Here is a 57,303-nt window from a genome sequence, read left to right as displayed (position 1 = left end):
CAAAATATTAGTGGGGGCGGGTTTAGTAATATCCCCGTTAGTGATGAATGATAGCTTTGAAACCGCACCTAATTACTGATCAATTTAGGCAATTGACACAAAGAATCATAAAAATTTCTTGCCAAACCCTCATATTCCAAATTTTATGGAATAGGATAGAATCACGTTGTACCTTCGGGAGGATCTAGCTTACGACTGATTTTTGTCCTTGAGTTGAAGCGAATAAGGTGAAAGTAACACTTCACATTTCGGCGTGAATCATTTACAATTCTCATTCTAAAGAGATTAATATAGCAGTTATGCTCCAAGACACACAAACCATCCGCTATTACCAACGAATTACTGATGCCTTCATCGAGTTATGGAATCGCGGTTATCGGACGGACGATATGCGGATGTATTTGGATGGGTATTTAGCCGCACTGCGACAAAGTAACGCTATTGAACCTATGCTGATTCATCGCTTAGAAGAAGAAGCTAGCCGCTACCTGTACGATTCATCAAATTTTGTTATGACTCAACCAGAGGTGCAACTGGATTACTATTAATGCCTTTTACTCGGTCATTTATTTACAGTAACCATTAGTCCAACGCTGATGATTATAGCATATCATTTGCCCTGGTCAAGGGTTTAGTGGTGTGAATTTTTGGAGATTTATTATTTATAAAAGTATCCCCTCTGCCCTGTTTTGGTTTTGCCAACTCTGAGGAGGGGATTTTTCAATTTCAGGAGACGGGATGAATCAGACGCGATGAATCGCGTCTCTACAAGCGGAGATTAGGAAGCTAGGGCTACTTCTACTAGTTGCTGTAATTCGCCTTTTTGGTAAAGTTCAATCAGGATATCTGAACCGCCTACGAATTGACCGTCTATATACACTTGGGGAATTGTCGGCCAGTTGGAATATTCTTTAATTCCCTGACGAATATCAGAGTCGGCGAGAACGTCCACGGTTTCAAACGGAACTGCTAAGGTGTTGAGAATCTGCACAACATTGTTAGAGAAACCACACTGAGGCATCAGCTTGTTTCCCTTCATGAAAACCATGATTTTGTTTTGTTGTAACAAATTATCAATTCTTTCTTTGGTTTCTGGAGTCATGGACTTTTTGTTTCCTATGTTGCTAATAGCCAAAATGTCAATAGTCAGTTTTTTAGTTAAACTTGGGACTTATTGATTTTTAAGAAGCTGCTGTTGCTTGCCAAGCTTCGGGAGTATACGTTTTTACAGCCAAGGCATGAATCGCTTCAGTTGACATAGCTTGCCGCAAAGCACCATAAACTAACTGGTGTTGTTGTACCAGTCCCTTATCGGCAAACTGCGATGAAACTACTGTCACTTGATAGTGGTCTCCGCCACCAGTCAAGTCTTGCACCTGAATTTGGGCATCTGGGAGTTCCGCCTGAATCATTGCCTCAACCTGCTGCGGATTAATCATCGCAATTCCTGAGAAAACTTACTTTTCTATTATTAGCAGATAAGCCTATCCAACGTGTGCCGTTTCCCGCCTTTACTAACTTCAGGTTTTGAACAGGCTAATGGTAAAACCAAGCTTGGGTAGCTGATTCCATCTTAGCATTTGGGCTTTCCTGGCAGATGTACGGAATTTATCTATTTTGGGATGAACTACCACCTTGTCTGGGAAAGGGTGCATCCACAAAACCCAATTCAAATAACTGCTGATAGGCTTTCTTGCCTAAATCCCGTGTGGGGTTTTGACTCTTAATAATCTGAACTAACAACGGTACGGCTAATTCTGGCTGATTTTGCGACCGATGTACCAGTGCTAACTGATAGGTGGCTTCGTCACGCTTTTGGGCTGTTTCTAAAGCTTTTTGACGCTGGGAATCAGAAACTCTAGTATCAATTCCTGTAAAGCTAGCGTTTAATTCTTGATAAAAATTAGATAATTGGTTAAAAACTTGACGTGCATCTTGGAGCTTCTTAGCCGCTAAAGTGTAGTTTTGAGCAGAAACGGCTTGATCTGCCTCTTCCATCAGCCGTTGACCTCCCGCTATACTCAAAACGCTATTATTTTGGGCTGTAGGACGGAGAGTGTTGGGATCGTTGGGGTCAATGATTTGTACTTGACTATACATGGTAGGTAGTTTTTGTACCTGAGCATTGACTGGTGATAGCAGGCTGAGAACCGCTATGAACGATAAGGAAGTCAGGCTAATGAAAGGAGGAACGGCAGCAGATTTCATGGGGTCAAGTAGTGTGACAACTATATAAAAAAGGAATGGAAACTTCGAGTATCTTAACTCTGTTTTCGTTGTTAACAAAACAAAGTGACATACTGAGGTTTCTCTGATTTAGACTGAGATTTGCGGTAATAGAGTTCCCATTGCTTCTGTATATCAACTAACTAAAATCGCCCATGATGAACGATGATGTTAATTCCTCTGATTTTCCAAACACAGGCGTACCAGCAAGCAGTTTGGGAATAATTTTACAACGCGGTGGTGAAGAATTAATTTTACACAAGGTTTTAGACCGCTTCACCGTCCGTCCCACTACCGAATTTACACCCCAACAATTATCTCAGGTTCTTTGGGGCTTTTGGCAACGGAGTATTCCTCAAGCACATTTAGAACTGTTCACAGTTGTACCCAGTCAGCTGGAGTCGGCGATGTCTCAAGCACGGGCTGCTGACAGTGTGGCTTTTGCTGGTCATGTTTACACAATCAAAGATAATCCGGGAACTTTCGTTTACCTGAATGACCAAGTTACTATTCAATTTGCCTCTTGGGTAGATTCTGCCAGAATTGAGGCGATCGCTGCTAGTTTTGGTTTAGTTAAACAAAAATCTGTCCAGGGTCTTCCAAACACCTTTGTCTTTCTAGTCAGCAAACAAGCCACAGAAAATCCCCTAAAAATTACGAATCAGTTGCAGGGGTTATCAGAGGTGTTAGCGGCCGAACCGAATATCCTCGTTAAAGGTGAATCGCTGTACAGACCCAGTGATACCCTATATCCTCAGCAATGGTATCTGCACCACAATGGCGGTAGCCAGTTAGTCGCAGGTTCTCATATTGCTGTGGAAGCAGCTTGGGATATTACTCGCGGTGTGCGTTCTGTAGTTGTGGCGGTAGTGGATGATTCTTTTGATTTAAACCATCCAGATTTGCAAGGGAGTGGCAAAATTGTTGCTCCTAGAGATTTAAGAAAAAATGGTTTTTTACCTACACCTGGTGAGCGAGAAACCAGTCATGGCACGGCTTGTGCAGGGTTAGTAATTGCTGAAGAAAATGGCACGGGAATTGTGGGAGTGGCTCCTGGTTGTGCGTTGATGCCGATTCGGAGTACTGGTTTTTTAGATGATGAATCTATTGAGGATATGTTCAATTGGGCGATTGAAAAGGGAGCCAGTGTAATTTCTTGCAGTTGGGGAGCTTCTGCTGTCTATTTTCCCTTATCTTTGCGCCAACGGGCGGCTATTAGTCGGGCTGCGACTACAGGACGTAATGGTAAAGGTTGCGTGATTTTATTTGCGGCGGGAAATGCTAACCGACCGATTAACGGTACTGTGTTTGAGCGCAATTGGCCAGGAAATCTGTTACAAGGTAATACAAATTGGTTAAGTGGATTCCCCATACATCCAGATGTAATTGCGGTGGCTGCTTCTACTAGCTTGAACAAGAAAGCGGCTTATAGTAATTGGGGAACGAATATTGCTCTGTGTGCGCCTAGTAATAATGCCCCCCCAGGATTATCATTTCAGGGTCGAGGTTTTATGAATACACAACCTGCGATCGCTACTTCTCTTCCCGGACGAGGAGTTGTAACTACTGACCAAATAGGAGCCGCAGGTTTAGATCCTGGTGATTTTACCAATAATTTTGGCGGTACTTCCAGCGCTACTCCCTTAGTCGCAGGTGTGGCAGCATTAGTTTTGTCAGCAAATCCTGACCTAACGGCGCAACAAGTCAAGTTTATTCTGGAAGAAACTGCTGATAAAATTGTTGACCCAGACCCAGACCCCCAATTAGGGATGCAAGAAGGGACTTATAACAGTAACGGACATTCTCAATGGTTTGGTTATGGCAAAGTAAATGCAGCGAAGGCAGTGGAAGCAGCCCAAAGACTCCGCACTTCTGTATCATCTGCCAGTAAACAAGTTAGAGGAGAAAATTCTCGTCAGTTCAGTATTCCAGATAATAATCAACAGGGAATTAAAAGTGCGATCGCCATTAATGAATCCAGTACCATTAAAGATATTCAAATCACAGTTAATATTACCCATGATTTTTTAGGGGATTTAGAAATTTATTTAATAGCTCCGAATAATCAACAGGTGTTATTACAAAACCGGACTTTAGGCCGCCGCACTAATTTACAAACCACATACACAATTGCCTCGCACCCGTCGCTCAAACAATTACTTTCTCTTTCAGCTAGAGGCAGTTGGCAGTTATGGTTAATTGACTATTCCCCCCAAGATGTCGGAAAACTTAATAGTTGGTCATTGGTCATTGGTCATTAGCCCTTCTCTGCGAGACACTACGTGGTAAGCGCAGCTATGCCGTAGGCTTTACGACTTCGCTCCCTTCGGCTTACGCTCAGGGCAAGCAGGGTAAATCATTGGTCATTTATCGGTTAAATTTGCCGGGATTTCTAATAATTTTTGACCGCTTAATTTTTGGAGAACTAATGCTAAATCTGAAGTGAGGTTCTGGGCATTTTGTTTCACTTTACCCACAGCATAATCTGAGACATTGATGGCTTTACCAATGTCAATTTTCACACTCGTGCCAAACTGTGGATAAGGTTGGCTGTAGTTGATACTCACGGGGAGGATTTTTACGTCTAATCCTGGCTGACTAGATTCAGCACTCAAAGACAGACGCGCAATTCCGGGTTTTAACGGGTGAAGTTTGCCATCGCGATAAATATTACCTTCGGGAAAAATAACTAATATTTGACCTTGTTGAAGTAATTCCACAGCATGACGCAAAGTAGCAATGGCTGGACTTTGAGGATCTACGGGAAACCCTCCCATACTTCTCACAAACCAGCCTTGCAGTCCTCGGCACTCATTGATAGTTACCATAAATCTCAGGTCTCGTCCTGTCACACAGCGACCAGTCGCATAGGGTAAAACTAATGAATCCCAACGTGAGCGATGGGTAGGGGCTAAGATTACAGGGCCAGTTAAGGGGATATTTTCCTGTCCGGTGATGGCAATTTCTCGAAAATATAATGGTAAAAGAACGTGCCGCCCGAATTGATAAAATAAAGGACTTAACCAAGGAGACACCCGCGAAGTAGTATGAGCTACCTGAGTATTTGTTTTAGGACTAGCTGGTGTCTGTTGGCAAGTTTGTTGAGAAGTATAAATTTCCATCATGATGGTAGCTGCTGGCTGTCCCGTTTAATATAATTAACCCTTGACTTAGTTACACCGTAGTTTTTCTTTTGTGAGTTGTGTGGGAGCTATTGGACAGTTTTATTTCTGTCTGTTATGTTGCTGGCGACGAGTTGCAAACCAGGTTTGTAATTGCTGACGACAAGTTGATTCTAAAACTCCTCCCATGACTCGCAGGCGATGGTTAGAAGCACTACTATCAGGGATGTTGATAACAGTACGAACTGCTCCAGTTTTCGGATCGTCCACGCCATATATCAGCATTCCTAGACGTGCTTGGACAATAGCACCTGCACATAAGGGACAAGGTTCTAGGGTGACGTACATAGTGCATTGATTTAAGCGCCAATTGTGTAAACTTTTAGCAGCTGCTTGCAGAGCGATGATTTCTGCGTGGGCGGTGGGGTCTTGATCTCGTTCTTTTCGATTTTCGCCTGACGCAATCAAATTTCCACCCGCATCAATAATCACAGCCCCAACAGGAACTTCACCTGCATCGCCGGCGATTTGTGCTAAGTCTATGGCGCGACTCATCCATTGCCGATGGATCAGATATTCTGGATATTCGATTAACATTTGTCCATTTAAAGCAATATTGTTTGTACTAACACGACTCAGCACTCAGTGTCCGGGCGGGTTTACTAAGGTTTTGAGGAACCACAAACTTACTGCTTAAACCCGCCCCTACCCACTCATAACTTTCCCCACTCAGCACTCATAAAGGCACTCAGCACTCCGTTAAAAGTGGGTCGAGTTGAGCTTTTGTATCTAGCTGATAAAGATCATCGCAACCACCAATGTGTTGATTATTGATAAAAATCTGTGGTACTGAACGGCGACTATTAGCTCGTTCGGCCATTTTGGTTCTGGCTGCTTCGTCGCCATCAATTTTATACTCAGTAAAATTTACACCTTTCCACCACAGTAACATCTTGGCACGGATGCAAAAAGGGCAGGTTTGCCATGTGTAAATTTCTACGTTGGCTTTAACACGTTCTGGATGGCGACCAAAAAGGGAGTTGAGAAAATTCAGCATATTTTTTTTGATGGAATTTTGTTAATTATTTCTAGGGTAGATGATCAGGGATAAAGTTAACAAAGCATCCCCATGCCCGCCAATTGGAGCGATCGCACGATTGCGGTACTAGTAAACTAGATATAAGTACGATGGTATTTATAGGGCAAAAATTACCGTAATTGTCATTATGGGGGAATGATTGGCATTAAGTAGCAAAACTTAACACATCTCTTAGTAGATAGTATTTCCCACGTGTATCCGCCCTTTGGTAGACTTGAAGACTGAAATAGCCAGATAAAAAGACATAAGTCAAGCAGTTTAGAGGGTGACTCTGTGGAAAATACACTTGGATTAGAGATTATTGAAGTAGTAGAGCAAGCGGCGATCGCTTCCTCGAAGTGGATGGGCAAAGGCGAAAAGAACATTGCTGACCAAGTAGCAGTGGAAGCCATGCGGGAGCGGATGAACAAAATCTATATGCGTGGACGCATTGTGATTGGTGAAGGCGAACGCGACGAAGCGCCGATGCTCTACATTGGGGAAGAAGTTGGTATTTGTACCCAACCAGATGCTAAAAACTTCTGTAACCCTGATGAATTAATTGAAATTGATATTGCTGTTGACCCTTGCGAAGGCACAAACTTAGTTGCCTACGGTCAAAATGGTTCAATGGCCGTTTTGGCAATTTCTGAAAAAGGTGGTTTATTTGCTGCGCCTGACTTCTACATGAAGAAACTGGCAGCACCAGCCCCAGCTAAAGGTTTGGTAGACATTAACAAGTCTGCTACCGAAAACCTGAAAATTCTATCTGAGTGCTTAAACCGTTCTATAGAAGAATTGGTAGTTGTGGTCATGGATCGTCCCCGCCACGAAGGACTGATTAAGGAAATTCGCACTGCTGGCGCGAGAGTCCGACTAATCAGCGATGGTGACGTTTCTGCTGCCATATCCTGTGCCTTTGGTGGTACTAATATCCATGCTTTGATGGGTATCGGCGCAGCACCTGAAGGAGTCATCTCTGCTGCGGCTATGCGCTGCTTGGGAGGACATTTCCAAGGGCAACTAATCTATGATCCAGAAGTTGTGCAAACAGGCTTGATTGGCGAAAGCAGAGAAGGCAACCTCGCACGGCTGAAGGAAATGGGCATCAATGACCCCGATAAGGTTTACGATGCTAATGAATTAGCCTCTGGCGAAACTGTTCTATTTGCTGCTTGCGGTATTACCCCCGGCACTCTGATGAACGGTGTCCGCTTCTTCAACGGTGGTGCAAGGACTCAAAGTTTGGTTATTTCCAACCAGTCTAAAACAGCCCGTTTTGTTGATACTATCCATCTGTTTGACGATCCTAAAAATCTGCAATTGCACTAGCATCGCAGGGCGTTCTTCAAAAGTGAGCCAGCGCGGTCTTCTCCCAAAGGGAGAGGCTAGCGCCAAGAGGGTTTCCCCCATGAGCGACTGGCGAACCCCAAAGGGGTCAAAAGTCCAAAGGCTTTAATTTTGGAATTTTGAACTTTTTGAAGTAGGGACTGGGTGATATGGGCGGGTTTAGTGATATTGTCGTTGATCTCCAATGATATCTGTGAACCCGCCCCTACTGGGGACTGGGGAAAACGTTCTCCATCTCTGGGACTCCATCCCTGATAACTATCGAAAATAATCAATAATCAATAATCAATAATCCATTACCAATTAACGATAAATAATGAATATTGCAGTGGTGGGGTTAAGCCATAAAACAGCCCCAGTTGAAGTCCGGGAAAAGCTGAGTATTCCAGAACCACAAACTGAAAGTGCGATCGCTCATCTGAGCAGCTATCCCCATATTGACGAAGTAGCAATACTTAGCACCTGCAACCGCTTAGAAATTTACATTGTTACCAGTGAAACAGAGCAGGGTATCAGGGAAGTTACTCAGTTTCTTTCAGAACACAGCAAATTACCTGTACAGTCTTTGCGTCAACACTTGTTTATGTTGCTCCATGATGATGCGGTGATGCACATCATGCGGGTGGCGGCTGGGTTAGATAGCTTAGTTCTCGGAGAAGGTCAAATTCTGGCTCAGGTGAAAAATACTCACAAACTGGGACAGCAATATAATGGTATAAAAACAGTTCTGAATCGATTATTTAAACAAGCCCTGACTGCTGGTAAACGTGTTCGGACTGAAACGAACATTGGTACTGGTGCTGTTTCTATCAGTTCGGCGGCTGTGGAGTTGGCTCAAATGAAAGCGGCTAATTTAGCGGCTTGTCGAGTGGCAATTATCGGCGCTGGCAAAATGTCACGTTTGTTAGTCCAACACCTAGTTTCTAAAGGTGCGGCACAAATTAGTATTGTGAATCGTTCTCAAGAACGCGCCCAGCAATTGGCAAAACTTTATCCAGATCAGTCTATATATACTCACACTCTATCAGAAATGATGGCAGTGATTACCGAAAGTGATTTAGTATTTACTAGCACTTCTGCAACTGAGCCAATACTTGATCGCGCCAAGTTAGAAACAGTGCTAGAGTCTAATCGCTCTTTGATGTTATTTGATATTTCTGTGCCACGTAATGTCCATAGTGATGTGAATGAATTGGCAAATGTGCAAGCCTTTAATGTGGACGATTTGAAGGCTGTGGTGGCGCAAAACCACGAAAGTCGCCGCAAGATGGCGCTGGAGGCTGAGAAGCTATTAGATGAAGAGGTGGAAGCTTTTGATGTTTGGTGGCGATCGCTTGAAACTGTTTCTACGATTAGTTGTCTGCGAAATAAAATTGAAACTATCCGCGAACAAGAATTAGAAAAAGCTTTGTCGCGCTTGGGTTCGGAATTTGCCGAAAAACATCAAGAAGTAATTGAAGCTTTAACAAGAGGTATTGTCAATAAAATCTTACATGATCCAATGGTGCAATTACGAGCGCAGCAGGATGTGGAAGCCAGACGACACTGTATGCAAACCCTGCAAACGTTGTTTAATTTAGATGCAGGCGAGCAATTTAGTTAAATTATGGGACATGGGGAATAACATTAACTATCCCTTTGTCCCCCAATCTCTACTCCCCAATTGTGACAACTGTTGGCTTTGTTCTTGTAGTCGCACCGCCAATCGTTCGCACACTAAATCACACAACTGAAATAAAATCGGATCAGCTATTTCGTAAATTACACTCAGCGTGTGTAATAATTCAGCGTCAAGATTTCTCTTGTGGAACAGGCATCTTGCCTGTTCTGGGCGGGCTAGAAGCCCACCCCACAATATTTATACACAAAATTAGCTGTCTAAATTCTTGGTGCGTTAGGACTAAATTCCATAACACACCCTACCTAAACGAAGGGTTGGGGTGAGCTTTTATATTCCTAAATAAGCTTCTAAAACTTGGGTATTGCTTTGAATTTCGGCGGGAGTTCCCTCGGCTAAATTCTGACCTTCAGCCATGACCCAAACGCGATCGCACAAAGACATGATCACATCCATGTTATGTTCAATAATCAGGAAAGTCATGCCGTCTTGGCGGTTCCAGGTGAGAATGCGATCGCATATATCATCAATCAATCTTGGATTCACCCCGGCGGCTGGTTCATCTAATAAAATTAACTTGGGATTTGTCATTAACGCCCGCCCCATTTCTAATAACTTGCGTTGTCCACCAGACAACCCACCAGCATATTCCTGTGCCTTTTCTGCCAATCCCACGGACTCTAACAAAGACATTGCTTGTTCTTTAAATTGTCTTTCTTCTTTAGCGACAATGTGAGGTTGTAACTGCACTTGCCAAAAATTCTCGCCCGTTTGTTTTTGCGCCGCCAGCAACATATTATCTAACACCGATAAACGTGAGAGAGTCCGCGCCACTTGAAAAGTGCGTACTAATCCTTGTTGGGCAATTTGATATGGTTGTAACTGCTGAATTGGTTCGCCGTCGAAAATCACACGTCCCTTATCTGGGCGAATGAAATTAGAGAGGAGATTAAATAAAGTAGTTTTACCAGCACCATTGGGGCCAATCAAGCCAGTAATACTACCTTTATTCACTTCAATGGTGGCATCCTTGACTGCTTTAATACCACCAAAGCTTTTACAAAGTCCAGTAGCGGCTAACAAAGGAAGTTGGGGTGATTGATTATTTACCATAAAAATTCATTACAACTGTTTTTACGTTTACCAATGACAAATGACCAATCACTTACCAAGAGTAAGTTCTTCCTTTTTGCCTAAAATACCTTGAGGTCGCCAAACCATGAGGATCATTAAAATTAGACCGATAACCATGATCCTAAATGCACCTAATTGGTCAGAAGATAAATTCGTAAAAATTCGCGGTAAAAATTCTCTAGTCGTGGCATCGTAAGTAAAGAAAATCACCGCGCCTAAGATTGTGCCAATGTTATTCCCAGAACCGCCTAAAATCACCATAATCCAAGCGTCAAAAGTCAGTTGAGGTTGGAAGTTATCAGGGTAAATAGCGCTCAGTTGCCAAGCGAAGAAAGCCCCAGCAATCCCAGCGATCGCACCGCCTAACATCAGTGATTGTACTTTATACCAAAAAACATTTTTACCCATAGCCTTGGGTACTTCTTCATCCTCACGGATAGCTTTTAGCACACGACCCCAAGGCGATCGCACCAGAATTTCCAACCGCCAGAAAACAAGTGCTAATACCAACAACGCCAACAGCATTAAACCTGCGGCGGGTTTGTAATCCTCCAAGCCAATCATCCCAGAAATATAAATTGCGGCTGTCAATAACGCAAATATAATTCCTACTCCCCAGCGCGAAGCTAATTCCTGCTTATTACTGACTCTTTTACCCGAATCAGTCAACAGAGATTTTTGGGCGCTACTAATCCATCGCCACAATGCAGAGAAAGTGATGAAAGCTAGTACTGTCAGCAATCCCATCATCATTAATCTGACAAACAAATTGGGTGCTGTGGATAAGGGTATCGGATAACTTTGAACTCCAAAAGCCCCGGATATCCAGGTATCCTTCACAGGTAACTCTTGATTGTTCACCACTAAACGAATTAATTCGCCTACCCCAATGGTGACAATAGCCAGATAATCTTCCCGTAAGCGCAGAGTTGCAAAACCGATTATTAAACCCAACAAAGCGGCGACTATTGACCCAATCACTGCTGAGACAAGTAGAGGAACTCCCTGAAAGCTTAATAACACAGTGGTATAAGCACCCAGAGTCATAAAAGCAATATGACCAAAGTTAATTAACCCTGTATAGCCCCACTGCAAATTCAGTCCTAAGCTAAATAGGGCAAAGGTTGCTGTCGAAATTGCTAAAAAGATGAGATATTCAACCATACTAAATTCAATTCAAATATGCTTTATCTATAAACTTGATTACGTCAGTTTTCATGTATTTGAACCACATCTTTCGTAGGGGACAAAGGCCTTGCGCCCCTACCACGTGGTCTATTTACCTGAAAATACCTGTAAGACCTGGCAAAACCGGAACCCCAGCTGCATCCTCCTCGTAGGCGGAGACAGATGATAAAGTCTATATAGCTTTGGGAGGGTAGAGTTTTTGACATTCTCCATTCCCCTCAAGCGGGTGTAGTTCCAGGATAATTTTATCCTGCCGTTCAACACTGTGGATTTTTGGGAACAATAATTTTGTATTTTGGGTAAATGTTATCGTTATTATGAACTTGCTGAGAATTAGAATCCATCACTTAATTGAGCAATTAGATGATGAAGAATTGCAAAGTGCCTGGGATAATCTCTATGCTTTGCATTGTGACTCTTATATGTCTCAAGCGATACAAGAAGCCAAGCGATCGCAGCAACCGTGGGACATTTTAACCCATGAAGAAGCGATGAGAATGTTAGTGTATTTTTAAATTAAAAGCGCTTTCGAGCTAAGTTCAGAAGCCCTAAGTTTTGTTAAGGTAACATAAGAGTGAGTTTGGAAGTGCGCTATGCCAGGTCTTTTTTAGTAGACCTGAAGAATTTAGAACCGATTGTCTACCAACGGGTATACGATTTTGTGTTTTTCGAGTTGACTGAAAATATGCCTCTGCATACCCTCCCAGAACTGCGATGCCTTGATGATGAGGGAATTTTTCACCGTTTCACTATCGATAATTATCTTGTGGGCATAGAAATTAGAGGTGAAATTGTCAAATTTCTCCGTGTCATACCTATGCCAGAGGTCTAAATTGAGTGATAACTGTTAAATTATCGGCAGTCTGTGACTGATGTTCAATAGCCAACACTTAAAACTGTATAAGGCTAGGCAGGGATGGCTCTAACCTTACATTAAACTGGTTTTTGAAGCAATACTTTATTTGAGATTTCCCTATGGATGCAAAGGCACTTTGGCAACGATACCAAAATTGGTTATATTTCCACGAGGGACTAGGACTTTACCTTGACGTAAGTCGGATGGGTTTTGATCACGCTTTCGTAGAATCGTTGCGGCCGAAGTTTGACAAAGCGTTTGCGGATATGGCGGAATTAGAAAAGGGTGCGATCGCGAATCCTGACGAAGACCGCATGGTGGGACATTACTGGCTGCGAAATCCTGATTTAGCACCCACTCCAGAACTGACACAAGAGATAGTCCAAACTCTCGAACAAATCGAAGCCTTTGCCGAAAAAGTCCACACAGGTGCGATTCATGCACCTAAAGCCAGTCGCTTTACGGATATAATATCCATTGGTATTGGTGGTTCTGCTTTAGGGCCAGAATTTGTCGCAGAAGCCCTCAGTCCTGATTTCCCTTCTCTAAAAATTCACTTTATCGATAATAGTGACCCCGCCGGAATTGACCGCATTCTCAATCAACTGGGAAACACTCTCTCCAGCACATTGGTTTTAGTCATCTCCAAATCTGGAGGCACACCAGAACCTCGCAATGGCATGATTGAAGTTAAAGCAGCCTTCGCTAGTAAAAATTTAGACTTTGCTAAACAAGCTGTAGCCATTACCAGCCTTGATAGCAACTTAGATAAAGTCGCCCAAAAAGAAGGCTGGCTGGCGAGATTTCCCATGTATGACTGGGTGGGAGGACGCACCTCAGAATTATCTGCTGTGGGTTTAGTACCAGCCGCATTACAAGGAATTGACATTCGCGCCATGATTGAGGGTGCGAAAGAAATGGATGATGCTACCCGCGTCCCCAATTTGGAAAATAACCCAGCTGCTTTGTTAGCTTTGGCTTGGTATTTTTCCGGTAATGGTAAGGGTGAAAAAGATATGGTTGTCCTACCTTATAAGGACAGCTTGCTGTTGTTTAGTCGGTATTTACAACAGTTAGTCATGGAATCTTTAGGTAAAGAAAAAGACCTAGATGGCAATACTGTTTATCAAGGTATCGCCGTTTACGGTAACAAAGGTTCCACAGACCAACACGCTTACGTGCAGCAATTACGTGAGGGTATCCCAAATTTCTTTGCTACTTTCATTGAAGTTTTAGAAGACCGTGAGGGTAAATCTTTAGAAATTGAACCTGGAGTAACTTCAGGCGATTTTCTATCAGGTTTCCTCTTAGGAACTCGACAAGCGCTTTACGAAAATCAGCGCGATTCGATTACTGTGACTATTCCCCAAGTCAATCCTAAAACTGTGGGTGCGTTAATTGCTTTGTATGAACGTGCTGTTGGTTTATACGCCAGCTTGGTAAATGTCAACGCCTACCATCAACCAGGGGTAGAAGCTGGTAAAAAAGCTGCTGCGGTAATTCTGGAATTGCAATCAAAGGTAATGGCTGTATTGCAAAAGGAAAAAACCGCCCTTTCTCTGGAAGAAGTCGCCCAAAAAGCGGGTGCTGCTGAGGAAGTTGAAGCAATTTACAAGATTTTGCGGCATTTACACGCGAATCAGCGCGGTGTGGTGTTACAAGGTGAACTGGGTAAACCCGGTGGTTTGAAGGTTTCTGTGGGTTAATAGGTTTAGCTGAAAAACCAGTTTGTGTGAATGAATTGTTAGCAACAATATAGCAATACTATCTGATTTGCAAACACGAGAGACTCAGATCCCCGACTTCTTCAAGAAGTCGGGGATCTTTCTATTCGTAAGTTAATAAATAAAGATGTCATTGGTGTAAAATTGATTTAATACAGCCTTGACATTTAGGGTTAATAAAATGACGCAATCAACGCCGAAACGACCCCTACGGCGAGGGCGAATTTTTCCAGAATTGACTTTACCACCGGAGGAACTAGCTAGGCGTAAAGCTGAAGATGAAATAGTTTATCGCCGTTGTCGCGCTGTATTTGATCGCGTTTGTCCTGATTTAATTACAGAACACTATGGCTGGTATATTGCTATAGATCCAAATAGTGGTGATTATTTCGTTGATGAAGATAAAGAACAAGCTCATAAAAAAGCCTTGCAAAAGTACCCAGATGCCATACATTACGTTTTTGGTCTGAATGAAACTGGAACAACTGGCACAATATGATTCAGGGTATTTTTGGCAGTAGGGGTCAAATTTTTTTTGAAATTGATTTAATTACTTTTGATGGATTAAATCTGCCTGTGGATACTATGTTTGATAGTGGTTTCACTGGCTTTATGGCAATTAATATCCAAGATTTAGATGGTCTTGATTGGTCTTATCTTGGTAATGAACCACTGCGGACTGCACAGGGAGAGGCAAGATTTAATATTTATTCAGGTAAGGTTTTATTGGATGGAAATGTGTATGAGATTCCTGTTTGTGCGGGGGATGAAATCACAGAGGTTTTATTAGGTTCAGAGTGGCTGAAAATTTTGCCGTTGGTGGTGAATTATCAGGCTGGTGTTTTGAATTTGGGTTAAGATTTAAGGAACCACAGAGGCGCAGAGAACGCAGAGGTAAGAGAATTGTGTTATTTGGGGGTGGTTGGTAAGTCGCGGAGAAAGTAAAAGCGATCGCTCTTCCAATCTTTTCCTTTTTCTCTGCCTAAATAGCCTGTGAGGGGTGAAGAAAGTTCTAGGGAGCATCCCCTCTTTATTTACACGTCATTGCGAACGAAACGAAGTGGAGTGAAGCAATCGCAAAATCTCCGACTAACAACTAACCCATGCGATTGCTTCGTCGTTCCTCCTCGCAATGACAATTATTTTGTTGTTGCAAAAGAAAAAGTGGGATGCTCCCAAAGTTCTATGAATATTTCGTGCATTTGTTCTGTTTTTAGGGGCTGTGGCGGATTTGAACCAAAATATGCACCGTGTAAAGTTTTTACGTTCTTTTATAAAGTTATTACTATACCAAACTTATACGGGCTTGCCCTGACATTGTTTGTTAATTTTATTCCTGATTGATTATTTTTTCCGAATAAATCTAGAGAATAATACCTGAATTTATTCAACCATATCAACTTGTTTAATTACCTCTAAAGGTAACTCTAATACCTCTGCAATTTGCTCGTCACTTAAGCCAAACTTCTGTAATTTATCAATTATTCCAATTTTAGTTTTATTCTTACTATCCTGCTGGAACTTAGAACTAACAACATGATTTTTACCAGGTTTAGTTTTGGGTTGCTTAGAACCAACATTTATACAGCCAATTAAATTACTATTAATTTTACTATTATTACCCAAAGAGATATTCACATTTCCTTGACGTTCTAAAACTGATTTAAGATTACCTTTATCAATTGGTTCATCAAAAATATCAGATAAAATTTGCAAAAGCTCGTAACCTACATCCTTTGCATGACCTGCGCTACAACCACAAGTTTCTGCAATATCCGCATACTTTTGATACTTTAGCGTTCCCTCAATAACTCCACGCTGCAAGTCATTTAGATGATTGCCAGTGTTAAGATAAACAGCCTCATCCACAAGTTGTAGTAGTTCGTGAACCTGCATATTTAGGAGTGTAAAGTAACATAAACAATTTTAGCAGACTTTATCCGTATTTTTCAGCTTTTTTCCGTCCTTTTGGTAACTTTTTTTGCGATCCGCTTTTTTCCGCTTTTCATGTTTAGGTGAGTGGTGTAGGGTTGGTAAACATAAACACAAATTTGAAGTTGGTAAAACTCAGAGGAAGTTATGGCTGATCTCTCTCCTGTAGTGCTGGCTGACATTGAGACTGTTAATAAACGTGAACTCAAAGATTCAAAACTTCAACAATTAGTTGGTTGTCTTGACGATGCTCTTTATAAAAGTAGTGAACCAATCCGTATAGACAAAACCTTTGGTAAACCATTTAAGATTATCAATGGTAGACACAGAATTTATCTATGTCGTCAAAAGGGTTACAAGTTAGTACCTGCTGTGGTACTGGGTTAGTCTATGTGGTGCGTTAGATTTTTATATTAAATAATCTTATTACTAAGTTAATAGTCCAACACACCTACTAATAAATTGATACGGATAACTTTACCAAAAAAAATGGAGAAAGAAAAAATGAGTTTTACAGAGAAAATTATTAAAGAAAATGCAAAAGAGTTTAAGAATTACATGGGTAGAGGAGATTTATATTTAGAACAAAATAATTCTCAACAAGCTCTTCAAGAATATATCAACGCAATATCTAGCCTATCCTTTTTGTTAAGCTTTATAAATCCTGACGAAAAGAATAATCCTAGTACAAGCACCCAGATTATGAGTTTAACATCTTTAACTCAGATTCTGCTAAAAATACTCAGATGTTATTTAGGAGGTATATCAGATCATCGTAAGTTTCTTTTTGTATTGTGGTACGCAAAAGATACATATACATCTTTGGGTCAACTAGAAAAGTATTTGGATGTTAAAGCTTTACAAGCATACCAAAACTATGGACAAGAAATAGACAGATATTTTAAAGATCCCAATTTAGGTGAAAGCGTAGAAGTATTAGTTAGGGGAATATCTGAAATGGCATCAACTAAACAAGGGCTTGCAGAAATTGATAGTGGTGATGAGGACTTCAAGCAATTACGCGAAAATATGGATAAGATATGCGCGCTTGAAATTTGTCCTGTTAGACCACAATCTATTAATTACAGTAGCACTAGCACTAGTAGTGAGGGTTGTTTTATTGCGACTGCTGCCTACTCAACACCATTTCATCCTGATCTACACACTTTCAGACGTTTTAGAGATCGCAAGTTGATGTCGAACTTTTTAGGAAAATTTCTTGTTAGGTTATACTACAGATTTAGCCCTAAGATGGCATATTACCTTAATAGAAATTTATTACTTAAAGAATTTGTAAGAAGACGGTTAGAGCATTTAGCAGCGTGGATGAGAAAGCATGAAAATTGATGATAAATTTAATCATTGCAGAGTTGGCTAGTAATCGAGATAAAAAGTATCTAATTTTTGCAATCCATCCCCAGTAAGGATTTTATTTTTAGTCGCAAAACTAAACAATGCTTTGCAACCCGCGCAGGCGGGTTTTGTCTGTGTAGCCGCGTTCGCCCTTGGCGTTGCGTTAGCAATATTCTAATCGCCTGGAAAAATGATTATTTCATCGCCAAAATTTCCTGCGCCCGATTAATATTATTCCGCACAGATTGCGCCGAAATCTGCAAAGCTTCTCTTTCCCCATCGGTGAGAGACAATTCCAAAATCTTCTCAACTCCACCGCAACCCAAACGACAGGGAACACCAATCACAACATCATCTAAACCATATTCACCTTGTAAATAAGTCGCCACAGGTAACAACCGCGACTGATTCAACAAAATAGATTCTACCATCACACTCACAGCCGAAGCAGGCGCAAAAAATGCCCCACCAGTCCGCATCAATTCCACAATTTCCGCGCCCCCGTTGCGGGTTCTCTCTACCAAACGGGCAATTGTGGCGGAATCGAGTAGTTCTGTAATGGGAATGCCGTTAACGGTCGCATAACGCGATAAGGGAACCATTAAATCACCGTGGCTACCTAATACCATCGCCTTGACATCAGCAGGTAATACCCCTAATTCTAAAGCAATAAAAGTTTCAAATCGGGCTGAGTCCAATACCCCAGCCATACCCATAACTCGGTGACGTGGTAAACCTGTCGCTTGCCAAGCCAAATATGTCATCACATCTAAGGGATTGGTGACAACTATAAAAATAGCATTGGGAGAATAGGCGATCGCACTCTTAGCTGCTTCTACTACAATCTTGGCATTAATTTTCAGCAAATCATCCCGACTCATCCCAGGTTTACGGGGAATTCCGGCAGTAATTACCACAATTTCGGAATCAGAAGTATCAGTATAATCATTCGTCCCCATAATCTGACGATGATGTAATTCCATACCCCTAGCTTCCATTAAATCCAATGCTAAACCTTGGGGCATTCCCTCAACAATATCCAGCAACACCACATCTGCAAGATTTTTCTCAGCAATGCGTTGGGCGAGAGTACTACCAACTTTACCAGCACCAACAATAGTTACACGAGATGCACGGCATAGAATAGGAGAAACCATAATAATTCGTAATTTGTAATTCGTAATTCGTAATTCGTAATGAAGGAAGTTAGACTCTATTGGCTTGAGCCAATTCTTGAAGCATCAGACATATTATAGATTAATAGTACTGTGGTTAAATTATCAAAGGTAGGTAGTCAAAATGAGTGCAGAACAAGAGTTATTAACCAAGTGGCGTTCCCTTCCACAAGACAAACAAGAGGAAGTTTTAGATTTTGTGGAATTTCTTCGCTTGAAAACCTCTGTAAATAAAATTCCCTTGGGAGAACGGTTACGCCAAATTCGCTCTAGAATTGTTGCTTCTGGGAAACATTTATTAGATGAAGATGAAATAGAGAAAGAACTCGCTAGTCGCAGAGGTGGGTTACAGGGTAGAGAAGATAGACCAGCATTGTAGGGGTTTAGCATTGCTAAACCCCTACGAAAGATATGGTTTTTGATAATACATATTTAATATTAATTGTCAATGCGTAACTTCTATAATTTTTTCTGGTCGATATTCTAGACCAATGATAACTTAACCGTATTGAGTATAAAATATTGAAACCTGCGGAGGCAGGTTTTGTTGGTGTAGGGTCAGACTTGACTCTGAGAGTTAGTTAAATTCCTCAAGTTGATCCAAGCGTAACCAAATATTGGGTGTTGGCACTTTCCCAAATTTTACCAGAGCGTAATCACCTTTCATATCGACAATTTCGCCCTTGCTGTCAAACAAATATGAAGGAAAGCGGGTATCACTGGCTTTTGCTTCCAGACTGTTTTCCAACTTCTCGCGGACAGCGCGAACCATGTCTCCCTTTTTGACTGCCATAAATTGCCTCTTGAATTTGCAGATCGTTTTAAGAGGATTTTAGCTTGTGGACAGATGTATTTTCACTTAAGAATATCTTGAACACCAAGGAACAAGGCAATATTCTTGCTCAACGCCAATTTTTCGGTAGTAGTAAGAGATGTAGGTTGGGTTAAGCGCAGCGCAACCCAACGCTACCAAGGATGTTGCCAATGATGTTGGGTTTCCTTACGTCAACCCAACCTACAATTTTTTGCTTAGAGGGTTAGACGCGATTCATCGCGTCTCTACAAAGTTTGACATTGGGGGCAGAAGTGACTGGAACGCCCGGCTAATTTAATTCGCTGTATGGGTGTACTACAAACTCGGCAAGGTTCCCCAGTGCGGTTATAGACCCAGGCTACACCGCCATAATTACCGTTGACTCCTTGAACGTTGAGGAAGTTGCTAAAGGTTGTCCCACCAGCCGCAATGCTGGTTTCTAAGACTTGAATGATGGCTGTATGTAAACGCTGAATTTGCTCTAACTGCAAATTTAGACAGAGATTTTCTGGTAAAATTCCACTCTTAAATAAAGCCTCATCAGCATAAATATTACCTAAACCCGCTACCACTGACTGATCTAATAGTGCCGTTTTGATGGGACGACGGCGATTTTTCAATTTAGCGGCGAGATATTCAACCGTGAACTGGGGTGAAAATGGATCTACAGCCAGTTTTGCTAAACCAGTAATGATACTTTCTACCGCCACTCCTGGGGGAACATACCACATCTGTCCGAATGTGCGCTGGTCTACAAAGCGTAATTCTTGCTGGTCTTGAAAATATAACCTCACTCTGGTGTGCTTGTGGACTAGTTCATCTTGATGTACCCACAGCAATTGTCCAGTCATTCGCAAATGAACGCCTAGCCAGATGGGGGATGAATGAGATTCAGATGTGAGTTGAGCTAAAAGATATTTACCACGACGATGCCAAGAAGCGATCGCACTGCCGGTAATTTCAGGAATAAACTCATCTACAGAAAATGGGTAGGCGATGGTGCGGTTCAGCAACACATCCCCACCCGTAATTTCTCGATGCAGGGTCAATTGATTTAGACCCCTGCGGACTGTTTCGACTTCAGGCAATTCAGGCATTTAAGCTGATTAAACGAGCAAATTTTAGGTAATGGATGATGGTGGGTTACGGACTATCGTCCTAACCCACCCTACAAGTGCTACAACTGCTTATTTTTTGGCTTTAGCCTTTGGTGGTTCTACTTCAACTAATTCGTCTATGGCAAAGTTATTGGTGTTGATACCAGAGTAGTTGACTTTATCAAAGCGGACAATTGCTGCGTACTTAATGCCGCTTTGGTCGATAGTAGCCACAGTGCCTACTTCTTGAAACCAGTAGGATTCGGGGCGGAGGATACGTACTTTAGAACCACGTTGAACCATGATTATCTTCCCTTTTAATTATTGATTGCCAATAGGGGCTATTTGATTTCACTGTACATCGTCTAGGTCTCGCCTAGAGCCTTTGTTAAGTTATTTATCACCTGAGTGTTATCCTCCCCTATTGCGCTGATCTCTTCCTTTGAGTACTTACTCATTTTTAACCCCAAACCTAAAATAGGTGTGAGACCCTCCTTGACAAAAACCCAATGATCGTTTAACTTCATTCGGAAATACACAAATTAGCAAAAGTTTATGTTTTGCTCAAAACAAACACGCTACCCTCGTTACCCTTGCCTATTCGCAAATCACTATCTATATATGTAATGTCCAGCCAGCCTTGCTGTTTCTCACTGTTTATCGCAGCATCAATCGCCGGAAATTTTTTACCAGCTTCAATTTGTTGGATAAAACTGGCGGGAGAACTGTAACCTATTAAACGTTTTAAACCCAGAATTGAGCGATGAAATTTCACTTGGACACGTCTTTCTGAAATAGGTTCAAATTTGGCAGCTACACTCACTAAACCTTCGAGATAAGGTAGTCCATAAATCTCGGCTATGTTATAAACGCTGTTAGTGTTGACCCGAATAGACTGATAAATTTGACCAAGTTTACAGAAAGGGATGCGATCTAAGTTTAAAAGAGCCTTGCTGGTTGTATATATTAAACGCCAATCACCATCGAGCAAGTTGCTTGCTTCTACAGGGCGAGGCGTAGGATTAAAGTCTTCCAAGTTAGCGATCGCCGCTAAGATAGCCTGCTTTTGTGGTTCACTCGCTAGTAACCCGCGATTTGTCCCCGAGATCGCATCAATCAGATTTGCTTTGCCGATCATCGTCTATTACCTCAAAAGTTATCAGAATTCATCCACCCTTAAGTCGATATTAATGTCGTATGTATAGCAACTTACAAAACACTAAAAATCTATTCCAGGTTGTTTTACCACTATTAAATAAAATAATTCTGTCAGCTTGCGGATTTATTCACCCCAGAGTCGAATGAATAATTAAATTATCCCTCGTCAGTGATAGACTTCTTAATGTCTAGTTACATAAACCTTTTTGTGTTTTCGTAGATATGTTGAATTCTCCCTTAAGTGAAGAACCCCGTAACCAACGCGCACAGGTAATCCCACTCAAGCAAGAGTCTTCTATGTTGGACTGGTTGCAATTTCAAGGTCGTCTAGTGTCGCGTAAGGCTCAAGAAACCGATTTTTCACAGCAAGAAGCAGAAATTTCAGAATTATTGAGTACGGAAGACGGCATAGAGGACTTTGATATGGATGATGACAGTGATGTGAGTATAGACGACGATTAGCCTCAACAGGCTGGGGACTATACCGCTACGCGGAAGTCAAAAGGCTTTAGCCTGATGACATAGATGGTGATTTGTGCCGTACTGAACTAGTTAATATGTATTGTTCTGATTTTTGAATTTTATAAGTGTGGAGTGAAGGGAATTTTTGTGGACGCTAAATTGTCTCCTAACCAAGGATCAACTGTTTCGGGTATTGGATTAGCTTCTGGTTTAGTTTTAGTGCTGAGTGTGGCAGCATTAATATTTGATTGGCTGGGCAATAGAACGCCTTGGCAAGGGATGTCACTGACTTTACCCTTGTTGGTGTCAGCCGTGAGTTCAGCTGCTATCGGCTTTGTGGTGATACCACTGCTACAAGCCCTCAAAACTGGGCAAATCATTCGTGAAGATGGACCCCAAGCTCATTTAAAGAAAGCTGGTACGCCAACGATGGGGGGTATATTTTTTGTCCCCGTAGCTGTGGCGATCGCCTGCGTATTTTCCAATTTTGCCCCAGAAGTGCTTGCTGTCTGTGCTTTAACCCTCAGCTATGGATTTGTGGGTTGGCTGGATGATTGGCAAATTCTGCGCCGCAAATCAAACAAAGGCATATCCCCAAAGATGAAACTAGCGTTGCAAATTGTATTTGCAGCCGCGTTTTGTTTGTGGCTAATGTCCACTGAGCATTCTCATATTACAAATATAGCTTTACCTTGGGTGAGCTTAACAATACCTTTAGGATTCTTATTCTGGCCTCTGGCTGGCTTTGTCTTAGTAGCAGAAAGTAACGCCACTAACTTAACTGACGGTATTGATGGTTTAGCCGCAGGAACCGTGGCGATCGCCTTACTAGCATTAGGTGCTATAGTCGCCCCAGCTTACCCTGGATTGATGGTGTTTTGTGCCGCTTTAAGTGGCGGTTGCTTAGGTTTCTTAGCCCATAACCGCAACCCAGCCCGTGTATTCATGGGTGATACAGGTTCCTTGGCACTGGGTGGGGCTTTAGCTGCTGTCGCATTACTGACTAATAGTTTGGTAGCGCTGTTTATTCTCAGTGGGATATTCTTTGTGGAAACCCTTTCTGTCATCGCTCAGGTAGGTTATTACAAAGCGACAAAGGGACCAGATGGAAAAGGTAAGCGTTTATTTAAAATGGCTCCCCTACACCATCATTTAGAGTTAACCGGCTGGTCAGAATTACAAGTTGTAGCGGTTTTTTATATCATCGCTGCGATTTTAGCTGTTATTTGTTTAGCAATTTCACCTTTTTAAAACCTTTGAACTTTTGAAAAACTAATTTAATAAACAATAACCTCCGTATATGCGGGGGTTTTTTGATGTAAACCTCTCTCCAAACCTCTCTCCTACAAGGCTACGGTGTACACACAAGTGATCTGATCCCCCTAAATCCCCCTAAACCCCTTCGGGGATGCGCCTTCGGCGTAGAAAAAGGGGGACTTTAAGAAATTTCCCCCCCTTCTCAAGGGGGGCTAGGGGGGATCAAAACGTGATGAGGCAACTTGATAAGACTTGTGGGTAGGCAAGCGAGGAGGGGCGCAGAAACGAACCCAAAGACATCTGCACAAAACCCTCTCCTTACCAAGGAGAGGGACAGGTTTTGCATAGCAAAACCAGGGTGAGGTTTTTCCCCTAAATTCGCATCTGACTAACCAAATGAGCCATTTCTGGCAAAATCAGCCTTTCCATCCCCAATCGCACCGCATTACTAGAACCGGGAAGAGAGAAGATTAATTTATTTTGATAAACTCCAGCCACAGCACGAGAAGCGATCGCGCGTGAGCCAATTTCTTGATAACTTAAAAATCGGAACAACTCCCCAAATCCAGGTAAGGTCTTCTCTAATAATTTCTCAATCGCATCATAGGTGGTATCTCTGGGAGCGATACCAGTACCACCATTGAAGATGATTACATCTAAACGAGCATTTTTACTCAGTTCTTCTATTTGTGCTTGAATTTGCGCTGGCTCATCCTTGACGATTTTGTATGCTTCCACAACATTGTGAGCCGCAATCAGCAATTGCTGGATGATCTGACCACTTTTATCAGTTTCTGGGTTACGAGTATCACTGACCGTCACAACAGCGCAGGTGACAATCTTTCCTGGACAGTCGGGATGTGGTTGCGTTGACACGAGAATTAAAGATATGAGGACAAGAGGGGGATGAGGGGGAGATTTGCCCCATGCCCCATTCCATATTTGTTAAGCTTTATTGAATCCCAAATCGTTTTGTTCGGCGTACCGTTCCATAAAGCGCATAAAACGCTCCCATTCTTCGGCGGATTTCATCACATGAACCGCTTCTATGCCTTCTGGTTTACCGTTGACAAATTTACCCTTAACTTCGCGGGTAATGATTTCGCCTTCTTCGTCAATCAGGTACATCCCAGTGATTTCTTCGCTGCTACCTTCCGCCAATACTTGGGGATTTGTAAAGATAAAGGTTGCTGTGCCACTGTCACCGGTGCGCGATCGCGTCAAGCGTACTTCGGGAATTACTTCTTCGTCAATACCTTTAGAAAATTGAATTTTGACCATGATCTGTGTATTTAATATTGTGTAGTTGTAATCGTTAACTTGTAATTCTCTCATTTTTTGGGAACTATAGATCCCCGACTTCTTCAAGAAGTCGGGGATCTGAGCCTCTGGGTAGTTTTTTCGAGTCAGTCTTGAAAATTTGCAGCCTAGATGTTAGTTTCTGGATTATCTTGGGTATTCTGTTTAATAGAGTATTGCTATTATTTAAGTAATTACCACAACTATATACTTTGAACCTGATTAAAATATGAACTTTGATTCTGCTGCTGATCATGTATATTTGCAATACATTAAAAAACTAATTCCCTGTATTACATCTGATACTGTATCTAAAATTGCTGTAATTCTGGAAAATACTGATTGGGATGATCCTCAGTCGTCGGCTGATTGGAATAACATCGCAGTAGTCGCACTGAGTGAAGCCGAACAATGTGATGACAATCTTGTGATGCGTCCAGTCTATATAGAAATGGCTATTGAAGCTCTGAATAATGGCTTAAACATAGATGGACATCCTATGTGTGCAGCCCATCTTGCTTTAATTCATAACATAATTGGCGAAAGAGCAAAAGCAGTAGAGATATCATTTAATACTTTGATTCACTCTCTCCAGTCTGCTTATGTATCCTCTGAAAATCAGAGTAATTTTTTAATATATACCTTTGAAGGTAACAATAAATTCTCCATAAATGAGCAACAGTGCTTAGAAAATAATTTATTATCTGTCAATAGTTACCAACAAGCATTATTTTTATTAAGTGAAATAATCTGTCGCTCACAGATAGCTTTTTACACTGCTGTAAGTCGTCGTTTTTTAAATATAGCTGCTCAACTTTCACCAAATTCAGTTATTCCTAATCTCAAGCTGGGAATATCTAGTTTAATGGCTGGAGAACCAGAAGGAATTTTATATTTACATCAAGCTAGAAAGTTAGTACCAGATTCTGCACCTATTCTGCAAGCGCTTTACTTGGCTTATCGAAATTTAAACCATACAGCAGTGGCAGATTATTGGCAAGAAGTATCACGTAAATTTTATCAGTCAAATTCCCTAACTCCCCAATGGTCTTGGACTCAATTACCAATAAATAGTTCATTCACTTATGTAGCTTTTGAAAGTGATATGATCATGGCAGTTGAGCCAAGCTTGCGTAGCATTGCAACCAGTGTTTTAATTACTGAGCAAGACTGGTTTGAAAAAGAAATGGAGTTTTGGCGCAATAATATTAAACCCGGTATGACTGTTATTGATGTTGGTGCTAATATCGGTGTATATACTTTCAGCGCTGCATCAAAAGTTGGGTCTGAGGGACGAGTTTTCGCTGTGGAACCGTTCTCTATTTGTGTAAATTCCTTACAAGAAACCTGTAGAATTAATCAATTTGAGTGGGTAAAGGTTTGTGCCGGGGCTGCAAGCGATCGCAATGGTAAAATAAAGTTATTACTACATTCTGCTAATGAACTAAATCAGGTAGTTTCCAGTGAAGCAGCAGAGAAGATGACTGGATACGCTTTTGAGGAAGCAAACTGTTTTACTTTAGATAGTTTAATAGAGCAAGAAAATATTGATAAAGTTGATTTCCTCAAACTAGATGCAGAAGGACATGAAATGGCTGTTCTCCTTGGTAGTGAGAAATTAATTGCTGAGTTTGCGCCAGTGATTCTATATGAAAATATTGCCGGCAGTCAAGGCAGTAATATTGAAGTGGCACAATATTTAAACAAAATAGGATATGAACTATTTCACTATCAACCTTATATTCAAAAACTAATCCCAGTCAATTCTGATAAAGATTTTCAAGAACAGTTAAATTTTATTGCCTTACCACCTGAAAAAATGTTCATGTTTGAATGTTCGTAGTAAGCACTTTAGTGCTTCCGGGAAAGAGGAGGACTGAAGTCCTCTCTACGAGACGCTACGCGAACACTACGAGCTTTTAAGCAATTATTGTTTACGATAATTTTCTCTACTGCTACGTGAATTCTTCTATATCAGACATAATTTAAATCTGTTGACTTAAATATTGATTGGTAAAATTTAACATTTCTTCAGCTTGCACAATCAATTTATTAGCATCTTCTTTAGAGGATGTTTTAAAAGTCTCATTGTTGGTAGCAAAACATTATAGATCCCCCTAAATCCCCCTTAAAAAGGGGGACTTTGATTCTAATTCCCCCCTTTTCAAGGGGGGCTAGGGGGGATCTGCGAGTGCCTAAAATCACAGCCAACCACTTTTCAAACATCTTCTTTAGTTAAATCAGGGTTAACATCATAATCACCTCTATTTCTTTGATCCTGAGCATCAATGAGATAACGATGATATTTACTAGGAATTTTATTAGTTTTTACCAAGTATTTACCTAAAGCAGAAATCACAGCAGCATGACTAGAATAAGATAAGTTTTCCTTTAATAACAAAGCTTATGCTAAATAAAACATACTATAATAAGACCTAGAAGTTGCAAATTCAGGATAGCACGAGAACCAAACAAGATCACTTTATCTAAATTATCTTGATAGGTTTTTTGGAGGAATGCTTTAACTTTCTCTAAAATTTGATTTACTGTTAGTATTTCCATATTTTGATTATAATTAAATTTACAATAAATATTGGATTTCCCTACATCAACCCAGATCCCCGACTTCTTTAAGAAGTCGGGGATCTATCCACTATCCACTATTTTTTACTATCAATATATTTCTCCCACATTTGCTGATATGCTTTCTCCATCTCACGCGCAAATTTCTTACCATTCCATAATGGAGAGGTTTGTCTTGACTTTCGCAACTTCCACGCTATTTGTTGTCGCAATTGTTCATCTTTACCTAATTTCACACCCCACTCTACATACTCTGCATCACTCCAAGCTAAACCTTCTGTAACTCCTACATTCATCATCATGGTGTAGCTGTTACGCGCTGCAAATTGTTCTCCTACTCTGGTGACTAAGGGGATACCCATCCACAGGGTTTCTAGGGTTGTGGTTGCGCCGTTGTAGGGGTAAGTATCTAAAACTACATCAGCAATGGCTAAGTTAGCGCGATGTTCTGTACCTGAAGGTACGGTAGATAGAAATCTTAAGCATTCTAAATCAACTCCTTCGGCTTCAGCAATTGGGTGGATAAAGTCTTTTAAATCTTGCTCATTAGCTCGATAACTTTTAAGGATAAAATAACTATTAGGAACTTGTTTAAGAATTTGCATTTGTAACCGGATATTATGAGGATTACGTTTTAACCCGGTTTGGGAACTAAAATAAATAATCCCGTCATCAGGAATATCTAACGATTCTCGGCTGATAGTTGGTGTTCCTACAGCAAAGCCATCAATACCTATATAGTTTTCAGGGAGTCGCCAAATTTTTTCACTATAGTAATCTTGTGCTGATTCTGGTAATACATAGTTATCAGCAATAAAATAATCAACTGTGGGGAACCCAGTTGCGTCATAGCCTAACCAAGTAACTTGAATTGGTGCCGGTTTCATGGCTATGATAGTACAACTTTTATAAGAAGTTAAACTATCTAAATCAACTAAAATGTCTATTTCATCCTGATTAATTTTATCTGCTATTGCTACCAACGAAGGAAAATCTTGATGAAAATGATCACCAAAGTCTTTTTGATAAGCTTGTTGTTGTAGATCCTGGGAAAGATTACTTAAAGAATATAAATGAATATCAAATTTTTGCCGATCATGATATTTTAATAACCACCAAGCTAAAAAACCGACCGAGTGAGTACGAAAACAGCTAGATAAATAGCCTATTTTTAAAGGACGCTCACTCAAAGCAGGACGAGGTGAATTAAAACGTTGTTGATAAGTCTTGATATGTTCAGGAAACTTTTTCCATATCACTTGTTGACAGAGATCCGCTATTCCATTACGAAGTAATCTATTTTCACCCGGATTATCTTCAATGTATAGTAAAAAAGCACCAATGAGTGAAATTTCAAATAACCGTTCGCTTTCTGTTTTACTAGCAACAAGATTAGCTAAAAATAGTTTATATTTTTCGTAAGCTTGAACTGATTTTTCCCAATTTCCACAAGACGTTAATAATGAGTCCAACAAAAAGTGCGTACCCATGATTTTATCAACTAAATCTTGAGATATTTCTAAATATTTGTTTGCCCAAGGAATAGACTCTTTATTATAATCTCCTCCTAGTTTTTGCAGGGGAAAAATAATTTTTCTAATATAGCTGAGATTATTAGGTTCTAGTCGGAGCAAAATTTTGGCAAAATACATTGACATATGCTCGTAAAAGAAATCATGATAGGCATCAGCTTTATCTGCCAATAATTTAATAATAGTTTCAGAAGTTAATAAATAAGGTATAAATGCTTCTACCAATTTATCTATAAAGACAGGAGGATTAACTGGGTCAGCATGAACTAACTTTTCAATTACTTGAACTAATAAGTTTTTATCAAAAACTGGGGTTTCTGTGAGTTGAGATATAGTTTCAATTAATTGATTAGTATTTGTTTCTAAATCATGAATTTTTAAGTCAATGTTTAGCTCAATTATTTTTAGAAGATTATTAATATCATCAGAGACAAATTCTCTAATGTGTTGACGAATTGCCCAAGCTATTTGATAGTGAGAATTGGCTTCTTGTTGTTGAGCAGCATTTAATAATATTTCTGTTAATTGTTGCAGCCACTTTTCTGATTCTTGTTCTCCAAATTCAAGAAATGGAGTCATCCAAGTAATCTGTGCTTCTTCTTCTCTACCCTCTAATAATAAATTTAATCCTAAATACCAATAGTTAATAACTTCTGTGGGATTTTTAGTAATATTTTGTTCATATTGTTGAATAGTTAATAAGGTGGGAATTGAAGAAATTTGATTATTTAACTGAGTGGTCATGATTAAAAATGCTTACCTTGTTTTTAAATCTATTACAAAGATTAAACCAGATTTGGCATAAGTTTCAAAATCAAAAGCAGGGGTTAACACCGTTAACCCCTACATTACGTGAGATGATTAGATAAAAAAATGCTATATCAATTATGATTGATTTAGCATTTTCTAAAATAAAGCATTAAACCTTATCTCATGTTGTGATTTGTAGTCTCACAGGCAGCAGCTGCTAGAGCAGGATCTACCGTAACATCTGGAGGAGTAGCTGATACCTCTGTTGTCTGACAAGCAGCAGCAGAAGTTTGCCCATTTGCGAGAATGACAACACCACCAGCATAGCTTCTCAGAGAAGCTGCATCCTTAGTTGTTGCTTCAAAGATAGTAGATGTGGCATCTGTCTCTGCCACAACAACTTCATAGTCATAGTCTACAGTTGATGTAGGAATACCAATTTCCAGTGATTCAACATCAGTTGCAAAGCTTGGGTTTGCAATCCGGTAAGACTGTTGCGCTCTGTTTACTGAACCAACGTAAGTTTTTGCCTCAGATTGTTTAGCTTTGGCTGCTTGGTTCAAGAAAGAAGGTAATGCGATAGCGGACAGAATACCGATGATGATAATAACAACCAACAATTCAATTAAGGTGAAACCTTCTTCGTTTTTCTTTTTGCCTTGGATGTGTTGGAGGAACTTAGCTTTTAATTCGCTTTTCATAAGTAATTTTCCTGAGTTATAAATTGTTTTCCCGTTCTAGATATAACTTACCCACACTCGATCAATTTCATATCACCCCAACTAAAAAATTTTTTTCCTCATATATCAATAGGTCATATTTTCAAGCATTTATAAGACTTAGACAATTTCGGCTTCTTTGACAAACCGGAGTTGTGACCCACAGAAGCACTATCTGTTGAGTTCAGCAGGGAATATAGGGATTGATACTGGTGGCGCGTTCATAAATCAAACTATGTTAAGCAATGTAACATTCTTGTAATTAAGTTCGTAGTAAGAACTTTAGCTCTTTTTTGTCAAGCCTTGCGGCTGTAGCAGCGTTGAGTGCGAAGCGTGGATGATATGAGATGGAAAGGACTAAAGTCCTTACTACAAGCCTTTAACTTATGGGAGAGTTGACAGTGTGGAATGTGCAACAGATACTTGCTGATGAAAGTATACAGAGATTAAACACGCTATGTCTGTCTTTATCAAAAGCCTTAAAGAAAAAGGTCGCCTTGACCAAATTCACATCACAATATGCAACGTAGGCTCTCGGAAATTATCATCACAAGATGACTACGGTGCTGGTGCTTGGAATTTATTTGCTCCTAATCTGACTATCTACGGTTTTGATGCCGATGCAGATGCCTGTGAAGCTGCTGAAGCTGACCTGGAGTTGAAAAACATCAATTGGACTGAAAAACATATTCCTTTAGCCCTGGGTAAGTCTATCGAAGAGAAAACCCTTTATGTGACAAAGCATCCTATGTGTAGTTCTCTGTATCCACCGAATGAACCATATACAGATAGATTTTCCAGCTTACCGGAATTGTGTAATTTGGATTTCACTATGGATATTGAGACAACCACGTTAGATGCTTTTTGCGCTGAGGAAGGAATTAACACCATAGATTTTTTACAAATTGATGTCCAAGGTGCGGAACTTGATGTTTTAAAAGGAGCATCTGAAATTTTAAACCGTGGCGTATTGGGGATTCAAACAGAAGTTGAATTTTCACATATATATGCAAATCAACCTTTATTTGCTGATGTAGATGCTTATTTAAGAGGACATGGTTTTACATTATTTGATTTAACCCCTGCCTATCGTGTTCGCGCTCGTTCACCAATAGCATCAAAAATTCGCTCTGGACAAATGCTTTGGGGAGATGCTTTTTATCTGCAAGACCCGATAGGGGAAAATGTAAATCCTGTTGTTAAGGAACTTAGTAAAATTCTCAAAATAGCTTGTATAGCTGATATTTTAGGTTTTCCTGATTATGCTTTAGAGTTATTAGAGTACCTGACGGTTAATTATGGAGACAATTCAGAGTACAATTTCGCCGAAACTATTATAGAGAGTTTATCTCAATTTCCCCAGTTAGTTGAAAATGGGTTAGATTCTTTACCTGTAGTAACTAATATTCTTCCTTATCTGAAAAAATAAATTCAAGTTTGTAGTCAGGACTAAAGTCCTGCTCATCCTTGCTCTGATAGGATTATTCTCAACTCTAATATCATATCCATATGCCCAAAAATTTCACTCAAAAGGGTATCTTTGAAATTTTATTCCCACATCAAAAAGGTGGTTGGGGAGAATATAAGATTTTTTGATCCATCACCAACCACTTGATAAAACATTCTTTGAGAGATAAATAGCTCACTACAAACTAGGATTGAGATTGAGTCTCTAGCATTATGTAATCAAAATCTTGTAGCACCGATAGCAGTTTTTGTAACAAGTGAAAAACTTTTACTTTGTCAATAGGTTTTGCCGTTAGAGGATCAAGAGGTCTAAACTGTTGCCAATGCTCCACTAAAGACATCATTGACAGAGGTTTATCAAACAAGAGTAGTAAGCACAGAGCCATTGAGCTATCCACATAGACCAATTCTTCACCTAAAGCTAGATATTTACGGATAGGAAAAGTTTTACCTTCGCTAACACAAGCCATAACTTCTGTTTTGAAATCAGCAGTTTTTAATTCTGGATGTAGATGTACTGTGGCATTTTCCCATTCAGCGTCAGACCATTCAGAAACTGCTACAAAAGGATTTGCTGCTTGGGGATGTCCACACCAAAAGTCTAATAATCTATGGACAGGGTGGAGTAGTTCAAATAATTGAAACTGATCTTCTAAGGAAATTTCTGGTAAACTCATTCCCAGAAAGGCAGGTAAATTATCTGGTTCTTTGAATAAGTTCATCAAATCCCATTGTCGCCAGTTTCTCATATTGATAAACTCTAAATTAGCTGCACTCAATGCTGTAAACATATCAGTAACAGTGTAACCTTTATCTCCTTGTAATAAATGATTCGCTAAAATTCTCTCTTTTCTATTCTCTCCTTCACGTTTAGAATCCCAAGTTGTAGATTTGAGATTGACATTATCCTTTAAAGCTGTCATTGTATCGACAACAATATCCATCTCTAATTCTTCTGGATTGCCATCCATCAAACCCATGAGAGAAAAGAGCTTTTGAGCGCGAAAAAAAGGTAATCTTTGAAATGAACTATGTAGGTTGGTGCGAATAATACCTTCCGGCTTTAAGACGGCTTTCATTGCTTGCAACGCCACAGCTATATCAGGAAAGAAGTAGAGAACTTCATCACAGTTAATATAATCAAATTGATAATCTAGATTCGGCAAATCATATATTGACAAAACATGAAATTCCGCATTGTCAAAACCATGATATTCTAAACGCTGACGGGCAAGTTTAATCGACTCTTCTGATATATCAACACCAACAATTTTTGCCCCAGGATTAGCTTCCGCTAAAATTAGGGATTTATAACCACTTCCACATCCAGCATCTAAAATTACTTTGTTTTTGGTGTCTATAACTTTCTGATTTCTCAGATAATAAGGGGTAATTATGTTATGAATGTATAGTGCATTAACATCACCTTTAGGAGACTTATCAAGAGCATGATTAGGATACGGTGAACTATCAAATTGTTGGCGAATCTTTGCCCATAAGTCTGGCGTTGAATTTGTCATGTTATTCTCTCTTAATAGTTAGTTGATTCTGATATGTGCTGATAGTTATTGGTCATGTATAGACATTTCGGGAAACGTTTCTACGTTTCTGGTTGTTTTTTGGCTCAAGAGCAGGTACAGACTTCAATATTAGTATGCCCCAATAGTTGACATTTCTATCACTAGAGGACTAAAGTCCTCACTACCAGCTTTAATATTATATTAAGCATAGTCGTTATGAATATGCTTAATGTTATGACTAACCCGACTGTAGAAAACTTAGTAATTATTGGTTCTGGGCAAGTCGGCTACACAGATGCTATCTATGCAGGACTAGCGAATTTAAAACCTGTGGTCTTTGAAAGCTTTGAAACTTCTTTAGGTTTATAACTTAGTTAAGATTACTATATATTTTATTCAAACCAAAATGGCTGTAAAGTTTAGCAAAAGTAGCATCAATGAAAACAAATGTAATTTTTTATGAACTGATTAAGGAACTACCACAAATATTTTTTGAACTAATTGAAAAACCTGATACAAATCCCAATATTTACACATTCACTGCGCCTGAAGTCAAACAACAATCATTTCGCTTAGATGGCGTATTCACCACAAGAGAGGGATTTGAAAATGAACCTTTATATTTTGTAGAATTGCAAACCTACAAAGATGAAGAATTTTACGAACGGTTTTTTGGAGAAATTTTTGTTTATTTCCGTCAAGAACAACCAACTAATTCAGATTGGTATGCAATTGTCATTTACGACAAACGCATTCACGAAAGCCCACCTCATCCCCGTTATCGGGTTTTAACAGAACAGCATCTACACTGTGTTTACTTAAATGAACTTTCTACAAGAGATGAATATTCTTTGGGGTTAGGAATAGCCAAACTGTTTGTAGAAACACCTAAAAAAGCCCCTTCCTTAGCCCAACAGCTAATCACTCAGGCGAAGCAAAACTTACCTGATGAAAATCTGCAAAAGAAAGTGCTAGCATTTATCCAAGCCATCGTATTTTATAAGTTTCCCACTCTCGCTTTAGAGGAAATTGAAACCATGCTTGATTTAGATGAATTCAAAAATACTCGACTGTACGAAAGTATTTTGGAAAAGACTAAATTAAAATTAGTCCCAAAACTTACTGAGAAAGGTATGAGTATTCAAGAAATAGCAGAACTCTTAGAACTAGATACCGAAATCATTAGAAAACATCTACAAGAACAGTCATAGATAATGCTTTCTCATACTCCCCTCTCCTTGCTAAGGAGAGGGGCTGGGGGTGAGGTTCTTGATTAAATTCGCATTCCTTAGCCTAACTCATTGCTAGTCATAATTAATGGTGGGTTACGCTGCCGCTTTAGCGCAGCCATGCCCCTTGGGCTATACCCACCCTACTGACTAGATGCCCAAATTATTAGGAAACATCTACAAGAATAGTCATAGATAATGCTGTCTCATACTCCCCTCTCCTTACTAAGGAGAGGGGCTGGGGGTGAGGTTCTTAATTCAATCCGCATCTGATTATGCTATATTAACCGTAGTCGTTATGAATACGCTTAATATTATGCCTAACCCCACAGTAGAAAACTTAGTAATTATTGGTTCTGGGCCAGCCGGATACACAGCCGCCATCTATGCAGGAAGAGCGAATTTAAAACCGGTGGTCTTTGAAGGCTTTGAAATGGGCGGTTTACCCGGTGGACAACTGATGACTACTACGGAAGTCGAAAACTTTCCGGGGTTCCCCCAAGGTATTACAGGGCCAGAACTGATGGATAACATGAAGGCGCAAGCTGAACGCTGGGGGGCAGAGTTATATACTGAGGATGTGACATCTGTTGATTTGAGTCAGCGTCCTTTTATTATCCGTTCCCAAGAAAGGGAAATCAAAACCCATAGTATAGTTATAGCCACTGGTGCAACAGCCAAGCGTTTGGGTTTACCCAGCGAACATCAATTCTGGAGTCGGGGTATCTCTGCTTGTGCAATTTGCGATGGCGCGACACCGATTTTTCACGGTGCAGAATTAGCTGTGATTGGGGCTGGCGACTCGGCGGCGGAAGAGTCTATTTACCTGACTAAATACGGTTCTAAAGTTAATCTGCTGGTGCGTTCTGATAAAATGCGCGCCTCTAAGGCTATGCAAGACAGGGTTTTAAATAACCCCAAAATCCAAGTACATTGGAATACTGAAGCGGTGGATATTTTCGGTGATGGTCAGATGGCCGGGGTGAAGGTGCGGAATAATCAAACTGGCGCAGAAAGTGAAATTCACGCCAAGGGTTTATTTTACGCCGTTGGTCACACTCCCAATACTGCCTTATTTAAAGGACAATTAGAACTGGATGAGGTGGGTTATGTTGTCACTAAAAATAATTCTGTAGAAACCAGTGTAGAAGGTGTATTTGCATCTGGCGACGTGCAAGACCATGAATTTCGTCAAGCAATTACGGCTGCTGGTACTGGCTGTATGGCGGCGATGTTAGCTGAACGCTGGTTGTCGTCAAAGGGCTTAATTACAGAATTTCATCATCAGTCAGCTACAGCAGTGAATGAATTAGCACCCCAGCCAGCCAAGAAAACGGAAGCGGAAGAGGAAGCTGGATTTAATTTACAGGCGACACGTCATGAGGGGGGTTACGCCTTAAGAAAATTATTCCATGAAAGCGATCGCTTGATCATAGTCAAATACATTTCCCCTGGTTGTGGTCCTTGTCATACCCTGAAACCGATATTAAATAAAGTGGTAGATGAATTTGAAGGTAAAATCCACTTTGTCGAAATTGACATCGACCAAGACCGAGATATTGCCGAAAACGCCAATGTCACCGGAACACCGACGATTCAATTCTTTAAAGATAAGGAATTATTGAAAGAAGTCAAAGGTGTCAAGCAAAAGAGCGAATATCGTCAGCTAATTGAAAGCCATCTTTAAAGGTTGTTTGAGAAGTTTTGGGCGATTAGAAATCGCTACTACACAAACAAAGTCCGCCTCCGCGGACTAATAAAAAATTGAGCTTTTTAACCCCCGGAGGTGGCCTTCCCTCCGGGAAGACGCTACGCGTCATGTCTGTATAGCCGCGACTTCTAGTCGCCAGGGTTAGTAATAAATTAGACTTTTCAAACACTTCTAAGCCAATTCTCCAGATGGTTTCAGAGAACGAGAGCATCTTATATGTAGAATAGTATCTTGCTTTATGCAGGCGATCGCTCATGGCCATTACCAAACGTCAGCTACCGACATTTCTACGTTTTGCCCAAAATCCCAACCTTTCCCAAAAATTAATGCTGATTGGCATAGCCATCACTCTATTTTTCCTGTTTTTGGCATTCTTCGCACCTGTATTACAAGCTTGGGGATGGTTACAAGACCCCAGAGAGTTCCTGTCTAACCCCATCCAAACACCACCATCAGCTAAATATTGGTTTGGTACAAGTCGCCTGGGACACGATGTATTTTCTCGCACATTGTTTGGCGTTCAAGCTGCGCTGCAAGTAGTGATTTTAGCTACAGCCTTGAGTATGTTTATTGGTGTGCCGTTAGGAATGGTCAGTGGCTATCTGGGCGGTAAATTAGATAAAATTTTACTGTTTCTCATGGATAGCATCTACACCTTACCGGGGCTACTACTTTCAGTGACACTAGCTTTTGTGGTCGGTCGGGGAATTTTCAATGCTGCGATCGCCATTAGCATAGCCTACGTTCCCCAATATTATCGCGTTGTCCGTAATCACACTGTGAGCGTCAAAACAGAGGTATTCATTGAAGCGGCTCAAGCGCTGGGTGCTTCTACTTGGGTTGTCTTATCACGCTATCTATTTTTTAACGTTATTCAAAGCGTACCCGTACTATTTACCCTCAACGCTGCCGATGCCATTTTAGTCTTAGGCGGTTTAGGCTTTTTGGGGTTAGGACTTCCCGAAGAAGTGCCAGAATGGGGACATGATTTAAGACAAGCCCTAGAAGCCCTACCCACAGGCATTTGGTGGACTACCCTCTTTCCTGGTTTAGCCATGACATTAATGGTAGTAGGGTTATCACTACTCGGTGAAGGGTTAAATGAGTTTGTCAATCCTCGATTACGGCGCGAAAATAGAATGCGGAAATAAATCAGGGAACAGTTATCAGTTATCAGTTATCAAGGTGTATGGTGGGTGATTGAGACTTGCCATTAATTGCATCTAAATGGCTGTTTTTGCGTCTAAATATTTTTGAAGTTATTACAGAGAGAGTAGAGTGAAAGATAATATTTCTTTAATTGCGGCTGCTACAGGTGGGTTTATGTTATCCGTTGCTTTGTCCGGCTTGTTACGGGGTACTCCGATGACAGCTTGGCAATTACCATTTAGTGTTCATTCTGCAATGGCGACGAGTTCACAGGTGGTTCTCAAAGAAACAGAAAAATCAGAATTTTTGGATAATAAAACCCAAAAAAGCTAATAAAATTTGTATTCTCCCCTCTCCTTACCAAGGAGAGGGGTTGGGGGTGAGGTTCTGTATTTGATTTAGTGAAGTGGTTAGTTCTGTTTAATATGTTTTCAGGTGGTTAATTCACAAGTAATTGGTATTGATGTGGGGGGAACAGCAATTAAGCTGGGACGGTTCAACCCTGATGGCACTTGCTTACAATCATTGACTGTAGCAACTCCCCAACCATCGACACCAGAAGCCGTTCTAGCTGTCATGGTAGATGCGATCGCGCAAGTAGACCCGTATAATCAAGCTGTGTCTATTGGTGTGGGAACTCCTGGCCCTGCTGATAAAACCGGACGCATTGCCCAAATCGCCATCAACTTACCCGGATGGCAAAATGTGCCTTTAGCAGACTGGTTAGAAGAAAAAACTGGTAAACCCACTGTTATTGCTAACGATGCCAACTGTGCCGGAATAGCAGAATCTTGGTTGGGTGCCGGTCGCCACTTTCGCAACCTAATTTTGTTAACCTTGGGGACTGGGGTTGGTGGTGCGATTATTTTAGATGGTAAATTGTTTGTCGGGCATCAAGGCGCAGCTGGCGAACTGGGTTTAATTACCTTAAATCCCGATGGACCTAAATGTAATAGTGGCAATCCCGGTTCTTTGGAACAGTATGCTTGCATTGGCGCAATTCATCGCCGCACAGGTAAAGAACCCGCCGAATTAGGCGCACTAGCCGCAGCCGGAGATATAGAAGCATTAACTTTTTGGCAAGAATATGGCAAGAATTTGGGGATTGGTTTAGCTAGTTTAATTTACGTGTTAACACCAGAAGCGATTATTCTGGGTGGTGGTGTCAGTGCTAGCTTTGAGTTTTTCTCCCCCGCAGTCAACGCAGAAATTGAAAGACGAGTTATGCCGACATCTCGCGCCGGCTTAAAAATTTTACCAGCAGAATTAGGCAACACGGCGGGAATGGTGGGTGCAGCCAAATTAGCATCATTAGTTATTAGTCATTAACCCAACCAGAAATTCAAAAAGTCCAATTCTAGTAAAGTAGAAACCTAGTAGGGGCGGGTTTATTAAAATTGTTCTTGGTAATTGAGCATATCTGTAAACCAGCCCCTACTTCAAGGCTTTCAGGAATCAAGAATGAGAGTCTTACCCAATTACGAACTACGAATTACGAATTACGAACTACGAATTATCAAAATCCCATTGCTTTGGCTACTGCACCCAATTCAGCATCAATGCCTTGTTTAAATTGGCTATGACTGTGCTTAATGGCTGTATCTGGGTCTTTTAAACCATTCCCAGTCAGGACACAAACCACTGTCGCCCCTGTGGGAACTTGGTCTTTAACCTGCAATAACCCAGCGACAGACGCAGCGCTGGCGGGTTCACAGAAAATCCCTTCTGATGATGCCAAAAGTCTATAGGCATCCAAAATTTCCTCGTCTGTAACGGCTTTGAAGCAGCCTTGACTGGCAGTTTGGGCAGCTATGGCTTTATCCCAACTAGCAGGGTTGCCAATGCGGATAGCTGTGGCGATGGTTTCAGGATGGGAAATGGGGTGTCCATTCACTAAGGGGGCTGAACCGGCGGCTTGGAATCCCATCATTCTGGGCAAGCGATCGCATTTCCCGGCTTGATGGTATTGACAAAACCCCATCCAATATGCTGTGATATTTCCGGCATTACCCACCGGGATACATAACCAATCTGGAGCATTACCCAAAGCATCCACAACTTCAAAGGCTCCGGTTTTTTGCCCTTCCAAACGGTAGGGATTCACGGAATTAACTAAAGTTATGGGATAGCTTTCTGCCATTTCGCGGACAATTTCCAGCGCCCGATCAAAGTTGCCTTTAATTGCTAAAACTTCTGCACCATATAACAAAGCCTGTGCTAACTTACCCAACGCCACATAGCCATCGGGTATCAAGACAAAGGGTTTCATCCCGCCACGTTTAGCATAAGCCGCCGCCGCCGCCGATGTGTTACCTGTGCTGGCACAAATTACCGCTTTCGCCCCAGCTTCCTTGGCTTTGGAAATTGCCATAGTCATACCCCGGTCTTTGAAGCTACCAGTAGGATTCAGACCATCGTATTTCACAAACACCTTTACTTGTCTGCCAATACGTTCTGCGATCGCCGGTACTGGAATCAAGGGCGTATTACCCTCCAATAAGGTGACAACAGGCGTTGTTTCGCTGACAGGCAAGTACTCACGATAAGCTTCTATCAGTCCAGGCCAAGATTGGCGATTAGATTTAGCAACAGACAAACTCACAGTCACAGGCTTTAAAAGTTTTTAACTAAGGATTGGGGATGAGGGAGCGCTGCATTGGCAAAGAAAAAACTGAATTTTTACTTTTTAGCTTTTCCTTCTAGATTTTCTATTTTAGAGGAATATTATCTATCTTTAATGCTAATGTCTCACTGATAATATCATTGTCCGTGTCTGCTGAAGTTACTCTGGCTGGAAAAGCAACAGGGCATCAATTTCAGTATGGAACACAGACCATATAATTACCGTCGCTTATGGATACACCAGTAACTCATTAGGTTATGTGATTAAAAATATACAAGTATTTAACAAAACTTAACCTTAAATTATTGTAATATTTACTAAATGGTGTGAGTCGATTTGTAGATTTTTTTTTAACAATGCCTACTTATTCATCTAGTGTTTCTGAACGTCCTGCCCAGACTCTCTGGGTTAGCGATGTCACAAAGTCCTATTATCAAGATGATCAACAAGCAAAACTGCAACACCTGCAAGCAGAAGTGGATTCCTTGTTACAGCAATTACAAAACCTGAAAAAACAACGTTTAGCGGATCATATTCCAGAAGAATAAACCAAATGTCTTCTCAGCGATCGCCTATAGCCGACAATTGAGAAAACTACTACTCGAAGCGCTGATTTTTATCTGACCAACGTTGGAGGCTATAATTCTGGGCATTCTCTACTAACAATGCGAGAGATTGACTGTGGGAAAGCTTGGCGATCGCTGTCAAAGCTTGTGGAGAAATGTTTTCAAAATCTGTATAAATCACCTTACCACTATCCGACAAAATCAGTGTCCGAGGACGAGACTGATTTGGCTGTGTTTTTGGGGTATCCAAGTTAATATTCTCTAAAGAAGCGATCGCATCAGCTGAGATAGTCAGCACCATTTCTGGCTGAGTATCATTGGTTAAATCAATCATTTGTAGCGGCCAATCACCCAATTGCGCTTGAATCTGCAAAAAGCCAGGAACATCACCCACAGGAAGTTGAGCCGCTTTTTGTAAATAACGCCACATAATCGGCATGAGAGCCTCTACAGCTTGGGGATTTTGTTCATACAGTCTTGTCAGGGTAATAGGAGATGGTTGTACCCATTCCAGCACGAACTCACTCAGCGCTAAAGGTTTGGGTTGGAGAGAATTCTGCTGATAATTAGAAATTTCCGAACCAGCAGCCAATAGCTGTAAAAATCCATTTTGCCACCGCACACCTTTAATAGTGGCAGATGTAATTTGCTGTTCTCCTTGTGAATCCCACACAAGAATCTCAATCATTGGGTTAACATTAATTCCCAAAGTTGTCCAAAAAAACTGGGCGAGAGCAGTTTTGGGAGGTTGTAAATTTCTAAAGGGAGAACTCCGCCAGGTTTTACCATCATAAAAAGTACTTACCTCTACACGATACCAAGCTTGGTTGTCTGTGAGTGTAAGGTCTGCGTTGCTATCTGCTTGCAACCATTCTGAGGAATTAATTTGAGCAATGGGTTGCACCGCACCCATAATTTGACTGCGATGATTAGTTAATGTTTGCGCCTTTGCCACTTCGCCCCTGAGTTGTGGTAACAAACCTTGAACATAAACAAGATTGGCTTGAGTAACTTGCGGTTGGGACTTTAACCAGGAATTAGCGCGTTGTTCCCCCTGCTGGGCTGCTAAAATTAAAGTTGCCCAAGCTTGTACATCTTGTCTGGTGGGATTAACTCGCAACGCTGCCACTGTGCGATTCCACAAACGCCCAGTATCTGCTTTCAGTAAGTTAGCGATTTCTTGGGCATTCTGGGGCGATGCGGTAAATACCTGTAAAGCCTTTGCCCATCGACCATCAATCAACTCTGCCAAGACTTGTTGACTAGGGCTAGCCCAACTGATATCTGCTTGCGCTTTGGTTAATTGAGAATGCAAGCGAATCACATCAACTTGGGCTTGGGCGGCTGCGCTGAAACCTGATTTTTGCTGTTTTTGGATAAATTGCAACCATTCAAAAGCAGGTGTCCATAATCCACTACGAGCAATTAATAAAGCATCTTTATAAGCAGAATCCTGAAATGCTGGTATTTTTAGGGATATCTCAGCCAGTTGAATCGGGTTGAGGTAAAAACTAGTAGATTGAACTTCGTAAACGCTTAATTGGGGTTCTAAACCCACTGTTTGATCAATAACTAACTTCTTTGCACCCCCACCAGTCACCTGTTGCCATTGGGGTAGTTTTCCATTGGGATTGCGCCAAGATAACAACTGTTGTAGGTTCTGGCGTTGAGGATTGTAATAGATAATGTAACCGTAAGCGATCGCATTAGTGTCTTGTTGACGCTGACCCCATAAACTCAACCAACTCCCTGGTGATTGTGCGTCAGATCCCAAAGATTGAATTTCAGTTAAGGGTAGACGAAGATTATCATCTCGGTATGCTAATTCCGGATTAATCAAAGATTCATCTGGCGTAGTGATGGCTAATTGAACCGCCAGATGATAATACCTTTCTGGCTGCGATTGAAATTCTCGGTCTTCTGAGGGCTGGTAAACTCTCAGTTCCACAATTTCTTGACAATCAGACTGACAATTGTCACGCTGCTGAAAAATTGGTAATAAAAATGAGCCTTCCTCCTCATCTAAAGATAAGGATTCGCCGGCTGTTTGTTGTCTACTCAAACCATCGAGAATTTGTTTACGGCTTTGGGGGCGTTCCCTTTCAGTCAAAGGAATTTGCACCCATTCGGGGAGAAATTCGTTCAGCCAACTGACCTGTTCCGGTTGGAATATAAAGAGAATACTCAACCAGATAAAAGCAATAATTAATCCCGCGCTACTCAACAAAAGAGCGATCGCCAGCGTTGACCACAGCCAACTTCGTTGGGACTTTTGCCTGGTTTTTGAGGAGACGCGTTTGTTCGCCTTTGCATCAGACTGATTTTTTTTAGAAGCTTGTGGCGTTAGCTTTCGCCAGCGATTTGCCATTTTAGTTCTTAGTTAAGCAGAGGTTTCTATTTTATATTGTTTCTTTTATACTCCGTCCTTGGCAATGTTGCCTAGAAGTTTTTCACATCAAGCTTCTTTAGCGAAATTTATTCAAGTCAACTTACAAAAAGACTTCTATGCTTTGTAGGCGCGCTGATAGAGACTTTTATAAGTCAAATGCTATGGGGAGATCACAAATACGATGTTGAGCTTAGTGACAAAGTTCAAGGTGATTGGACAGTTATCTGGGTAAGAACACGACCATCACGCGGAAGAACACCAGATATCTTTACCTACTCAGCTAACAAAAGCGGTGCTAATGGACCTGGCTAATCCCTAACTTTACAGCAGTTTTCATGTATTTGAACCACATTTGTCGTAGGGGCGGGTTCAGAGATATGCTCAATTTCTAATCATAATTTAAACAAACCCGCCCTACACCCAGATTTACAGATATGCTCAATTCCTAATCATAATTCCATACAGTTCAGTTAAGCCTAAAATTCAACGTCTACGTAGGTTGGGTTGTTCGCGTCAGCGTTGCGGAGAAATGGAACTAAACCCAACATTTGCATGACTTTGTTGGGTTTCACTTCGCTCTACCCAACCTACAATTTTCTTAACTGAACCGTATTGGTCTATACCCTCTATCTCTTGTTTAAATTTGGTAGAATATTTATTTTTCCCGAATAATAAAAGAGGTTTGGCTGATCACCAAACCTCACTATAAATCCAGTGCATAACAACATCCCGGACTAATGTACCTATTATTTTCCTCCTTAGTCATCTTCCTATGGGATGTGTCCAAATGTCATAAAAGCTGATAAGGGTGTTTCTTGGTATTTCCAAATACATTAGCCAAACAAAAGACGGGTTTTATCCCGTCGATATAGCTTGAAAGTGGCAATACACCTTGGAATTTAGAACAATAGCAAAAATAAGATTTAATGGGTTGTCAGGACAGTAGATGATCTCAACAAAAGGAACAGCTAATTATGCTGAATTCAGTGTTTTAATCAGCATCAATCCTTGCACTGCTAATGAATATATCACATATTAAATTTAATGCGCTGCCATTTTGGCAGATACTCAAAAATACAATTCACGGTTTGGCTTTTGCCCTAAGTATAAATATTGGAAGCTTTTTGGTAATTTATGCAATTTGCCAAACTCTTTTGGTAGAGAATTATTAAAATCATATATTGTTAAAAATATTACAAACTGTCTGGCACATCTGCCGTATGATCAAGGTAAGAGCTATGTGTATGAAAAAAAACCTAAATGTAGTTATAATTTAACTACTAAGACAAATATAAAAATTGCAATTTGACCGAAATCAATTTTCTGGGCAAGACTATTGGCTGCCATATTTTGGATTTCTGCAATTCCACTCTCTGTTGCTAGGTGAGTGCTAACAACCTCGCTAGTCTACGCAAATTGCAATTCAAAAGCGTTAACTATAGAAAGTAACATCTATGTGTGAACTCTTAGTTGCTTAAACTGGAAGATGCTCAATAGTAAGGTTTTACTAATTCTGTTAATATTTTTAAATGTTACAAGAGAAACATAAACGCGAAACAAAACTCGGTTGGTCTTTAGATGAACGAGATCCAAAGTTCATTGAATCTTTGATGCCCTTATTGAGCTTTTTGTATAATTACTACTTTCGAGTTCAGACTAGTGGCTGGCATCACATACCACGTGAAAAAAAAGTCCTCTTTGTTGGCTCTCACAATGGAGGATTAGCGGCTCCTGATATGGCAATGATGATGTATGACTGGTTCCGAAAATTTGGCTTTGAGAAGCCTATCTACGGTCTCATGCATCCCCATGTTTGGAAATTTACCCCGGCAATAGCCAAAATGGCTGCCAAGAGTGGCGCAGTTATAGCTCATCCGAAAATGGCTTACGCTGCTTTGCGTTCTGGAGCTAGCGTACTGGTCTATCCTGGGGGAGCAGAAGATGTTTTTCGGCCGCATGATTTGCGGAATAAAATCTATTTTGCCGGACGACAAGGATTTATCAAGTTAGCGTTACGGGAGAACGTACCGATTGTACCTGTAATTTCTACTGGCGCTCATGATACCTTAATTGTGTTGACTGATGCCTATAAATATTTACAGCAACTCCATGAATGGGGAATGCCTTGGTTGTTTGGCGTTGATCCTGTAGTCTTTCCTATTTATCTGGGATTACCCTGGGGATTAGCAATTGGACCGCTTCCCAATATCCCATTACCTGCGCCTATTCACACACGGGTATGTAAACCTATTGTATTTGAACGCTACGGTCGGGAAGCGGCTTGCGATCGCCATTATGTAAATGAATGCTATGAATTAGTTGTAACTCAGATGCAGCAAGAGCTAGACGAATTAGTTAAACTCAGCGCTCAGAGCTGATTTACAAAAGCAATGGCGAAATTTTTGCTTGCACTTCTTCGGTCACTTCTGGTGGTACAGATTCAACAAACTGAACACCACGAGCCTTCCAGTCTAAACACTTCATTTGGTCTGCCAGAATGACTCCATGAGTTTTTAGCCCAGAGGGTAGAATTACTTCAAAAGGATAACCCTTTTGTTGCTTTGTTATCGGCATGAATAAAGCTAAAGAAGTTTTTTCGTTATATACCTGGGGAGAAATCACAAAAGCAGGTCTATAACCCCTCTGTTCGTGTCCTTTCCTGGGATCAAAGTCTAAATAAATGATATCTCCCCGGCTAGGAACATAAGAATTTGCTAGCGCTACCAAGCTTCGTTCCCCACAGCAACTCCACTATCAACTTCAGCATGGAGATTATCTGGGGTGATTTCCTGAATTAGATCGTCGAGTGAGTACCGCTTAGGCTTTTTCAGCTTAATCACCAAGTTTCCATCTACTACACTCAGATCGACTTCGGAGCCTTCAGTTAAATGGATCTCCTTGGCTAAATTTTGTGGGATACGAACAGCCAGGCTATTTCCCCACTTGGCAATATTTGCAACCATAAGGCATCAATGAATTTAGACGCATAGTATACACTAAAAAAGTAGATACTATGTATCTACAATATAGCACCTATAGTTAGTCTTTCGTTAATTCCAACACTACGACTAAAGCAAGAATAATCCAATTTAAGGGTTCTAACGCTCTTTTATTACTCTCGTCATATAAAAATCATAAACCCTTATTTTTTATGACTTTGATCAATTCAGACGTAGGTTGGGTAGAGGAACGTTAACGTAGTTTGCCGAAGGCGTAACCCAACACCCACAATCCTTGGTTTCGTTGGGTTACTCTACGAGAAGGCTACGCCTACACAAGGCTCCAACCCAACCTACTCTTTTTTCTTTCATCAAAGTCATAAAAGAGCGCTAAGAACTGAAATCAACTTGCTTAGTCTCAGATTACACTGGAACTGCTTGGCGGACTTCTACGGGTTCACCAGTTAAACTAAAAGCCCGAACTTCTGTAATTTTTACCTTGACAATTTGCCCTTTTAATTGATTTATGTCCCCAGTGAAGAAAGTCAAACGATTACCACCAGTGCGTCCCATGACTTGGGTGGGATCTTTGGAGTTTTGGTCTTCGACTAAGACATCTTCGATACGTCCCATATAACGCTGCGATCGCTCGGATGCTTTAACGTTAACTAAATGGTTTAATCTTTGTAGGCGATCGCTCTTAACTTCTTCACTGAGTTGATTTGTCCACAAAGCTGCTGGTGTACCTGGACGGGGGGAATATGCGGCTGTATTCAACAAATCAAAGCCGATATCTTCTACCAACTTCAGAGTATTTTCAAACTGTGCTTCCGTCTCTCCAGGAAAACCCACAATTGCATCGCCACTAATTGACGCATCAGGCATATAATGCCGAATCGTATCAATAATCCGGCGATATTTCTCGTGAGTATAACCCCGTGACATTGCTTTCAACAGTTCATTATCTCCTGATTGAAAGGGAATGTGAAAGTGTTCACATACTTTGGGCAACTCAGCACAAGCCTTAATTAATCGCTCCGTAAAATAACGGGGATGGCTAGTAGCAAATCTCAACCGTTCAATGCCGGGAATATCATGGACATAATAAAGTAAATCAGTGAAATTATGTAAATTGCGACCTTCTGGAGTTGTCCCTGGCAAATCTCGACCGTAAGCGTCAATGTTTTGACCGAGTAGAGTAATTTCTTTATAACCTTGTCGTCCCAGTTCTTCCATTTCCGCACGTATGGCTTCTGGGGTGCGAGATTGTTCTACACCACGCACATTAGGAACCACGCAATAAGTGCAGCGTTCATTACAACCATAAATGATATTCACCCAAGCAGTCACACTGCTATCTCTTCGGGGCTGAGTAATATCTTCCATGATGTGAACCGACTCAGTGGCCACAACTTGATTACCATTTAAAACTGATGTCAGCAAATCTTGGAGACGGTTGGCGTGTTGTGGTCCCATTACCAAGTCCAATTCTGGGACTCTTCGTAATAAGGCTTCTCCTTCCTGCTGGGCAACGCAACCAGCAACAATCAACGTTAAATCAGGTTGCTCTTGCTTGCGTTTGGCTTGTCTACCGAGGTAAGAATACACCTTGTGTTCGGCATTATCGCGAATCGTGCAGGTATTGTAGAGAATCAAATCTGCATTATTGGGGTCTTCCGACCATTCAAAGCCCATGTCTTCTAAAATGCCAGCCATGCGCTCTGAGTCGGCTTTATTCATTTGGCAACCGAAAGTAATAATGTGGTAATGGCGATTAGAAGTAGTCATGGGCGATTATGCTGAGTTAGCGTCACGTAATAAACTTTGTTTCTATTCTATAACTCAGTTATCAGTTATCAGTTACCAGTCAATAGACATAATTGGGGTTAAGTTCTCTAGTATGTCAGCGTGATAACTGATAATTTTTCACTGGTTCATCCCTATTTCCCCAGGCTGCTCAGGTATATTTATTCCGGATTTGCTGGCTCAGATGGAGCTGCTTGGCGACTATTGCGTAATGTATCCCGTAATGAAGATGAGGGCTTGGCGGGTGCTGCTGGTGCTGGTGTACTTGCTGTGGGACGTGGCCGCCGATTTGTACTAGGTTTCGCTACTGGTGCTGGTCTTACTGCTGCTGGCGCTGGACGTGGCGCTGGTCGTGCTGGCGCTGGCGCTGGATTGGTACGCTGACGCTTGACATTACGCAAAGAATCTCTGACATTTGACTGGCTAGGAGTCGGAGTCTTCTTTGTTGCAGATGATGAACCTGCGGCGGTGTTTTGCTGGCTCGGTTGTCTAACTGGTGTTGCTGCTGCGGGTCTGGTGATTGGGGCTGCTGGTGCTGTCGGTGCGGTTTCTCGTCTGGCTCTGACTGTAGGTGTGCTGGTGGTGTTGGTAGCAGGAGTATTTGGAGTCTGCGTGGGAGTGGAACTAGATGCTGCTCTCTGGCGGCTTCTCTGTCTTGCTTGCTCTTGTTCTTTCTTTTTCCGTTCTTGGAGTTCTCGGTGTCGCCGTGAACCTTCGATAGCAAAGTTTGTAGATATTGATACTCCCTCTCTGCCACTCTCTGAGGGTTTGAATTTCCAATTACGGGCTTGCCTCTCGGTTTCTTCGTCTAATCTTCTGTTACCACTGGAGTTAACAATCCGCACATTGGTAACATTACCTTTGGCATCAGTATCAACCGCTACTTCTACTTTTCCCTCAATGCCTCGCCGTCTAGCAAACTCTGGATAGCTGGCACTGCAATCAGTACAAGCTGCACGACCATTACCTGAACCTCTGGAATTACCACTACTATTATTTTGCGGAGCAGTGTTTATCTGTGGAGTTTTGGGTGCAGTGGGTGCGACTGCGATAGGCGATCGCTGTACTCTTGTATTATTGTTTGTATTATTATTTGTCGTGGTATTTGTTCCCGTACCTGAAGCTACTGTATTACTGCTTTGAGTGACTCTGGAATCTCTTAATCCACTTAAAGTTCCTCTGAGTTGTTCACTAGCTTGATTTGTCTGAGGAACTGCAATTGTCGATTCTGATGATGTTGTTGTTGCAGTCAACAGAGATTCTAACTTAGCTACAGATTCCTGGCGTGGGGGACTCGTAGGTTGGGGCTGTGCAGTGGTTGCAGTAGTTGTTGGTTGGGCTGGCTGAGAAACTTTTGGTTGAGTTGGCTGAGAAACCGTTGGTTGGGGTGGCTGGGAAACCGGCGGAGTTTTCACACTCTCAACCTTTGGTGCTGGTGGAGTTACCGTTGGCTGCTGTTGTTGAGGCGCTACAGCAGGCGGGGAAAATGTTGGCTCAATTTTTACTGGAGTTATTGGTGTGACTCTACTCGTAACAATCTTGGTAGGTTCGGGTATTTTAATTTTTTCGGGAATTATTTCCGGTGGTTTTTCTGGTTTTTCTTCTGGAGGGTCTACCGGATCTAAAATTACTAACTCTATTGGTTCATATTGCTCTTTCGGCACTCTCACCAACAAACTACCTATACCCGAAGCTAGTACGCCGATGTGTAGCGTGAACGAACCAATCAGACTGTAAATCAAGAAAGTCTTGAGAGCTTCAACTTCTTGGGAACGATGTTTGATAGTAATGCCGGAAAAGCTCATAGTCTATTGCTACCTATTCTCACTTGTCTAGCTATATTAAAACGCACAGGCTGAAAATATCAAGTAAAAATTTAAAATTCTTTCAGTAATCATACGAAAACCTGTTTTAGCCCACACTTCCCAATCCATTCCTGAGCATTAGGCTTGTGTGCCTCTAGATTGTTTAGTTTAAATTATTTGTTATGTCACGAAATATAGATAATAATTATTTTTTTTATAGACTAATATTTTATTTTAATTTTTCGCGAAATAGTATCAATTATTCTGACTCATCCTAAATTTACCAGAAAAAGTGTATATTAAATCACAAATTAACTATGTTCAGAGTATTCAATTATTAAGTCAGTATATATACTTGTACAATCTCCCTTCTCTTGACCTTCGCGTAGCGTCTCCCTTTGGGAAAATGCCGTGTACACACAAGTCTAAAAACGTTTATTTGCATAGGGTGCGTTAACCCATGCCATGTTGACACATTAATATCTTTGGTATGCGTTATTTATTTTAAGATAAGAATACAGAAGCACTTTCAATTTCAATAGTAACCTTGAGTAGTTTATCTAGCGGTTAATAGCTGGTTAAAAAAAATTACACCACAAAAATCTGTCTTTGAAGTAGGCTTGTAGCATCTCAACGCTTGTATTATTTTTATGACTTCCTTGATTCGCTTCTTGATGTGCGCCCCTGACCACTACGATGTGGACTATGTAATTAATCCCTGGATGGAAGGGAATATTCACAAGTCTTCACGCGATCGCGCCGTAGAACAGTGGCAAAAACTCTACCACATCCTCAAACAACACGCCATTGTCGATTTAGTACCGCCCCAGATTGGTTGGCCTGACATGGTGTTTACCGCCAATGCTGGTTTAGTATTGGGGGAAAATGTTGTCCTGAGTCGATTTCTCCACAAAGAACGTCAGGGAGAAGAACCTTTCTTCCAAAACTGGTTTGAGGAAAACGGTTACACGGTGAATTTACTCCCGAAAGACTTACCCTTTGAAGGTGCTGGAGATGCACTTTTAGATCGGGAAGGACGTTGGTTATGGGCTGGATATGGTTTTCGCTCAGAATTAGATTCTCACCCTTACTTAGCTAAATGGCTAGATATTGAGGTGCTGTCCCTGCGCTTAATTGATGAGCGCTTCTATCACCTAGATACCTGCTTCTGTCCTTTGGCTAACGGCTATTTATTGTATTATCCCGGCGCTTTTGATGCTTATTCTAACCGCTTAATAGAAATGCGAGTTGCGCCAGAAAAGCGCATTGCAATTACCGAAGCTGATGCTGTCAACTTCGCCTGTAATACGGTGAATGTGGAAAGCATCGTGATTATGAACAAAGCCAGCAATGCTTTAAAAGCACGTTTAGCAGATGTTGGTTTCCAAGTCATTGAAACCCCACTGACAGAATTCCTCAAAGCAGGTGGTGCTGCTAAATGTCTCACACTGCGAGTCACAGAACCACTAGATGCAGAAATTCATGCTAATGTCTCGGTCGAAAGCCGGGTAATTCGCATGGAAGGTCATTTGCTTGACTCTGGTTTGATTAACCGGGCGTTAGATTTGATTGTGGATACTGGCGGAAGTTTCCAAGTGATGAATTTTAACTTGGGAGAACAACGCCAAAGTACATCTGCGGCTGAGGTGAGAGTTTCAGCGCCTTCTCATGAGGTGATGGAAGGAATCATCTCTGAGTTAATTGATTTGGGTGCTGTCGATTTACCCCAAGATGAACGAGATGCTAAATTACAGCCTGTAATTCAAGCTGGTGTGGCTCCTGATGATTTCTACGTCAGTACGATTTATCCTACGGAAGTGCGGATTAATGGTGAATGGGTGCGGGTAGAAAATCAGCGTATGGATGGCGCGATCGCCATTACTCAAACTGCCAATGGTTTAGTCGCTAAGTGTAAAATATTACGTGACTTAGAAGTGGGAGACAAAGTAATTGTAGACGTACTAGGTATCCGTACTATCCGCAAAACAGAATCCCGCGAACAGCGTAATTCTCAAGAATTTAGCTTTATGTCCTCTGGGGTTTCCAGTGAAAGACGTGTGGAAATTGTGGTGGAGCAAGTCGCTTGGGAATTACGTAAAATTAGGGATGCTGGCGGTAAAGTAGTTGTCACTGCGGGTCCTGTGGTGATTCACACTGGCGGCGGCGAACATTTGGCGCAACTGATGCGGGAAGGATATGTACAGGCGCTCTTGGGTGGGAATGCGATCGCAGTCCATGACATAGAGCAAAATATGATGGGGACTTCCCTCGGTGTAGATATGAAGCGGGGTGTAGCCGTCCGTGGTGGACATCGCCATCACCTCAAAGCCATTAATACTATCCGCCGTTATGGCAGCATTGCCAAGGCTGTGGAAGCGGGAGTGATTAAAAGTGGCGTGATGTATGAGTGTGTCTCTAATAACATACCCTTCAGCCTGGCTGGTTCGATTCGGGATGATGGACCTTTGCCTGATACCCAAATGAATTTGATTAAGGCACAGGAGGAATACGCCAAGCTGATAGAGGGTGCGGAGATGATTTTGATGCTGTCATCAATGCTACATTCTATTGGAGTGGGAAATATGACTCCGGCTGGTGTGAAGATGGTCTGTGTAGATATTAATCCAGCTGTAGTGACTAAGTTAAGCGATCGCGGTTCTGTGGAATCAGTGGGTGTGGTGACTGATGTCGGTTTGTTCCTCAGTCTGTTGATTCAGCAGTTGGAAAAGTTGACAAATCCTTATGTTGCTAGTGTAGGTTAATAATTGTTTCGCGCAAAGGCGCAAAGACGCAAAGGATTTTTCGGTGCGTTTTTGTGTCTTTGTTTTTTCACGCAGAGACGCTCCAATGGAATTTTCTCAGAAACTCTTTTAAAACAGGAGGCTCAATACATGGTAACTAAAGGTTGGCAAAGTGCTGGTTATGTAGAAGGAAAAGAATGGGAAGTCAAGAATCGCACGAAGTATGTTTTAGCACGACCAGTTGGTAATTATAATAGTGATGATCCACATTGTCGGATTGACTTTGACCGAAACGGCAAACTTGATTGGTCTACTTTCCATAGTAATTTAGATGGGTACTTTGGAATGCGAGAGGTAGTCAGAACTGCAATTACGATGGCTTTCAGTTAAGATTTGTATAAAATTAAAGACCTAGAGCAGATAGAGTTTATTTTATACTTAGCCTATCTGCTTTTTTAGATTTAAAAACACTCAATATTTATGGATTCAATTTGAACAATTTATTCTATAAATACACTTTTTCGGTTTCGTATAATTCTATCCATTGCATAACCAAAATGAGTGACTTAGTTACTTGTATAGAATGTGGACATTCTCCAGTTAGCTCTAAGGCTTCTCAATGTCCAAAATGTTCAAAAAATCCTCATGGACATATTTGTAAATTCTGTAGTACAAAAGTTGCAGATTCGCAAGCGATAGTAGAGAAAGAAATTATCACAACTAAGGATAGAGACTATGAAAATGGTGAATGGGTTACAAAATGGTATGACCATATTGAATATCATCATTTTCATCCAGCGTGCTTAAATCAGATTAATAATATTAAATATAATTGTCCAACTTGTTCGGCAATTAATACATCATTCACTCGTTCATGTTTTAAATGTGGTCATCCTTTTGAAGTGAGGCAATGTAATCACTGCCGACAGCCAGTCCTAGAAGCATTAGCTATTAAGGGAGTTGGTGTTTTAGGCAAGGATAATTACTTCCATATAATTTGTGCTAACAAAATTAGACCAACATGGCAAGCAGATGAAGCTGACGCTAAAGCCAAAGTTAAAGCAGAACAAGAACGCGCTCAACGCGAAACCGAAGAAGCAAGAATAAAAGCTCGTCAGCAGGAAGAAAAAGCCAGACGCAAGCAAGAAAGAGAAGAGTTTTTAAATAGATTATTTGTAGCTATAGGAACAATTATAGGATATGGGCTTTCGGGCTGGCTTCTAGGAAAATCTTCCCCATTTTGGTGCTGGATCATCTTAGGCTGTAGTGGATTAATATCATTTGGATGTATTGTTTATAGAAAAGAAAATAAAAGATCAGAACAAGAAGAGACCGTGGAGGGAACTCTAGGAGGTATTTCTGGTATTACTGTTGCTTATGGACAATGGTTAAATCACCATAATTGGGGTTGGTCTTTTTTTGGTTTATGCGTAGCAGGTTTCACAGTCTCCGGAGTAGGTAGCTTTTATGTTGATGACCAGAATGGAAAACCACTATATTTCAACAAATTTTTTACATTCCTAGTAGGTTCTGTCAGTTGTTGTTTAGGTTTATGGTTAAGTTGGCTACTACATTCAATATTTTGATGAAAAATATTACTAAATGAAAGGTCAAATGTATCCTTTTAAGCCACTATTGCACCAAAAAAATATAGACATACAATGTGTAAAGCTTATGCTCTCCAAGTTATACTAAATTAATAACTGCAATCCTTTAAATAGTATGAGTGAAACCCTGGCTGATATTGCAATACCACCGCAGTTTCCTGATCATACTCAATTACCAGAGTCTGATGGTACATTCGTGTAGAACTTTCAAGAACATCCCCAAAGCATAATTATTACAGACTCAATAATTCAAACTTTACAAAAATTACATCCCGATGGACAATTTTGCATAGGTCAAGATTGTGGGATTTATTGGCGCGAAACACAACCACCGGAAAAAGGTACAGTAGCACCAGATTGGTTTTATGTCCCTGATGTAGCACCAAGATTAGAAGGTAAAATTCGCCGTTCTTATGTATTATGGCGGGAATATATTCCCCCATTAATTGCCATAGAATTAGCTAGTGGTAATGGTGATGAAGAGAGAGACAAAACACCTCTACCCTTAGCTGGTAATCGTGAAGGTGCAAAACCTGGGAAATTTTGGGTATATGAAAGAGTAATACGCATTCCCTACTATGCTATTTATGAAGTTAATAATGAGAAATTAGAAGTTTATCACTTGGTAGATTTTTCCTACCAAAAAATGCAACCTAACGAACGCGGACATTACCCAATTCCCCCTTTAGGTGTAGAATTAGGACTATGGCAAGGAAGTTATTTAAATAATCCTGAGCAACTTTGGCTGCGCTGGTGGAATTTAGATGGTAATTTATTATTAGTCGGTAAAGAAGAAGCCCAATTACAAAGATTAAGGGCTGAACAAGCAGAACACAAAGCAGCACAATTAGCAGCACGATTGCGAGAAATGGGTATTGATCCAGATACAATAGATTAAGAAATTTTTCTCGCAAATTAAGAAATATGCAAAGGGTTATTTTGTCAAGGGAGTTACAGGTTAATTGGGTGAGTTTTATTGCTGATTTCCTGTTGGTGGGGATGGTTTTTGGTCCACCTATTGCTCCTTTTTTGGCTGCGTCTGATGTGTCTTTGCTGAGTAGGATTGCGGACATTATTTATTTCATGGGTAATCATGTCTGTCCGCAACCTGATATGGGTTTGGATTTAGCACCCCCGTTTATTATGGCTGTTTGTATGCGCTGCTATGGTACTGTGACGGGGTTGCTAGTTACTCGATTTTTATATGGGGTAACTGGTGGAAAGGGTTTTTACTGGTTAAGTCAATATGGTTGGAATGGTGCAGCTTTGGCTAGTGTGCTGATGATGGCTTATCCTTTGGAATTGGCTGCACAGATTTTCGGGTTGTGGGATTTTAATAATTATTTAGTTACACCCTTTGGGTTAATTACGGGTTTGGCTTGGGGTTTATTTACTATGCCGATTTTGCATGAGTAGGGGCGCAAGGCCTTGCGCCCCTACCACGTGGTTTATTTACCTGAAAATAGCTGTAAGTTAGGGACTTCCAAGATTGTGATCATGGCAGATATCACATCACGGGAAGAGTTACGGTGAATGCTGTACCTATTCCGACTTTACTATCAACTAAAATTTCTCCACCATGCGCTTCAACACATTTCTTAACAATAGACAAACCTAAACCAGTTCCCGGAATTCCTCCAACATTGGCTGCACGATGGAAAGGGTGAAACAGCATTGGTAAATCTTCTTTGGGAATGCCAATTCCACAATCTTGAATACGGAAAGTTACGGTGTTTTCTTGAGCAATGAGTTCAAACTTAATTTTCCCCCCTGTCCGTGAATATTTAATCGCATTGCCCAGTAAATTCCCTAAAATATGACGCAGTAGGATTTCATCCCAAACTGCATCAGCTAATTTTCCTACACTAATGAATTTTATAGTTAAGTTTTTCTCCCGTGTACTCAATTGAGCTTCGTCAATTAGTTGTTGACAGAATAATTCCAAATCTAAACCAAAGAGTTCACATTCAAGTTTTCCAGCATCGGCTTTACCTATTAATGAAACTTCATCTAATAGCTGTGCCATGTTTTTGATGGCTGAACGAATCATTTCAAAATGATTATATTTTGTCTCTTTGGTGAGTTTTTCATCATAATTTTGCAGTAATCCCGCAGCTAAGAGAATGGTATTCAGAGGATTACGGATGTCATGAGAAAGCATCGAAACAAATTCAGATTTAAACTGATTAAGTTCATTGGCTTTTACTAGTTCCGCAGTTCGTTCTTCCACCCGTACCTCTAAACTTTGATTCACTGTGCGTAATGTTTCCAAGGCTTGCTTACGCTCAATTGCATAACATACAGAACGAACCAACACATCAACATTTACCTGTCGCTTCACAAGATAATCTTGCGCTCCCTGGCGTACTGCCTCAATTGCCAAGTCTTCATCATTGGTATTTGTTAATACTACAATTGGGGTACTGGGAGCATGATTCATCAGTACAGGTAGGGATGACAATCCTTGACTGTCAGGTAAGGTAAGATCCAATAAAATGACATCATAATTTTCCCTAGTTAATGCGTTAAGTGCTTCATTTAATCGCTTCACATGAGTTAAACGAAATTCTTTAGAGTCCGCTTGTCGCAAAAATTCCAGCAACAACCTAGCTTCTGGCAAGCTGTCTTCAATTAACAAAACTTTTACTAAGTTGCTCACAGTCATCATCTTTGGGTTTCACCCCCTTTTTTTTAAGTGCTGAGTGTTGAGTGCTGAGTTAGTAGGGGCGGGTTTAAGCAATCAGTCTGTGGTTCGTCGAAATCCTTAGTAAACCCGCCCGTACAGCAGGGCTGAGTTGGGAAAGTTCTGAGTGCTGACTAAGTTTCTTCCCCCCTGCACCCTGCACCCTGCCCCCCTGCCTCTTCCCCCCTGCCTCTTCACTCTGATGGTAGCGTGACGGTAGATAGCCAGAAGTCTTCGATGCCTTTGACAATTTGAAAAAGCTGGCTGAGGTTGCGGGATTTAGTGATGTAGCAATTCACGTGTAGGTCGTAACTGTGAAAAATATCATCTTCATTACGAGAGGTTGTTAAAACTACTACCGGAATCCGTTTGAGTGCTGGATCAGCTTTAATTTCTGCCAGCACTTCTCGACCATCTTTTTTGGGCAAATTCAAATCCAGCAAAATCAGGTCTGGACGAGGTGCATCAGCATACTCGCCTTCCTGACGTAAATAAGCCATTGCATCCATACCATCTCTGACTGTTACCACTTGGTGCGGTATTGAGCTATTTTTTAATGCTTCTTGGATCAGGCGGACATCGGCTTTGTTGTCTTCAACCAAAAAGATGGTTTTGAGTTTTTCTTCCGTTTCTACGCTCAC

General features: G+C 41.0%; 58 protein-coding genes and 2 pseudogenes (2 of these 60 only partly in view). 30 read left to right on the top strand and 30 right to left on the bottom strand.

Annotated elements, in window-relative coordinates; all coding sequences use genetic code 11:
• Positions 1 to 51, top strand: the 3' end of a protein-coding gene (locus tag ACM0OW_RS10525; RefSeq protein ID WP_414549997.1) for a hypothetical protein. The gene continues 126 nt to the left of window position 1, outside the view; the window shows 51 of its 177 coding nt (coding positions 127–177); the start codon falls outside the window, past its left edge; the stop codon is at positions 49 to 51.
• Between the two features lie 248 nt (positions 52 to 299).
• Complete coding sequence (locus tag ACM0OW_RS10520; RefSeq protein ID WP_414549996.1) at positions 300 to 548, top strand: DUF6761 family protein; 249 nt, start codon at positions 300 to 302, stop codon at positions 546 to 548.
• Positions 549 to 778: 230 nt separating this feature from the next.
• Here ACM0OW_RS10520 and grxD read toward each other — a convergent pair whose 3' ends face one another.
• From grxD to ACM0OW_RS10505, 3 genes are all read right to left on the bottom strand, one after another.
• Complete coding sequence (grxD, locus tag ACM0OW_RS10515; RefSeq protein ID WP_414549995.1) at positions 779 to 1,102, bottom strand: Grx4 family monothiol glutaredoxin; 324 nt, start codon at positions 1,100 to 1,102, stop codon at positions 779 to 781.
• Between the two features lie 79 nt (positions 1,103 to 1,181).
• Complete coding sequence (locus ACM0OW_RS10510; protein ID WP_323212254.1) at positions 1,182 to 1,439, bottom strand: BolA family transcriptional regulator; 258 nt, start codon at positions 1,437 to 1,439, stop codon at positions 1,182 to 1,184.
• Positions 1,440 to 1,608: 169 nt separating this feature from the next.
• Entirely contained in the window at positions 1,609 to 2,208 is a 600-nt protein-coding gene (locus tag ACM0OW_RS10505) for a hypothetical protein (protein WP_414549994.1), read from the bottom strand.
• Positions 2,209 to 2,384: 176 nt separating this feature from the next.
• On the opposite strand from ACM0OW_RS10505, the gene ACM0OW_RS10500 reads away from it, so the two are divergent.
• Positions 2,385 to 4,487, top strand: a complete 2,103-nt coding sequence (locus tag ACM0OW_RS10500; RefSeq protein ID WP_414550023.1) for a S8 family serine peptidase — start codon at positions 2,385 to 2,387, stop codon at positions 4,485 to 4,487.
• Positions 4,488 to 4,589: 102 nt separating this feature from the next.
• On the opposite strand, the gene ACM0OW_RS10495 is transcribed toward ACM0OW_RS10500, so the two are convergent.
• The 3 genes from ACM0OW_RS10495 to grxC form a co-directional block, all read right to left on the bottom strand.
• Entirely contained in the window at positions 4,590 to 5,348 is a 759-nt protein-coding gene (locus tag ACM0OW_RS10495) for a lysophospholipid acyltransferase family protein (RefSeq protein ID WP_414550022.1), read from the bottom strand.
• A gap of 102 nt (positions 5,349 to 5,450) precedes the next feature.
• Entirely contained in the window at positions 5,451 to 5,945 is a 495-nt protein-coding gene (gene tadA, locus ACM0OW_RS10490; RefSeq protein ID WP_414550021.1) for a tRNA adenosine(34) deaminase TadA, read from the bottom strand.
• A 151-nt stretch (positions 5,946 to 6,096) separates the two neighbouring features.
• Positions 6,097 to 6,405, bottom strand: a complete 309-nt coding sequence (grxC, locus tag ACM0OW_RS10485; protein ID WP_414549993.1) for a glutaredoxin 3 — start codon at positions 6,403 to 6,405, stop codon at positions 6,097 to 6,099.
• A 315-nt stretch (positions 6,406 to 6,720) separates the two neighbouring features.
• Here grxC and glpX point away from each other — a divergent pair, with 315 nt between their 5' ends.
• A complete protein-coding gene (gene glpX / locus ACM0OW_RS10480) occupies positions 6,721 to 7,758 on the top strand; it encodes a class II fructose-bisphosphatase (RefSeq protein WP_414549992.1) in 1,038 nt (345 codons plus the stop codon).
• 334 nt (positions 7,759 to 8,092) lie between these two features.
• Positions 8,093 to 9,379 carry a glutamyl-tRNA reductase gene (locus ACM0OW_RS10475; protein ID WP_414549991.1) on the top strand — a complete coding sequence of 429 codons (1,287 nt, stop codon included), beginning with the start codon at positions 8,093 to 8,095 and terminating at the stop codon, positions 9,377 to 9,379.
• A gap of 27 nt (positions 9,380 to 9,406) precedes the next feature.
• On the opposite strand, the pseudogene ACM0OW_RS10470 reads toward ACM0OW_RS10475, so the two are convergent.
• From ACM0OW_RS10470 to ACM0OW_RS10460, 3 genes and pseudogenes are all read right to left on the bottom strand, one after another.
• Positions 9,407 to 9,547: pseudogene (locus ACM0OW_RS10470) on the bottom strand (transcriptional regulator); the annotation flags it as partial.
• Positions 9,548 to 9,724: 177 nt separating this feature from the next.
• Positions 9,725 to 10,507, bottom strand: coding sequence for an ABC transporter ATP-binding protein (locus tag ACM0OW_RS10465; protein WP_414549990.1), 783 nt, complete (start codon positions 10,505 to 10,507; stop codon positions 9,725 to 9,727).
• Positions 10,508 to 10,555: 48 nt separating this feature from the next.
• Entirely contained in the window at positions 10,556 to 11,692 is a 1,137-nt protein-coding gene (locus tag ACM0OW_RS10460) for a branched-chain amino acid ABC transporter permease (RefSeq protein ID WP_414549989.1), read from the bottom strand.
• Positions 11,693 to 12,033: 341 nt separating this feature from the next.
• Here ACM0OW_RS10460 and ACM0OW_RS10455 point away from each other — a divergent pair, with 341 nt between their 5' ends.
• The 5 genes from ACM0OW_RS10455 to ACM0OW_RS10435 all read left to right on the top strand — a co-directional run bounded on the left by ACM0OW_RS10455 (position 12,034) and on the right by ACM0OW_RS10435 (position 15,154).
• A complete protein-coding gene (locus ACM0OW_RS10455) occupies positions 12,034 to 12,231 on the top strand; it encodes a hypothetical protein (RefSeq protein WP_414549988.1) in 198 nt (65 codons plus the stop codon).
• 59 nt (positions 12,232 to 12,290) lie between these two features.
• Positions 12,291 to 12,548, top strand: coding sequence for a cytotoxic translational repressor of toxin-antitoxin stability system (locus tag ACM0OW_RS10450; protein WP_414549987.1), 258 nt, complete (start codon positions 12,291 to 12,293; stop codon positions 12,546 to 12,548).
• Between the two features lie 143 nt (positions 12,549 to 12,691).
• Entirely contained in the window at positions 12,692 to 14,278 is a 1,587-nt protein-coding gene (locus tag ACM0OW_RS10445) for a glucose-6-phosphate isomerase (RefSeq protein ID WP_414549986.1), read from the top strand.
• Positions 14,279 to 14,477: 199 nt separating this feature from the next.
• The gene (locus ACM0OW_RS10440; protein ID WP_414549985.1) at positions 14,478 to 14,795 is read left to right on the top strand and encodes a hypothetical protein; all 318 of its coding nucleotides are present in this window, start codon (positions 14,478 to 14,480) and stop codon (positions 14,793 to 14,795) included.
• Positions 14,792 to 15,154 carry an aspartyl protease gene (locus ACM0OW_RS10435; protein ID WP_414549984.1) on the top strand — a complete coding sequence of 121 codons (363 nt, stop codon included), beginning with the start codon at positions 14,792 to 14,794 and terminating at the stop codon, positions 15,152 to 15,154. Before ACM0OW_RS10440 ends, ACM0OW_RS10435 begins: the two co-directional genes overlap by 4 nt.
• A 525-nt stretch (positions 15,155 to 15,679) precedes the next feature.
• On the opposite strand, the gene ACM0OW_RS10430 is transcribed toward ACM0OW_RS10435, so the two are convergent.
• The gene (locus ACM0OW_RS10430) at positions 15,680 to 16,165 is read right to left on the bottom strand and encodes a hypothetical protein (RefSeq protein WP_414549983.1); all 486 of its coding nucleotides are present in this window, start codon (positions 16,163 to 16,165) and stop codon (positions 15,680 to 15,682) included.
• A gap of 210 nt (positions 16,166 to 16,375) precedes the next feature.
• Between ACM0OW_RS10430 and ACM0OW_RS10425 the strand changes: the two genes are divergently transcribed.
• Together ACM0OW_RS10425 and ACM0OW_RS10420 are read left to right on the top strand one after the other, a co-directional pair.
• On the top strand, positions 16,376 to 16,615 hold the full coding sequence (locus ACM0OW_RS10425) for a hypothetical protein (RefSeq protein ID WP_414549982.1): 240 nt from the start codon (positions 16,376 to 16,378) through the stop codon (positions 16,613 to 16,615).
• Between the two features lie 102 nt (positions 16,616 to 16,717).
• Positions 16,718 to 17,575: a CFI-box-CTERM domain-containing protein gene (locus ACM0OW_RS10420; RefSeq protein ID WP_414549981.1), complete on the top strand. Its 858-nt coding sequence runs from the start codon at positions 16,718 to 16,720 to the stop codon at positions 17,573 to 17,575.
• Positions 17,576 to 17,775: 200 nt separating this feature from the next.
• Here the strand turns inward: ACM0OW_RS10420 and mdh are convergent, their stop codons facing one another.
• Entirely contained in the window at positions 17,776 to 18,738 is a 963-nt protein-coding gene (mdh, locus tag ACM0OW_RS10415; protein WP_414549980.1) for a malate dehydrogenase, read from the bottom strand.
• A gap of 142 nt (positions 18,739 to 18,880) precedes the next feature.
• Here mdh and ACM0OW_RS10410 point away from each other — a divergent pair, with 142 nt between their 5' ends.
• Complete coding sequence (locus ACM0OW_RS10410; RefSeq protein ID WP_414549978.1) at positions 18,881 to 19,135, top strand: hypothetical protein; 255 nt, start codon at positions 18,881 to 18,883, stop codon at positions 19,133 to 19,135.
• Positions 19,136 to 19,333: 198 nt separating this feature from the next.
• Here the strand turns inward: ACM0OW_RS10410 and ACM0OW_RS10405 are convergent, their stop codons facing one another.
• From ACM0OW_RS10405 to ACM0OW_RS10390, 4 genes are all read right to left on the bottom strand, one after another.
• Positions 19,334 to 19,549: an NAD(P)H-quinone oxidoreductase subunit O gene (locus ACM0OW_RS10405; RefSeq protein ID WP_414549977.1), complete on the bottom strand. Its 216-nt coding sequence runs from the start codon at positions 19,547 to 19,549 to the stop codon at positions 19,334 to 19,336.
• A gap of 266 nt (positions 19,550 to 19,815) precedes the next feature.
• Positions 19,816 to 20,667, bottom strand: a complete 852-nt coding sequence (locus ACM0OW_RS10400; protein WP_414549976.1) for a DNA-formamidopyrimidine glycosylase — start codon at positions 20,665 to 20,667, stop codon at positions 19,816 to 19,818.
• A 90-nt stretch (positions 20,668 to 20,757) separates the two neighbouring features.
• Positions 20,758 to 20,970, bottom strand: coding sequence for a photosystem I reaction center subunit IV (locus tag ACM0OW_RS10395; protein WP_006194700.1), 213 nt, complete (start codon positions 20,968 to 20,970; stop codon positions 20,758 to 20,760).
• A gap of 250 nt (positions 20,971 to 21,220) precedes the next feature.
• Positions 21,221 to 21,805 (bottom strand): PAP/fibrillin family protein, encoded by a 585-nt coding sequence (locus ACM0OW_RS10390; RefSeq protein WP_414549975.1) that lies wholly within the window; start codon positions 21,803 to 21,805, stop codon positions 21,221 to 21,223.
• Positions 21,806 to 22,047: 242 nt separating this feature from the next.
• Between ACM0OW_RS10390 and ACM0OW_RS10385 the strand changes: the two genes are divergently transcribed.
• Together ACM0OW_RS10385 and mraY are read left to right on the top strand one after the other, a co-directional pair.
• Positions 22,048 to 22,287, top strand: coding sequence for a DUF3134 domain-containing protein (locus ACM0OW_RS10385; protein ID WP_414549974.1), 240 nt, complete (start codon positions 22,048 to 22,050; stop codon positions 22,285 to 22,287).
• A 147-nt stretch (positions 22,288 to 22,434) separates the two neighbouring features.
• The gene (gene mraY / locus ACM0OW_RS10380) at positions 22,435 to 23,538 is read left to right on the top strand and encodes a phospho-N-acetylmuramoyl-pentapeptide-transferase (protein WP_414549973.1); all 1,104 of its coding nucleotides are present in this window, start codon (positions 22,435 to 22,437) and stop codon (positions 23,536 to 23,538) included.
• A 378-nt stretch (positions 23,539 to 23,916) separates the two neighbouring features.
• Here the strand turns inward: mraY and ACM0OW_RS10375 are convergent, their stop codons facing one another.
• Positions 23,917 to 24,420: a MogA/MoaB family molybdenum cofactor biosynthesis protein gene (locus ACM0OW_RS10375; RefSeq protein ID WP_414549972.1), complete on the bottom strand. Its 504-nt coding sequence runs from the start codon at positions 24,418 to 24,420 to the stop codon at positions 23,917 to 23,919.
• A 69-nt stretch (positions 24,421 to 24,489) separates the two neighbouring features.
• Entirely contained in the window at positions 24,490 to 24,825 is a 336-nt protein-coding gene (gene psb28, locus ACM0OW_RS10370; RefSeq protein WP_414549971.1) for a photosystem II reaction center protein Psb28, read from the bottom strand.
• Positions 24,826 to 25,072: 247 nt separating this feature from the next.
• Here psb28 and ACM0OW_RS10365 point away from each other — a divergent pair, with 247 nt between their 5' ends.
• Entirely contained in the window at positions 25,073 to 26,686 is a 1,614-nt protein-coding gene (locus tag ACM0OW_RS10365; protein WP_414549969.1) for an FkbM family methyltransferase, read from the top strand.
• Positions 26,687 to 27,061: 375 nt separating this feature from the next.
• On the opposite strand, the gene ACM0OW_RS10360 is transcribed toward ACM0OW_RS10365, so the two are convergent.
• The 3 genes from ACM0OW_RS10360 to ACM0OW_RS10350 form a co-directional block, all read right to left on the bottom strand.
• Positions 27,062 to 27,244, bottom strand: coding sequence for a hypothetical protein (locus tag ACM0OW_RS10360; RefSeq protein ID WP_414549968.1), 183 nt, complete (start codon positions 27,242 to 27,244; stop codon positions 27,062 to 27,064).
• A 259-nt stretch (positions 27,245 to 27,503) separates the two neighbouring features.
• On the bottom strand, positions 27,504 to 29,702 hold the full coding sequence (locus ACM0OW_RS10355; RefSeq protein WP_414549967.1) for a hypothetical protein: 2,199 nt from the start codon (positions 29,700 to 29,702) through the stop codon (positions 27,504 to 27,506).
• A gap of 182 nt (positions 29,703 to 29,884) precedes the next feature.
• Complete coding sequence (locus ACM0OW_RS10350; protein ID WP_414549966.1) at positions 29,885 to 30,409, bottom strand: type IV pilin-like G/H family protein; 525 nt, start codon at positions 30,407 to 30,409, stop codon at positions 29,885 to 29,887.
• 475 nt (positions 30,410 to 30,884) lie between these two features.
• Between ACM0OW_RS10350 and ACM0OW_RS10345 the strand changes: the two genes are divergently transcribed.
• Complete coding sequence (locus ACM0OW_RS10345; protein ID WP_414549965.1) at positions 30,885 to 31,856, top strand: FkbM family methyltransferase; 972 nt, start codon at positions 30,885 to 30,887, stop codon at positions 31,854 to 31,856.
• 223 nt (positions 31,857 to 32,079) lie between these two features.
• Here ACM0OW_RS10345 and ACM0OW_RS10340 read toward each other — a convergent pair whose 3' ends face one another.
• On the bottom strand, positions 32,080 to 33,414 hold the full coding sequence (locus ACM0OW_RS10340) for a class I SAM-dependent methyltransferase (protein ID WP_414549964.1): 1,335 nt from the start codon (positions 33,412 to 33,414) through the stop codon (positions 32,080 to 32,082).
• Positions 33,415 to 33,630: 216 nt separating this feature from the next.
• On the opposite strand from ACM0OW_RS10340, the gene ACM0OW_RS10335 reads away from it, so the two are divergent.
• From ACM0OW_RS10335 to ACM0OW_RS10310, 6 genes are all read left to right on the top strand, one after another.
• Positions 33,631 to 33,783, top strand: coding sequence for a hypothetical protein (locus tag ACM0OW_RS10335; protein WP_414550025.1), 153 nt, complete (start codon positions 33,631 to 33,633; stop codon positions 33,781 to 33,783).
• Positions 33,784 to 33,851: 68 nt separating this feature from the next.
• On the top strand, positions 33,852 to 34,625 hold the full coding sequence (locus tag ACM0OW_RS10330; protein ID WP_414549963.1) for an Rpn family recombination-promoting nuclease/putative transposase: 774 nt from the start codon (positions 33,852 to 33,854) through the stop codon (positions 34,623 to 34,625).
• A 334-nt stretch (positions 34,626 to 34,959) separates the two neighbouring features.
• Positions 34,960 to 36,330: a thioredoxin-disulfide reductase gene (trxB, locus tag ACM0OW_RS10325; RefSeq protein ID WP_414550020.1), complete on the top strand. Its 1,371-nt coding sequence runs from the start codon at positions 34,960 to 34,962 to the stop codon at positions 36,328 to 36,330.
• Positions 36,331 to 36,608: 278 nt separating this feature from the next.
• Positions 36,609 to 37,505, top strand: coding sequence for an ABC transporter permease (locus tag ACM0OW_RS10320; protein WP_414549962.1), 897 nt, complete (start codon positions 36,609 to 36,611; stop codon positions 37,503 to 37,505).
• Positions 37,506 to 37,632: 127 nt separating this feature from the next.
• Positions 37,633 to 37,836, top strand: coding sequence for a hypothetical protein (locus ACM0OW_RS10315; protein ID WP_414549961.1), 204 nt, complete (start codon positions 37,633 to 37,635; stop codon positions 37,834 to 37,836).
• 102 nt (positions 37,837 to 37,938) lie between these two features.
• Positions 37,939 to 38,832, top strand: coding sequence for an ROK family protein (locus ACM0OW_RS10310; RefSeq protein ID WP_414549960.1), 894 nt, complete (start codon positions 37,939 to 37,941; stop codon positions 38,830 to 38,832).
• Positions 38,833 to 39,019: 187 nt separating this feature from the next.
• Here the strand turns inward: ACM0OW_RS10310 and thrC are convergent, their stop codons facing one another.
• Entirely contained in the window at positions 39,020 to 40,111 is a 1,092-nt protein-coding gene (gene thrC / locus ACM0OW_RS10305) for a threonine synthase (RefSeq protein ID WP_414549959.1), read from the bottom strand.
• Positions 40,112 to 40,482: 371 nt separating this feature from the next.
• On the opposite strand from thrC, the gene ACM0OW_RS10300 reads away from it, so the two are divergent.
• Positions 40,483 to 40,674 carry a hypothetical protein gene (locus tag ACM0OW_RS10300; protein ID WP_414549958.1) on the top strand — a complete coding sequence of 64 codons (192 nt, stop codon included), beginning with the start codon at positions 40,483 to 40,485 and terminating at the stop codon, positions 40,672 to 40,674.
• A 49-nt stretch (positions 40,675 to 40,723) separates the two neighbouring features.
• On the opposite strand, the gene ACM0OW_RS10295 is transcribed toward ACM0OW_RS10300, so the two are convergent.
• Positions 40,724 to 43,060: a hypothetical protein gene (locus tag ACM0OW_RS10295; RefSeq protein WP_414549957.1), complete on the bottom strand. Its 2,337-nt coding sequence runs from the start codon at positions 43,058 to 43,060 to the stop codon at positions 40,724 to 40,726.
• A 1,550-nt stretch (positions 43,061 to 44,610) separates the two neighbouring features.
• Between ACM0OW_RS10295 and ACM0OW_RS10290 the strand changes: the two genes are divergently transcribed.
• Complete coding sequence (locus ACM0OW_RS10290) at positions 44,611 to 45,459, top strand: lysophospholipid acyltransferase family protein (RefSeq protein WP_414549956.1); 849 nt, start codon at positions 44,611 to 44,613, stop codon at positions 45,457 to 45,459.
• Position 45,460: 1 nt separating this feature from the next.
• On the opposite strand, the gene mazF is transcribed toward ACM0OW_RS10290, so the two are convergent.
• From mazF to ACM0OW_RS10270, 4 genes are all read right to left on the bottom strand, one after another.
• Complete coding sequence (gene mazF, locus ACM0OW_RS10285) at positions 45,461 to 45,808, bottom strand: endoribonuclease MazF (protein ID WP_414549955.1); 348 nt, start codon at positions 45,806 to 45,808, stop codon at positions 45,461 to 45,463.
• Entirely contained in the window at positions 45,802 to 46,044 is a 243-nt protein-coding gene (locus tag ACM0OW_RS10280) for an AbrB/MazE/SpoVT family DNA-binding domain-containing protein (protein WP_414549954.1), read from the bottom strand. Before ACM0OW_RS10280 ends, mazF begins: the two co-directional genes overlap by 7 nt.
• A 399-nt stretch (positions 46,045 to 46,443) precedes the next feature.
• Positions 46,444 to 47,808 carry a tRNA (N6-isopentenyl adenosine(37)-C2)-methylthiotransferase MiaB gene (miaB, locus tag ACM0OW_RS10275; RefSeq protein ID WP_414549953.1) on the bottom strand — a complete coding sequence of 455 codons (1,365 nt, stop codon included), beginning with the start codon at positions 47,806 to 47,808 and terminating at the stop codon, positions 46,444 to 46,446.
• 179 nt (positions 47,809 to 47,987) lie between these two features.
• Positions 47,988 to 49,631, bottom strand: coding sequence for a TonB family protein (locus ACM0OW_RS10270; RefSeq protein ID WP_414549952.1), 1,644 nt, complete (start codon positions 49,629 to 49,631; stop codon positions 47,988 to 47,990).
• A gap of 650 nt (positions 49,632 to 50,281) precedes the next feature.
• On the opposite strand from ACM0OW_RS10270, the gene ACM0OW_RS10265 reads away from it, so the two are divergent.
• The 5 genes and pseudogenes from ACM0OW_RS10265 to ACM0OW_RS10245 all read left to right on the top strand — a co-directional run bounded on the left by ACM0OW_RS10265 (position 50,282) and on the right by ACM0OW_RS10245 (position 55,395).
• Positions 50,282 to 52,393, top strand: coding sequence for a TIGR00300 family protein (locus ACM0OW_RS10265; RefSeq protein ID WP_414549951.1), 2,112 nt, complete (start codon positions 50,282 to 50,284; stop codon positions 52,391 to 52,393).
• Positions 52,394 to 52,522: 129 nt separating this feature from the next.
• On the top strand, positions 52,523 to 52,762 hold the full coding sequence (locus tag ACM0OW_RS10260; RefSeq protein WP_414549950.1) for a hypothetical protein: 240 nt from the start codon (positions 52,523 to 52,525) through the stop codon (positions 52,760 to 52,762).
• 167 nt (positions 52,763 to 52,929) lie between these two features.
• Positions 52,930 to 53,958 carry a hypothetical protein gene (locus tag ACM0OW_RS10255; RefSeq protein WP_414549949.1) on the top strand — a complete coding sequence of 343 codons (1,029 nt, stop codon included), beginning with the start codon at positions 52,930 to 52,932 and terminating at the stop codon, positions 53,956 to 53,958.
• 136 nt (positions 53,959 to 54,094) lie between these two features.
• Positions 54,095 to 54,877: pseudogene (locus ACM0OW_RS10250) on the top strand (Uma2 family endonuclease).
• 26 nt (positions 54,878 to 54,903) lie between these two features.
• Positions 54,904 to 55,395, top strand: a complete 492-nt coding sequence (locus ACM0OW_RS10245) for a DUF2085 domain-containing protein (protein ID WP_414549948.1) — start codon at positions 54,904 to 54,906, stop codon at positions 55,393 to 55,395.
• Positions 55,396 to 55,486: 91 nt separating this feature from the next.
• Here ACM0OW_RS10245 and ACM0OW_RS10240 read toward each other — a convergent pair whose 3' ends face one another.
• A complete protein-coding gene (locus ACM0OW_RS10240) occupies positions 55,487 to 56,647 on the bottom strand; it encodes an ATP-binding protein (protein ID WP_414549947.1) in 1,161 nt (386 codons plus the stop codon).
• Between the two features lie 209 nt (positions 56,648 to 56,856).
• Complete coding sequence (locus ACM0OW_RS10235; protein WP_414549946.1) at positions 56,857 to 57,303, bottom strand: response regulator; 447 nt, start codon at positions 57,301 to 57,303, stop codon at positions 56,857 to 56,859.
• Positions 57,257 to 57,303, bottom strand: partial view of an ATP-binding protein gene (locus ACM0OW_RS10230; protein WP_414549945.1) — the final stretch only. It continues 2,251 nt past the right edge of the window; the window shows 47 of its 2,298 coding nt (coding positions 2,252–2,298); the start codon falls outside the window, past its right edge; the stop codon is at positions 57,257 to 57,259. Before ACM0OW_RS10230 ends, ACM0OW_RS10235 begins: the two co-directional genes overlap by 47 nt.

The sequence above is a fragment of the Anabaena sp. CCY 0017 genome (assembly GCF_963920885.1).
In the GTDB taxonomy this organism is placed as follows: domain Bacteria; phylum Cyanobacteriota; class Cyanobacteriia; order Cyanobacteriales; family Nostocaceae; genus Nodularia.
The sequence above is the reverse complement of the archived record's forward strand: the minus strand, read 5'-3'. Positions and strand labels throughout refer to the sequence as shown.

Excerpts from the sequence above, each read along its gene's own strand:
- ACM0OW_RS10520 (WP_414549996.1), top strand. The coding sequence starts at position 300 with ATGCTCCAAGACACACAAACCATCCGCTATTACCAACGAATTACTGAT.
- grxD (WP_414549995.1), bottom strand. The coding sequence starts at position 1,102 with ATGACTCCAGAAACCAAAGAAAGAATTGATAATTTGTTACAACAAAAC.
- ACM0OW_RS10510 (WP_323212254.1), bottom strand. The coding sequence starts at position 1,439 with ATGATTAATCCGCAGCAGGTTGAGGCAATGATTCAGGCGGAACTCCCA.
- ACM0OW_RS10505 (WP_414549994.1), bottom strand. The coding sequence starts at position 2,208 with ATGAAATCTGCTGCCGTTCCTCCTTTCATTAGCCTGACTTCCTTATCG.
- ACM0OW_RS10500 (WP_414550023.1), top strand. The coding sequence starts at position 2,385 with ATGAACGATGATGTTAATTCCTCTGATTTTCCAAACACAGGCGTACCA.
- ACM0OW_RS10495 (WP_414550022.1), bottom strand. The coding sequence starts at position 5,348 with ATGGAAATTTATACTTCTCAACAAACTTGCCAACAGACACCAGCTAGT.
- tadA (WP_414550021.1), bottom strand. The coding sequence starts at position 5,945 with ATGTTAATCGAATATCCAGAATATCTGATCCATCGGCAATGGATGAGT.
- grxC (WP_414549993.1), bottom strand. The coding sequence starts at position 6,405 with ATGCTGAATTTTCTCAACTCCCTTTTTGGTCGCCATCCAGAACGTGTT.
- ACM0OW_RS10475 (WP_414549991.1), top strand. The coding sequence starts at position 8,093 with ATGAATATTGCAGTGGTGGGGTTAAGCCATAAAACAGCCCCAGTTGAA.
- ACM0OW_RS10465 (WP_414549990.1), bottom strand. The coding sequence starts at position 10,507 with ATGGTAAATAATCAATCACCCCAACTTCCTTTGTTAGCCGCTACTGGA.
- ACM0OW_RS10460 (WP_414549989.1), bottom strand. The coding sequence starts at position 11,692 with ATGGTTGAATATCTCATCTTTTTAGCAATTTCGACAGCAACCTTTGCC.
- ACM0OW_RS10455 (WP_414549988.1), top strand. The coding sequence starts at position 12,034 with ATGAACTTGCTGAGAATTAGAATCCATCACTTAATTGAGCAATTAGAT.
- ACM0OW_RS10445 (WP_414549986.1), top strand. The coding sequence starts at position 12,692 with ATGGATGCAAAGGCACTTTGGCAACGATACCAAAATTGGTTATATTTC.
- ACM0OW_RS10440 (WP_414549985.1), top strand. The coding sequence starts at position 14,478 with ATGACGCAATCAACGCCGAAACGACCCCTACGGCGAGGGCGAATTTTT.
- ACM0OW_RS10435 (WP_414549984.1), top strand. The coding sequence starts at position 14,792 with ATGATTCAGGGTATTTTTGGCAGTAGGGGTCAAATTTTTTTTGAAATT.
- ACM0OW_RS10425 (WP_414549982.1), top strand. The coding sequence starts at position 16,376 with ATGGCTGATCTCTCTCCTGTAGTGCTGGCTGACATTGAGACTGTTAAT.
- ACM0OW_RS10420 (WP_414549981.1), top strand. The coding sequence starts at position 16,718 with ATGGAGAAAGAAAAAATGAGTTTTACAGAGAAAATTATTAAAGAAAAT.
- mdh (WP_414549980.1), bottom strand. The coding sequence starts at position 18,738 with ATGGTTTCTCCTATTCTATGCCGTGCATCTCGTGTAACTATTGTTGGT.
- ACM0OW_RS10410 (WP_414549978.1), top strand. The coding sequence starts at position 18,881 with ATGAGTGCAGAACAAGAGTTATTAACCAAGTGGCGTTCCCTTCCACAA.
- ACM0OW_RS10405 (WP_414549977.1), bottom strand. The coding sequence starts at position 19,549 with ATGGCAGTCAAAAAGGGAGACATGGTTCGCGCTGTCCGCGAGAAGTTG.
- ACM0OW_RS10400 (WP_414549976.1), bottom strand. The coding sequence starts at position 20,667 with ATGCCTGAATTGCCTGAAGTCGAAACAGTCCGCAGGGGTCTAAATCAA.
- ACM0OW_RS10395 (WP_006194700.1), bottom strand. The coding sequence starts at position 20,970 with ATGGTTCAACGTGGTTCTAAAGTACGTATCCTCCGCCCCGAATCCTAC.
- ACM0OW_RS10390 (WP_414549975.1), bottom strand. The coding sequence starts at position 21,805 with ATGATCGGCAAAGCAAATCTGATTGATGCGATCTCGGGGACAAATCGC.
- ACM0OW_RS10385 (WP_414549974.1), top strand. The coding sequence starts at position 22,048 with ATGTTGAATTCTCCCTTAAGTGAAGAACCCCGTAACCAACGCGCACAG.
- psb28 (WP_414549971.1), bottom strand. The coding sequence starts at position 24,825 with ATGGTCAAAATTCAATTTTCTAAAGGTATTGACGAAGAAGTAATTCCC.
- ACM0OW_RS10365 (WP_414549969.1), top strand. The coding sequence starts at position 25,073 with ATGAACTTTGATTCTGCTGCTGATCATGTATATTTGCAATACATTAAA.
- ACM0OW_RS10355 (WP_414549967.1), bottom strand. The coding sequence starts at position 29,702 with ATGACCACTCAGTTAAATAATCAAATTTCTTCAATTCCCACCTTATTA.
- ACM0OW_RS10350 (WP_414549966.1), bottom strand. The coding sequence starts at position 30,409 with ATGAAAAGCGAATTAAAAGCTAAGTTCCTCCAACACATCCAAGGCAAA.
- ACM0OW_RS10345 (WP_414549965.1), top strand. The coding sequence starts at position 30,885 with ATGTCTGTCTTTATCAAAAGCCTTAAAGAAAAAGGTCGCCTTGACCAA.
- ACM0OW_RS10340 (WP_414549964.1), bottom strand. The coding sequence starts at position 33,414 with ATGACAAATTCAACGCCAGACTTATGGGCAAAGATTCGCCAACAATTT.
- ACM0OW_RS10335 (WP_414550025.1), top strand. The coding sequence starts at position 33,631 with ATGAATATGCTTAATGTTATGACTAACCCGACTGTAGAAAACTTAGTA.
- ACM0OW_RS10330 (WP_414549963.1), top strand. The coding sequence starts at position 33,852 with ATGAAAACAAATGTAATTTTTTATGAACTGATTAAGGAACTACCACAA.
- trxB (WP_414550020.1), top strand. The coding sequence starts at position 34,960 with ATGCCTAACCCCACAGTAGAAAACTTAGTAATTATTGGTTCTGGGCCA.
- ACM0OW_RS10320 (WP_414549962.1), top strand. The coding sequence starts at position 36,609 with ATGGCCATTACCAAACGTCAGCTACCGACATTTCTACGTTTTGCCCAA.
- ACM0OW_RS10300 (WP_414549958.1), top strand. The coding sequence starts at position 40,483 with ATGCCTACTTATTCATCTAGTGTTTCTGAACGTCCTGCCCAGACTCTC.
- ACM0OW_RS10295 (WP_414549957.1), bottom strand. The coding sequence starts at position 43,060 with ATGGCAAATCGCTGGCGAAAGCTAACGCCACAAGCTTCTAAAAAAAAT.
- ACM0OW_RS10290 (WP_414549956.1), top strand. The coding sequence starts at position 44,611 with ATGTTACAAGAGAAACATAAACGCGAAACAAAACTCGGTTGGTCTTTA.
- ACM0OW_RS10280 (WP_414549954.1), bottom strand. The coding sequence starts at position 46,044 with ATGGTTGCAAATATTGCCAAGTGGGGAAATAGCCTGGCTGTTCGTATC.
- miaB (WP_414549953.1), bottom strand. The coding sequence starts at position 47,808 with ATGACTACTTCTAATCGCCATTACCACATTATTACTTTCGGTTGCCAA.
- ACM0OW_RS10270 (WP_414549952.1), bottom strand. The coding sequence starts at position 49,631 with ATGAGCTTTTCCGGCATTACTATCAAACATCGTTCCCAAGAAGTTGAA.
- ACM0OW_RS10265 (WP_414549951.1), top strand. The coding sequence starts at position 50,282 with ATGACTTCCTTGATTCGCTTCTTGATGTGCGCCCCTGACCACTACGAT.
- ACM0OW_RS10260 (WP_414549950.1), top strand. The coding sequence starts at position 52,523 with ATGGTAACTAAAGGTTGGCAAAGTGCTGGTTATGTAGAAGGAAAAGAA.
- ACM0OW_RS10255 (WP_414549949.1), top strand. The coding sequence starts at position 52,930 with ATGAGTGACTTAGTTACTTGTATAGAATGTGGACATTCTCCAGTTAGC.
- ACM0OW_RS10245 (WP_414549948.1), top strand. The coding sequence starts at position 54,904 with ATGCAAAGGGTTATTTTGTCAAGGGAGTTACAGGTTAATTGGGTGAGT.
- ACM0OW_RS10240 (WP_414549947.1), bottom strand. The coding sequence starts at position 56,647 with ATGATGACTGTGAGCAACTTAGTAAAAGTTTTGTTAATTGAAGACAGC.